Raw genomic sequence first — 57,411 nt, 5'->3', positions numbered from 1 at the left:
GCGTCCTGCACCCGTCCGGCTCGTGGCCGGTGCCGGGCGCGGCGCGCCTGTGTTGTCGTTGCGTCTTCTACGGCCTCGATCGGCACGCCTTGAGTCCGGACAAACACCGATCCGGTCCCGCGGCGCGACGAAAGGCGGACACGCCGCAGCGTTATACCCGGCCAAAAAAGGGGGCAATGGGTCGAATCGTCGTAGCAATGTCCGAATCGCGACAAAACTTGGCCGGACATTCTCGATACGCCACATTAGACTTCTTTGACGCAACAACGATTCGAACGCGCCGATCCCCATCAGAGCGCGTCCCGTCACCTCAACTCGCTCAGCTCACATGGAAACCAGCCTCGATACGGGCGCCGGCACCGCCGCCGCCCAGCCGTCTGCTCCACGCGCCCCGCGTACCGTCTATCCGGTGCTCGGCGCGATCAGCTTCTCGCACATGCTCAACGACATGATCCAGTCGTTGATCCTCGCGATCTATCCGATGCTCAAGAGCCAGTTCGCGCTGTCGTTCGCGCAGATCGGCCTGATCACGCTGACCTACCAGATCACAGCGTCGCTGCTGCAGCCGCTCGTCGGCCTGTATACGGACAAGCGGCCGAAGCCGTATTCGCTGCCGGTCGGGATGGGTTTCACGCTCGCGGGGCTGCTGCTGATGTCGGCCGCGCCGAACTTCGCGACGCTGCTGGCGGCTGCGGCGCTGGTCGGCTGCGGCTCGTCGGTGTTCCATCCGGAATCGTCGCGCGTCGCGCGGATGGCGTCGGGCGGCCAGCACGGGCTCGCGCAGTCGCTGTTCCAGGTCGGCGGCAACGCCGGTTCGGCACTCGGGCCGCTGCTCGCCGCGCTGGTGATCATCCCGCACGGCCAGCACAGCATCGCGTGGTTCTCGGCGGCCGCGCTCGTCGCGATGGTCGTGCTCACGCAGATCGGCCACTGGTACAAGAAGCATCCGTCGATGAAGAAGAAGGCGGCGCCGGCCGGCCATCCGACGCTGTCGCCGGGCCGCGTGCTCGCCGCGATCGGCGTGCTGGTGCTGCTGGTGTTCTCGAAGTACTTCTATCTCGCGAGCATCAACAGCTATTTCACGTTCTACCTGATCGACAAGTTCCACCTGTCGGTGCAGGCCGCGCAGATCCACCTGTTCGTGTTCCTCGCGGCGGTCGCGGCCGGCACGCTGATCGGCGGGCCGGTCGGCGACCGGATCGGCCGCAAGTACGTGATCTGGGTGTCGATCCTCGGCGTCGCGCCGTTCACGCTGCTGCTGCCGTACGCGAACCTGTTCTGGACGAGCGTGCTGAGCGTGATCATCGGCGTCGTGCTGGCGTCGGCGTTCGCCGCGATCCTCGTCTATGCGACGGAGCTGATGCCCGGCAAGGTCGGGATGGTCGCGGGCCTGTTCTTCGGCTTCGCGTTCGGCCTGGGCGGCGTGGGCGCCGCCGTGCTCGGCCAGCTCGCCGACGCGACGAGCATCACGTTCGTCTACAAGGTGTGCTCGTTCCTGCCGCTGATCGGCGTGCTGACGGTGTTCCTGCCGAACCTCGAAAGCAGCCGGCGCAAGAAGGCGTGACGAAACGGCCGCGGCTTGGGTGCCGCGGCCGGTCGATCAGCTTGAAGCGAAAATATGACGGCGGCTCAGGCCGCCGTCGTCGCATGCAACGTCAGGAACCGCTTCAGGATGCCGGACGAATAGCTGCTCGCGATCGCCGACAGGAAGTGCGAGAACGACTGCGTCGCGTGATCGTCGGCCGTATCGGAGATCGTGCGCACGATGGCGAACGGCACGTCGTGTTCGGCGCATACCTGCGCGATCGCCGCGCCTTCCATCTCGACCGCGAGCGCGTCCGGCAGCGCGTCGCGCAGCGCGACGACTTCCCGCTCGCTCGACACGAAGCGGTCGCCGCTGATGATCAGCCCGCCATGCAGCGTCCCGCCGGCGAGCCCGAAACGCGCGGCGAACTGCGCGCCCTCCTCGGCGACAAACAGCGTGCACGCGGCCTTCAGGCGGGCCGTCAGCGCCGCGTCGGTCGTGAACCGCGTGATGCCGAGCAGCGGCACCTCGTAGCGCGGAAACAGCGGCGACGCATCGAGATCGTGCTGCAGCAGCGTATCGGCGACGACGACGTCGCCGATACGCACCGTGCGCGACACGCCACCGGCGACACCGGTGAACACGACGCCGGACACGCCGAACACATGGATCAGCGCACTGACGGTGGCGGAGGCCGCGACCTTGCCGACCCGCGCGAGCGTGACGACGCAGGCCGCGCCGTGCACGGTGCCGACGTGGTAATCGCGGCGGCCGAGCGTGATCGTCTTCATCACGCCGTCGGCGCGCATCGCGGCGATCAGGTCGCCGAGCTCCTCGGGCAGCGCGGCCAGAATGCCGAGCGGACGCGTCGATACCGTTTCAACCATGTCGATGCTCATCATTCCACCGCCTGCAGTTTCGCGACCGCCAGCGCGAGCCACTTCTCGCCGTGCCGCTTGAACTTCACCTGCGCCTTCGCATCGGCGCCGTTGCCTTCGAGCGCGGTGACCGTGCCCTCGCCGAACTTGGTATGGAAGACCTGCTGGCCGACGCGGAACCCGGTGTCGGCCGCGCGCTGCTTGTTCGCGAAGGCCGGCAGCGGCGCGGTGACCGCCGCGTCGACCACCTGCTCGCGGCTGCCGCCGCCCGGCCGCGCGAACCAGTCGCGCCCCCAGCCGGCGTTGTCCGAGCGGCCGCCCCAGCGCGAGCCGGCCTCGACCTTCGGCGTGAGCCACTTCAGCACGTGCTCCGGCAGTTCGTCGAAGAAGCGCGAGCGCACGTTGTAGCGCGTCTGGCCGTGCAGCATCCGGCTCTGCGCGAACGACAGGTAGAGCCGCTCCTTCGCGCGCGTGATCGCGACGTACATCAGCCGGCGCTCTTCCTCGAGGCCGTCCGATTCGAGCACGCTGTTCTCGTGCGGGAACAGCCCTTCCTCGAGGCCGGTGATGAACACGGCCGAGAATTCGAGGCCCTTCGCCGCGTGCACCGTCATCAGTTGCACCGCGTCCTGGCCGGCCTGCGCCTGGTTGTCGCCGGCTTCGAGCGATGCGTGCGACAGGAAACCCGCGAGCGGCGTCATCGTGTCGGGATTCTGCGCGGGGTCGCCGAGCGGCGCCGGGTCGAGCACGTCGACCGACGGATCGCCTGCGTCCACGCCGAGCTCCGGCGCCGCGATCGCACCCGCGCGCAGCGGAATCGAGCGGGCCGGTGCGTCGAGCCCGTAGCCTTCCTCGCTGACGAACGCGGTGGCCGCGTTCACGAGTTCCTGCAGGTTCTCGAGGCGGTCCTGGCCTTCGCGCTCGCCCTGGTAGAAATCGGCGAGGCCGCTCGCGCGCACGACGTATTCGACCGTCTCAGGCAGGCTCATCTGCTGCGTCTCGGCGCGCATCTTCGCGATCAGCGTTGCGAACGCGCCGAGGCTCGTGCCGGCCTTGCCGGTCACGTACGGAATCGCGGCGGCCATCGAGCAGTCGTACAGGCGCGCGGCGTCCGCGAGCTGCTCGATCGAGCGCGCGCCGATCCCGCGCGTCGGGAAATTCACGACGCGCACGAACGCGGTGTCGTCGTTCGGATTGTCGATCAGCCGCAGGTACGCGAGCGCGTGCTTCACTTCCTGGCGCTCGAAGAAGCGCAGGCCGCCGTACACGCGATACGGAATGCCCGACGTCATCAGCGTGTGCTCGATCGCGCGCGACTGCGCGTTGCTGCGATACAGGACGGCCACCTCGCTGCGCGACATCCCGGTGTTGATCAGCGAGCGGATCTCCTCGACGATCCAGCCGGCTTCCTGCGCATCGGTGCTCGCCTCGTACACGCGCACGGGCTCGCCATGGCCGGCGTCGGTGCGCAGGTTCTTGCCGAGGCGATGCGCGTTGTTCGAGATCAGCTGGTTCGCCGCATCGAGGATGTTGCCGTGCGACCGGTAGTTCTGCTCGAGCTTGATCAGGTTGCGCACGCGGAATTCGTCTTCGAAGTCGCGCATGTTGCCGACGTTCGCGCCGCGGAACGCGTAGATCGACTGGTCGTCGTCGCCGACCGCGAAGATCGCGTTCTCGCCGCCCGCGAGCATCTTGAGCCACGCGTACTGCAGCTTGTTGGTGTCCTGGAACTCGTCGACGAGGATGTGCCTGAAACGCGCCTGGTAGTGCGCGCGCAGCGGCGCGTTGTACGCGAGCAGCTCGTAGCAGCGCAGCAGCAGCTCGGGGAAATCGACGACGCCCTCGCGCTGGCACTGCTGGTCGTACGCCTGGTACAGCTCGACGAACTTGCGGTTGAAGTTGTCGGACGCGTCGACCTTGTCGGGCCGCAGCCCCTGCTCCTTCGCGTTGTTGATGAAGTACTGGACGTTCTTCGGCGGGTATTTCTCGTCGTCGACGTTCGCCGCCTTCATCAGCCGCTTGATCGCCGACAGCTGGTCGGCCGTGTCGAGGATCTGGAAGGTCTGCGGCAGGCCGGCGTCGCGCCAGTGCGTGCGCAGCATCCGGTTGCACAGCCCGTGGAACGTGCCGATCCACATCCCGCGCGTGTCGATCGGCATCATCGCCGACAGCCGCGCCATCATCTCGCGCGCGGCCTTGTTCGTGAAGGTGACGGCGAGCACGGTGGCCGGCGATGCGTAGCCCTGCTGGATCAGCCACGCGATACGCGTGATCAGCACGCGGGTCTTGCCGCTGCCCGCCCCCGCGAGGATCAGCGCCGGTTCGTTCGGCAGCGTGACGGCGGCGTATTGTTCAGGGTTCAGATTGGCGAGCAGATCGGGCATGGAGCGGCAGCGGACGTGCGAGAAAAATGCGGACCCGCCATTATAAGTCGGCCGCGCGATGCCGTTTCCGATCCGTTGTGCCGCGGGCCGTCGCCCGTGCTGCACGCCCCTTGCGACCCGCCCGCGCGGGCAAGCGATGGCTGGCCGATGTGCATCCATTTATAATTGTCAGATTCGGCATCCAATTCACGCATTTTTCGGCAGATTTCCAACCATGAGCGACAGCACGCTTGCGAAGAGTTTCGAGCCCCACACCATCGAGTCCCAATGGGGGCCGGAGTGGGAAAAACGCGGCTATGCCGCCCCGGCATTCGACCCGGCGCGTCCCGATTTCGCGATCCAGCTGCCGCCGCCGAACGTCACCGGCACGCTGCACATGGGCCACGCGTTCAACCAGACGATCATGGACGGCCTCGCCCGCTACCACCGGATGCTCGGCGAGAACACGCTGTGGGTGCCCGGCACCGACCACGCGGGGATCGCGACCCAGATCGTCGTCGAGCGCCAGCTCGACGCGCAGGGCGTATCGCGCCATGACCTCGGCCGCGAGAAGTTCGTCGAGCGCGTGTGGGAGTGGAAGCAGCAGTCCGGCTCGACGATCACGGGCCAGGTGCGCCGCCTCGGCGCGTCGACCGACTGGTCGCGCGAATATTTCACGATGGACGACAAGATGTCGGCCGCCGTGCGCGACGTGTTCGTCACGCTCTACGAACAGGGCCTGATCTACCGCGGCAAGCGCCTCGTGAACTGGGATCCGGTGCTGCTCACCGCGGTGTCGGATCTCGAAGTCGCGAGCGAGGAGGAAAACGGCCACCTGTGGCACATCCGCTACCCGCTCGTCGACGGTTCGGGCTCGCTGACCGTCGCGACCACGCGTCCGGAAACGATGCTCGGCGACGTCGCGCTGATGGTCCACCCGGAAGACGAGCGCTACGCGCACCTGATCGGCAAGCTCGTCACGCTGCCGCTGACGGGCCGCGAGATCCCGGTGATCGCCGACGACTACGTCGACCGCGAGTTCGGCACGGGCGTCGTGAAGGTCACGCCCGCGCACGACTTCAACGACTACCAGGTCGGCCTGCGCCACAACCTCGCGCCGATCGAGATCCTGACGCTCGACGCGAAGATCAACGACAACGGCCCCGCGCAGTATCGCGGCCTCGACCGCTTCGACGCGCGCCGTGCGATCGTCGCCGACCTCGATGCGGAGGGCTTCCTCGACTCCGTGAAGCCGCACAAGCTGATGGTGCCGCGCGGCGACCGCACGGGCGTCGTGATCGAGCCGATGCTGACCGACCAGTGGTTCGTCGCGATGACGAAGCCGGCGCCGGAAGGCACGTTCAACCCGGGCAAGTCGATCACCGAAACGTCGCTCGACGTCGTGCGCAGCGGCCAGATCAAGTTCGTGCCGGAAAATTGGACGACCACCTACTACCAGTGGCTCGAGAACATCCAGGACTGGTGCATCTCGCGCCAGCTGTGGTGGGGCCACCAGATTCCCGCGTGGTACGGCGAGAACGGCGAGGTGTTCGTCGCGCGCGACGAGGAAGAGGCGCGCGCGCAGGCCGCCGCGAAGGGCTACACCGGTGCGCTGAAGCGCGACGAGGACGTGCTCGACACGTGGTTCTCGTCGGCGCTCGTGCCGTTCTCGTCGCTCGGCTGGCCGAACGAAACGCCTGAACTACAGCACTTCCTGCCGTCGTCGGTGCTCGTCACCGGCTTCGACATCATCTTCTTCTGGGTCGCCCGGATGGTGATGATGACGACGCACTTCACCGGCAAGGTACCGTTCCACACCGTCTACGTGCACGGTCTCGTGCGCGACGCGGAAGGCCAGAAGATGTCGAAGAGCAAGGGCAACACGCTCGACCCGATCGACATCGTCGACGGCATCGACCTCGAAACGCTGGTCGCGAAGCGCACGACCGGCCTGATGAACCCGAAGCAGGCCGCGACCATCGAGAAGAAGACGCGCAAGGAATTCCCGGACGGCATCGCCGCGTTCGGCACCGACGCGCTGCGCTTCACGATGGCGTCGATGGCGACGCTCGGCCGCAACGTGAACTTCGACCTCGCGCGCTGCGAAGGCTATCGCAACTTCTGCAACAAGCTGTGGAACGCGACGCGCTTCGTGCTGATGAACTGCGAAGGCCACGACTGCGGCACCGACAAGCCGGAAGTGTGCGGCGCGGGCGACTGCGGCCCCGGCGGCTACCTCGACTTCTCGGCGGCCGACCGCTGGATCGTGTCGCTCCTGCAGCGCACCGAGGCCGACATCGCGAAGGGCTTCGCCGATTACCGCTTCGACAACATCGCGACCAGCATCTACAAGTTCGTGTGGGACGAGTACTGCGACTGGTACCTCGAACTCGCGAAGGTGCAGATCCAGAACGGCACGCCGGAACAGCAGCGCGCGACGCGCCGCACGCTGCTGCGCGTGCTGGAAACGGTGCTGCGCCTCGCGCACCCGATCATCCCGTTCATCACCGAAGCGCTCTGGCAGAAGGTCGCGCCGCTCGCCGGCCGTTATCCGCAAGGCCAGGCCGAGGGCGAAGCGTCGCTGATGACGCAGGCGTATCCGGTCGCGAACCTGCAGAAGATCGACGAGGCGTCCGAACAATGGGCGGCCGACCTGAAGGCGATCGTCGACGCGTGCCGCAACCTGCGCGGCGAGATGAACCTGTCGCCGGCGACCAAGGTGCCGCTGCTCGCGGCCGGCGATGCCGAGCGCCTGCGCTCGTTCGCGCCGTACGTGCAAGCCCTCGCGCGCCTGTCGGAAGTGCAGATCCTGGCCGACGAAGCGACCCTCGACAAGGAAGCGCACGGCGCGCCGATCGCGATCGTGGGCCCGAACAAGCTGGTGCTGAAGGTGGAAATCGACGTCGCGGCCGAACGCGAGCGCCTGTCGAAGGAAATCGCGCGCCTGACGGGCGAGATCACGAAGTGCAATGCGAAGCTCGGCAACGAGGCGTTCGTCGCGAAAGCCCCGCCGGCCGTGGTCGAGCAGGAGCAGAAGCGCGTCGCCGAATTCCAGAGCACGCTCGAAAAACTGCGCGCTCAGCTCGATCGGTTGCCTGCGTAACAAACGGTAAGGTCGTTTGCGTTCACTATAATCGGAACGTGAACATAGGCTGTCTGACAAGTCGATTACAGGAATAAAGGTTCGATCATGTTGAAAGTCACCAAGGCGGTATTCCCCGTTGCCGGTCTCGGCACGCGGTTCCTCCCGGCAACGAAGGCGAGCCCGAAGGAAATGCTGCCCGTCGTCGACAAGCCGCTGATCCAGTACGCAGTCGAGGAAGCGATCGCCGCGGGCATCACCGAGATGATCTTCGTGACCGGGCGCAGCAAGCGCGCGATCGAGGATCACTTCGACAAGTCGTACGAAGTCGAGGCCGAACTCGAGGCGCGCGGCAAGGAGAAGCTGCTCGAGCTCGTGCGCAGCATCAAGCCGAGCCATGTCGACTGCTTCTACGTGCGCCAGCCGGAAGCGCTCGGCCTCGGCCATGCGGTGCTGTGCGCGGAGAAGCTCGTCGCCGACAATCCGTTCGCCGTGATCCTCGCCGACGACCTGCTCGACGGCAACCCGCCCGTGATGAAGCAGATGGTCGACGTGTTCGACCACTATCACAGCTCGGTGATCGGCGTGGAAGAGATCCCGCCGTCGGAGACGAAGTCGTACGGCATCGTCGACGGCAAGGAGTGGGAAGAGTCGATCGTCAAGATGTCGGCGATCGTCGAGAAACCGGAGCCGGAAGTCGCGCCGTCGAACCTCGGCGTGGTCGGCCGCTACATCCTGAAGCCGCGGATCTTCGAACACCTGCGTGCGCTGAAGCCGGGCGCGGGCGGCGAGCTGCAGCTCACCGACGCGATCCAGGCGCTGCTCGCCGACGAACAGGTGCTGGCCTACAAGTACCAGGGCACGCGCTATGACTGCGGCAGCAAGCTCGGCTACCTGAAGGCGACGGTCGAGTTCGCGCTGCGCCACCCGGAAGTCGGCACCGACTTCGACGCGTACCTGCGCGCGCGCGGCAACGGGCAACCGGCTGCCTGAACGCGGCACGGGCCGGCCTCGCGTCCCCGGCGGGCCGCCCTCGCCTCACGGCCGGCGCGTCAGCGCGTGACGGCCGGCTTCACCGAGACGACGCCCGGCATTGCGCCCGCGTCGTCTTTTTTCGTCTTCACGAGCCAGCCGTCACCCTGCTCGAACGGCAGCTTCGCGAGCGCGCTCTTCACGAGCGTCGGCGCGGCCTGCTGCGTGAGCGCATCGCGATCGCGCAGCGACGCCGACACGCGATAGACGTCGACGCCCGTCTTCGCATCGACGAAACGCAGCGTCAGCACGTGGCGGTACACCTTGCCCGCGAACGGCAGCGCGAACGGCGCCGGTCCGTCGACGGTCACGCACGCGCTGCTTGCCGCGCCGCACTGGTCGGCCGTCGCCGCGACCGACGCCGGCTGCGTCGCATACGCGATCGACAGCCGGTAGCGCGCGGCCTGGCCAGGCTGCGCGTCGAAGCCGCGCTGCGCGAGCTCGTCGTGCACGAGCGTCTCGATCTGCCGGTATTCGGCATCGTCGGCCTGAGCGGCCGTGCGAACGAAATCGTAGCCGTGCGCACCGGATGCGAACGCATTCGGCTGCCCGAGCGCGCTCACGCCGGTCGTGACGCCGGCGCAACCCGTCAACAGCGACGCCGCCAGCGCGGCCGCTGCCCATTCCTTTCTCATGACTTCCCCCAAATGCCTGCCGTCGTGCCCGGCCCTGTCAGGCGGACGGCTCGTCGATCGCGGGCAGCGACACCGTCACCGCGGTGCCGACACCCACTTCGCTGTCGACCGTCACGCTGCCGCCGTGGCGCGTGACGACCGTCTTCACGAATGCCATGCCGAGCCCGGAGCCCGAGATTTCGGGCCGCTCGCCGGCATGGAACCGCTTGAAACGCTCGAACAGATGCTGCAGATCTTCCGGCGCGATGCCGTACCCCTGATCGCGAATCGTACAGAAGATCCGCTTCGATTCATGCTCGACCGACAGCGTACACGCGATCACCGTGTCGGACGGACTGTATTTGACTGCGTTGTTCAGCAGGTTGACGAACGCGCGCGTGATCAGCGAGCGGTCGGCGCGCGTCCAGCACATGTCGGCCCCGACGTCGGTCTCGATGCGGATGCGCTTTGCCTGCGCCTGCGGCCAGACTTCGTCGCTCGCGTCGATCAGCACGTCGACCAGGCTCGTCGGTTCGAGCTGGTACGCCTGCGACTCCGCGCGCGCCAGCTGCACGAACTCGTCGGCGAGCGACAGCGCACGGTGCGCATAGCGCTCGATCCGCGCGAGCAGCCCGCGCATCGCGTCGGTTTCGACGCGATCGCGCTCGATCTCGACGAGCGCGAGGATCGACGACTGCGGCGAGCGCATGTCGTGCGACAGCAGGTGCAGCGCCTCCTCGCGCTGCCGCTCGGCCGCGTGCAGCTCGGTCACGTCGACCAGACCGGCGATCCAGCCCGTCACGCGGCCCTGCGCGTTCGTACACGGGGCGTAGCGTAACAGATGGTCGAGCCCGTCGCGATCGCGCACCTCGATGCCGCGCGCCATCGCTTCGTCTTCGGCCCCGAGCGTCGGGTCGAGCGCGTCCGGCCAGTGTGCGCGGATCGTGACGTCGTGTTCGGCGTTGCCGTCGACGGTCTTCATGAAGGTCAGCTCGCCGAGCGCGGCGCGCAGCGGCCGCCCTTCCGGCACCGGCAGCGCGAGCCGCGAACCGTAGCGCTTCGCCGCATGGTTCGCGATCAGCACGGTGCCGGCCAGGTCGGTGACGAAGATCGGCTCCGGCATGCTGTCGAGGCTGTCCCACACGAAGCGCTTCATGTCCTGCACGCGCTGCGCGGCCTGCGCCATCAGCGCCATCTGCCGTTCGAGCACGTCGCCGCCGACGCTGCGCGTGCGCGGCGCCTCGGGCAGCAGGTGCGGCTCGTCGGCGAGCCGCTGCAGCTCGCGGCGCAGGTACGACATCGTCATTTCCAGGCGCCGCCAGTTCCAGATCGGGTAGACGGCGACCAGCCCGAAGATGGCCGGCGCGGGCGACAGCCACACGCGCGCCTCGAACAGCAGGACCAGGCTCGCGACGACGGCCAGCGCGGCCAGGCTCAGCGTCAGCAGCAGCGCGCGCCACGGCGACAGCATCAGGAAGCCGCCCAACAGCACGGCGAGCGGCAGCACCGAGGCGGCGAAGAGTCCGGCACGCGATGCAGGCAGGATCGCGCTGCCGGTCGTCAGCATGTCGAGCACGTTCGCGTGGATGTACACGCCGGCGAGCGGACCGAAGTCGCCCGACACCGGCGTCGCGAAGCGGTCGTAGAGGCCCGACGCCGTCACGCCGACGACGACGATCTTGCCGCGCAGTGCGTCGGGTTTCACGCGCCCTTCGAGCACGTCGTCGAACGACAGCGTCGGATACGCGGGCGTGTTGCGGCTGAACGGGATCAGGTAACGGCCGTCGCCGGTCGCGTCGCGCGACAGGTCGTGCGCTTGCGCGCCGGGCGTGCCGCCGACCGGATGCAGCCGGCCGGCCTGGATCGCACGATAGACGGGCACCATCAGCTGCGGCCAGCGCACGCGGCCGTCGCTTTCGAACAGCGCGACGCTACGCACGATGCCGTCGGGATCGACTTCGAGATTGATGTGGCCAAGTCCCATCGTGCGTGCCGACAGCTCCGCCACCGGCGGATCGACGGTGCGCGTGCCGTCCGCCTGTTCGGGGCTCAGCAAGACGGGCAGGAAAGTCGGCACACGGGCCATGGCGTCGGCGAACGCGCGATCCTCCGGCGACTGCTCGGTAAACAGCACGTCGTAGACGACCGCGGCCGGCTGCGCGCGCGCCAGCGTGTCGAGCAGCCGCGCATGCACGCTGCGCGGCCACGGCCACCGGCCGAGTGCGGACACGCTCTGGTTGTCGATGTCGACGACGACGACGTCGGGCGACAGCGGCAGGCTGCGCAGCATCAGCAGCCGGTCGTAGATCAGCCCGTCGACGCTCGACGACAGCCGGCCGAGCGCGCACGCGAGAATCACCGCGATCCCGAGGCAGCCGATCGCGATCCACTCGATCAGGAAGCGGCGGCCGAGGCGCCGCCGCGGGGAAACGGAGTCGGTTTTCATGCGCCGCGGGTCAGCGCGACAACGTGAACGCGCTGACCGGACTCGTCTTCTGATAGAACTTGCCGCCCTCGAACTCCTCGACCGTCACCGCCCAGTAGTAGTCGCCGGGCGGCAGGTGGGCGACCGTGATCCGGCGCGCCTTCAGGCCCATCTGGTCGACGACCGGCGCGCTCAGGTCCTTCGAGTGCGACAGCACGAACCGATAACGCGCGTCCTTGGCCGCGTCGTTCGGCGCCCAGCGGAACTCGTAGCCGTCCGGGCCGGGCGACGCGCTCGCATCGAGCCCCATCAGGCGCCGCTCGAACGCGTAAATGTGCGGCATGCCTTCGAGGCCGTTGTCGTCGATCGCGGAAATCCGGACGAAGTACGTGCCGTTCGGCACCTCGCGGAACACCGCACGCGACGAGACCGTGCGCGTTTCGCTGAACAGTTCGAGCATGCCCGCGTCGCGCGCGAGTTGCAGGTGATAGGCATGCGCATGCTCGAGCGGCGCGACGTCGAACGTGAGGTCGGGCTCGTCCTGCACCTTGTCCGGATGCGTGAGCGCGGGCGCCGGCAGCAGCTGCACGGGTGCGCCGACCGCGCCGGACGACGTCGTGACGCTGCCGAAGTTCGCATGCACGAGCGTCGGGTCGGCCGGCTGCTGCTTGCCCGCGACGCCGACGGTGCCGTCGAGCACCTCGACACGCGTCGCCGCGTTGCCGGCGGCGTCGTAGTTCACGCGGAACCGCGTGCCGCGCACGCCGGCCACGACCGACGGCGAGCGGATCTGGAAGCGGTCGTCGCGCTTCTTCAGATGCGTGACCTCGCTATCGACCGAGCCGCGCGTGAGCTCGAACTCGCGATCGAGCGTGCCGGTCAGCACGGTGCGGCGCAAGGTCTTCAGGTCGAGCTGGCTGTCGGGCGGCAGGCTCATGTGCGTGCCGTCGGCCAGTTCGAGCGTCAGGAAGCCGTTCGCGCCCGTGCGCACGCGGTCGCCCTCGGTCAGCGTCGCATCGTTCACGAGCGGCGCGTACGCGCCGCCGGACGCGCGCTCGGCCGTGCCCTGCACCGCGACGACGCGCGCGGTCAGCTTTTCCTTGCGCAGCCGCGCGGCCGGCAGCTTCAGCGCGATGTCGGGCTGGAGGTGTTTCGGCGCGGGCACGCCGTTGATCCGTTGCAGCAGCTGCCAGTCGTCCGGGCCCTGCAGGTAGCGCGCGGCGACGTCGTACAGCGTGTCGCCGGCATGCGTGCGGTAGACGACCATCTTGCCCGCGGCAGCGCTCGGCTGCGCGACGGCCTGCTGCGCCGCGAACGCAAACGCGACCGCGCACGCCGCATGCAGTGCCGCCGTGCGCAGGCTCGCCGTGCGCTGCGTGATGCGCCGGGTCACTCCGGCTCTCCCTGACCGACCCGCTCGAGCCGGTAGCCGTAGCCGTAGATCGGCGCGAGGCGATAGCCGTTTTCCGGCCGCAGGCCGAGCTTCGTGCGCAGCATCGAGATGTGCGTGTCCATCGTGCGCGACGGGATGTCGGTCGCCTGCTTCCACACGAGATCGAGAATGTGCGCGCGCGACAGCGGCCGGTCGAGGTGCTGGAACAGCAGCAGCGCGAGCTCGAATTCCTTCTGCGTGAGGCTCACGGCCTTGTCGCCGACATACGCCTGCTTCAGGTTCACGTCGAAGCGGAACTGGTCGAACTCGCGAACGGTCGCCTCCGCGTTGACCGGATACGCGCGGCGCAGCAGCGAGCCGATGCGTGCGCGCAGGATCGGGCCCGACACGGGCTTGACCACGTAATCGTCCGCGCCGGCGTTGAGGATCTGCGTGATCCCCGCCTCGTCGTCGCGGCTCGTCATGAAGATGATCGGCAGGCTGTGCTCGGTCTGGTTCGCACGCACCCACTTGAGCACTTCCTCGCCGGACATGTCGGGCACGTTCCAGTCGAGCACGAGCAGATCGAACGTCTCGCGCTGCAGACGCTTCTTCAGGGCCTTGCCTTCCTTGAACGCATAGCACGTGTGGCCGACGGCCGTCAGCGTTTGACTGACGAAATCCGTCTGGGCCGGATCATCATCCAGTACAGCAATTCTCATAGCACCCCGCAAATCGAAATCGATTCGTCCAGTTCAGCTCCCCGCACTCATCCCGCCGCGCAGCATGCGCGCGGCGCCCGACACCGGCCGGCGAGCCGTCGTTTGCCGAGCGCGCAACCTGCGCGACACGGCGCCCCGGCCACCCATCTCAAAAACGGGGCACGGACGAACCGGCGATTTCATCATAGTAGTATGAAATTCGCCAAGAAATTGCGCGGACTACGGTCCTTTATTCGAATAATCCTTCCCGTCGCGCAACTGGCGGCGCTTCCGGTTGCCCCGGCATGGGCTGGCCCAGCATGGGCTGCCCCAGCATCCGCTCCAGCTGGCTGCGCACGCGCTCCCACGCCGGCGCCGCATAGTCGGGCTGGCTCGCCGCCCACGCCTGCGCGAGATCGAACACGCGCCCGATCGTCGCGCCGCAATACGTGAAGCCCGTGCCGTCGTCCCGCGCGGCGCCGCGCAGCCGTTCGTCGAGCGATTCGGCCAGCCACGGCATCTCGGCCGCCGCCGAATCGGCATACGCCTCGAGCGCGGCACGCGCGTGGCGATCCCGTTGCGGGTCGAGCTCGATCCGGCTCAACCCCGCCGCACGTGCGGGCGCGATGCATTCCGCTGCGGACGGACTTCGAATGGTCCCTGGTCTGAAGGACATGTCCTCTCCCCGTTTGTACGACGGCAGCGTCAGGCATGGCCCCCGTGCCCGCCTCGTATGACGTACCGTGGCCGGTGCATCCATCCGAGACGGACGACCAGCCGGGTCAGTATACGCAGCCGGTCGTGCGGCGAGGTTTAAGAATTGTCAGAGGCGTCAGACGAGCGCTTTCCCATGGAACAGGCGCCTGGGCGAGGGTCTGTGCTGGCGCTCGTGTCGCGCCGTTGGCGCGGCAGACCGCAGCGGGCGGTGCGCGAGCGGGCGCCGCAAGGGGCGCGTGATGCGGGCCGTCAGCGGCGGCGCATCAGGAACACGAAGGTCTTGTCCTGGGTCGTCACTTCGACGATCTCGTTGCCCGTCTGCTTCGCGAACGCGGCGAAATCGCGCTGCGAACCCGGATCGGTCGCGAGCACCTTGAGGATCTGCCCGCTCTCCATATCGGCGAGCGCTTTCTTGGCGCGCAGGATCGGCAACGGGCAATTGAGCCCGCGCGCGTCCACTTCCTTGTGAATCTGCATCGGCTGTCGACCTTCGAATGACGCGCCACACGGGCGCGGGAGGAAGCGGCGATTTTACCGCAGCGCGGCCGCCCCTGCCCGCGCGGCCCGGGCCCGGCCGCGCAACGCGGCGCGCCCGCGCTCGGCACGCGCTCGTCATGCCAAGCGCCCGCCGAGCGCCCGCCGAGCGCCCGTCAGGCGCCCGCGAACCCGCCCGCGAGCCGCTCGCGCAGGTGCCGCACGAGCGCGCGCACCGCGCTCGGCACGACCGGGCTGTACGGCCGCAGCGCGAAGATGTGGTCGCCGAACGCGCCCGACGGCCGCCAGCCGTCCAGCAGCGCGACGAGCCGGCCGGCGTCGAGATCGCGCTGCGCGCTGAAATCCGGCAGCAGCGCGATGCCGAGCCCGCCGAGCGCGGCCTCGCGCATCGCCTCGCTGTTGTTGGCCGCGAAGCTGCCGCGCACCGGCACGCTCACGCGCTGGCGCCGCCGGCCGTCCGGCTCGAAGCTCCAGGCGGCCGGTTCGTTGTCGCGCAGGTAGCACAGGCAGCTGTGGTCGACGAGTTCGCTCGGGTGGCGCGGCGCACCGCGCGCGTCGAGGTAGTCGCGGCTCGCGACCAGCAGCGAACGCGTGTCGCACAGCTTCCACGCGACGTGGGTTTGCGGCGCGGTCGTCGTATGGCGGATCGCGAGGTCGAAGCCCTCCTGCGTCAGCGAATGCAGCCGGTCGGACAGGTCGAGTTCGATGTGCACGCCCGGGTGCTGCCGCAGGAAATCGGGCAGGTGCGGCACGACCTGCTGGCGCCCGAGCGCGACCGGCGCCGTCACCCGCAGCAGCCCGCGCGGCTCGCCGGCGAGGTCCTTCACGCGCGCGAAGTGCTGGCCGATCGATTCGAACGCGTCGCGCGTGCTGTCGACCAGCGTCTGCCCGGCGTCGGTGAGCCGCACGCTGCGCGTCGTGCGCCGCACGAGCGGCACGCCGGCCGCCTTCTCGAGATCGGCGATGCGCTGGCTCATCGCGGCCTTGCTGATGCCGAGCCGCTGCGCGGCGGCCGTGAAACTGCCGGCCGCGGCGAGGACCGTCAGCGAGTGGATATGCGGCCAGAGCGCCTGGACATTTTGCTGATTCATCCGCCGATTATTCAGAATTCTGAACAGTGAATCAAGCTGCGCGGCCTTCTCCCGCCCCGCCGCTTTGCCTAGACTAGGTTCCGTCCACTCCCCATTCCCATGCCCAGGAGACACGCATGACCACGGTTCCCGCCTATACGTCCGACGCCGACGTCGGCCACTACATCGACGGCGCGCCCGTCGCCGGCCGCAGCGGCCGCTTCCAGGACGTCTTCAATCCGGCGCTCGGCCGCGCGGTGCGCCGCGTCGCGCTCGCCGGCGACGACGAAGTGCAGCGCGCCGTCGCGTCCGCCCGTGCGGCGTTCCCGGCCTGGGCCGACACGCCGCCGATCCGCCGCGCCCGCGTGCTGCACCGCTTCCTGCAGTTGATGAACGAACACCGCGACACGCTGGCCGCCATCATCACGGCCGAGCACGGCAAGGTGTTCTCGGATGCGCAGGGCGAAGTCGCGCGCGGCATCGACATCATCGAATTCGCATGCGGCGTGCCGCAACTGCTGAAGGGCGACTTCACCGACCAGGTCAGCACCGGCATCGACAACTGGACGATGCGCCAGCCGCTCGGCGTCGTCGCGGGTATCACGCCGTTCAACTTCCCGTGCATGGTGCCGTGCTGGATGTTCCCGGTCGCGCTCGCGACGGGCAACACGTTCGTGCTGAAGCCGAGCGAACGCGACCCGTCGGCGGCGCTGTTCATCGCCGACCTGCTCACGCAGGCGGGCCTGCCCGCCGGTGTGTTCAACGTCGTGCAAGGCGACAAGGGCGCGGTCGACGCGCTCCTCGACCACCCGGACGTGCAGGCCGTCAGCTTCGTCGGCTCGACGCCGATCGCGGCCTACGTGCAGCAGCGCGCGGTGCAGTCGGGCAAGCGCGTGCAGGCGCTCGGCGGCGCGAAGAACCATCTCGTCGTGATGCCGGACGCGAACATCGAGCAGGCGGTCGACGCGCTGATCGGCGCCGCGTACGGCTCGGCCGGCGAGCGCTGCATGGCGATCAGCATCGCGGTGCTGGTCGGCGACGTGGCCGACAAGATCGTGCCGTTGGTGGCCGAGCGCGCGCGCAAGCTGGTGATCGGCGACGGGATGTCGCCGGAAGTCGAGATGGGACCGATCGTCACCGGCGACGCGCTCAAGCGCATCGAAGGCTATATCGAGCAAGGCGTCAGCGAAGGCGCGCAACTGGTGGTCGACGGCCGCGGGCTGCGCGTGCCGGGCCGCGAGGAAGGCTTCTTCACCGGCGGCACGCTGTTCGATCACGTGAGCCCCGACATGCGCATCTACAAGGAAGAGATCTTCGGGCCGGTGCTCGGCTGCGTGCGCGTGAAGGACTTCGGCGCAGCGGTCGACCTGATCAACGCACACGAATTCGGCAACGGCGTCGCATGCTTCACGAGCGACGGCGGCATCGCGCGCGAATTCGCGCGGCGCATCCAGGTCGGCATGGTCGGCATCAACGTGCCGATCCCGGTGCCGATGGCCTGGCACGGCTTCGGCGGCTGGAAGAAGAGCCTGTTCGGCGACATGCACGCGTACGGCGAGGAAGGCGTGCGCTTCTACACGCGCCAGAAGTCGGTGATGCAGCGCTGGGCGTCGAGCATCGGCAAGGGCGCCGAATTCGCGATGCCGACCGCGAAGTAAGCGGGGTCGACGTGCCGCCCGGCGATGGAATGCGCGGGCGGCCGGCGAATCGAAGGCCGGCGTCAGCCGGCCTGCGTACCGTGTACGCCGTCGGCGGTCGGCAGGTACGACAGCTCGAGCCGGTACGCGAGCGCGACGAACAGGCTCTGCGCGAGGCCCATCGTCGCGGTCAGCGCACGGAACCCGAACGTCTCGCTGTCCTGCACCATCAGCGTCACCTCGGCCTCGCGCGCGAGCGGGCTCATCCGGCTGTCGGTGATCGCGATCAGGCGCGCGCCGCGCTGCACGGCCTGCTGCGCGACCTGCACCGTCTCTTCCGCGTACGGCATGAACGAGATCACGATCATCACGTCGCCTTCGCGCACCGAGCGGATCTGGCCGAGATGCATGCTGCCGAGCGCGCTGAACAGGCCGATGCGCTTGTCGGTGTGCTGCAGCGCATAGTCGAGATACACGGCGATCGGAAACGCGCGGCGCGAGCCGGCGATCCAGATCGCCTGCGTGTCGGCGAGCAGGTCGACGGCCCGTGCGAGCGCGTGCGGGTCGAGCGTCTGCCGCAGCTGCTGCATGCCGGCAATGCTGCCCTTGATGAATTCGTCGGCGATCTGCTCGGGCTGCAGGCTCGACTCGCCCGATTCGATCACGTCGCGCAGCCGCAGGTTGTACGCGCGGCCCGGCGCGATCTGCTGGGCCAGCCCCTCGCGGAACAGCCGCTGCATCTCGGAGAAGCCCGAAAAGCCGAAATGCTTCGCGAACCGGACGACGGCCGACGGCTGCACGCCGCACGCCTCCGCGAGCGACTGGATGCCTTCCAGGCCCAGCTGGTCCCGATGCGTTTCCACGTGACGCGCAATCACCTTCAGGCGATTGCTGAGGCCGTCGTACTCCTGCGTCAGATGCTGCAGGAACGCCTCGACGGTGGCGGGTGGTTTCTCGGATGAACTCATCGGATAGCGCGAAGTTGACGGCCCCGATCCGCGCGCCGCCTGCGCGTGCGCCCGGGACTCACCTATGGACATGCATGAAGGGCGAATTTAATCACGTTTGCGGCACGGCCCGCGCCGCACGCTCGCTCCCACGCGCTCGATCATCACCTGCACACGCTCCACGGCCGGAATGGAAACGATTTTCCAACGCCGTCGCCGAGCCGTAAAGATTAGGGCGTCTACCGACGCCGATGCGAACGGTGACGCCGAGGGTCGCCGGCAGCCGCCCTGGGCCGCCGGCCGACGCCGCGCATCGGCCGCCGCTGGCTCACCGCCTGCTCACCGATAGTCGACCCATACGCCGCCCGCATCGGCGGACCGCACGCAGTTCTCGACCCACCGCACGCCTTCGACGCCCGCATGGACATCCGGAAAGCGGATGCTCTTCAACGCCTGCGCGTCGCCGCGATCGGCCGCGTCCATCGCGAGCGCGAAGCGCGCGTACAGATTCGACCACGCTTCGAACAGCCCTTCCGGATGCCCGGCGCCGATGCGGTCCTCGCGCAATGCGTGCGGATGCAGATAGCCCATTCCGCGATCGAGCACCTGCGCGGGCTGCCCCTGTATCTCGTAGCGCAACTGGTTCGGATGTTCGTCCCACCATTCGACGCTCGCCTTCGAGCCGATCACGCGCACCTTCTGCCCGTGCATCGAGCCCGCGTTCACCGCGCTCGACCACACGTAGCCGATCGCGCCCGTGTCGTATTCCATGATCGTAAACGCGTTGTCCTCGAGCGGCGCGCGACTCTTCACGAAGCTCTGCCGCGAGCACATCAGCCGTTTGATCCGCAGTTCCGGCGCCATCACTTCGGAGATGTACAGCGGATGCGTGCCGATGTCGCCGAGCACGTAGCTCGGCCCCGCGAACTTCGGGTCGACGCGCCAGCGCGCGGCGGCGCTCGCGGCTTCGACGCCCTCGCTGTGAAAGCCGTGCGCGAACTGCATCTGCACGATGCGGATCTCGCCGAGATCGCCGCGCGCAATCATTTCGCGCGCCTGCTCGATCATCTGGTGTCCGGAATAGCCGTACGCGACGCCGACGATGCGGTTCTTCTCGACCGACAGCCGCTGCAGCGCCTCGGCCTCCTCGGTCGTGAAGCACAGCGGCTTTTCGCAGACGACGTGCAGCCCCGCGTTCAGCGCCGCGCGGCAAATTTCGAAGTGCGTGTTGTTCGGCGTCGCGATCGACACCGCGCGGATGCCGTCGGCACGCTTCGCCTCGGCGTCGAACATCGTCCGGTAGTCGGGATAGCAGCGCCCGGCGTCGACACCGAGCTTCACGCCGAATTGCCGCCCGCGTTCGGCATCGATGTCGAATGCGCCGGCAACGAGCTGGAAGCTGCCGTCTCGCAATGCGGCCGACCGGTGGCTGTAGCCGATCTGGCTGCCGAGCCCGCCGCCGACCATGCCCCAGGGAATCGAATGTCCGAGCAGAATCTGTCCGTCGATCATGATTGTCGTGTTCCTGTCCGTGTTCAGGTGTTCAAAGTGTGTGCAGAGGGTCGGGCCGACGACCGATTACGCGAACCCGGCCGATGCGAGAAACTCGCGGCTCGCCGCGACGTCGCGCAGGCTCGTGCCGGCATTGCGCGGATCGCGCTCCTGTTCGATCGTGATGTATCCCGCATAGCCGATGTCGTCGAGCGCGCGACGGATCGCGCGGTAGTCGAGCACGCCGGTGCCGATCGGGCACATCACGCCACGCGCGCACGCCGCGAAGAAGGCGATGTGTTCGCCCATCACCGCGTCGTACACGGCCGCGTCGATATCCTTGAAATGCACGTAGTCGAGCCGCGCCGCGTGACGGCGCAGCCACGTCTCGGGATCCATCCCCGAGTAGTAAAGGTGGCCGGTGTCGAGACAGAGGCCCGCCGTATCGGCCGCGACGTCGGCGACGATCCGGTCGATCTCGTCCGCGAACTCGATGTAGCCGCCCGCATGCGGATGGATCACCGCGCGCACGCCGAATTCGTCGCGCGCGATCGTCGCGATTTCGCGAATGTGGTCGACCATGCGCGCCCAGCGTTCGGCGGACAGGCGCGGCGCGCGATCGGCGTGGCCGGCCGCGTAGTCGCGTTCGTCGTGCCCCCAGTCCATCACGACCAGATACGGCGCCGCATGGCGCTGGCCCGGCTGCGTCGGCAGCTTCGGCAAGCGCGTGATCAGCGCGCAGATCTCGCGCGTCTGGCGCAGCAGGTTCGGGAGATTCTCCGGCGACACCAGGTCGTCGAAGATCGTGCCGGCGGTGATGCTCAACCGCTGCCGCTCGAGCTCGGCACTCACCACGTCGAGCTCGAGCGGGATGTAGCCGTACGGGCCGAGTTCGATGCCCGAATAGCCGGCCTGTGCGGCCTCGGCGAGCACCTGCCGCCACGGCGGCAGGTGCGGGTTCTTCACGTCGTCGACGCCCCAGCAGCAGGGCGCGCAGCCAATCTTCATCGTCATGTCGGTCAGTCCAGCAGGAAAGCGGCGCGCGGCCGCGAGCATGGCCGCGTGGACACGCGGCCCGGTGTCGGCGTGTTCAGCCGGTTCAGCCGCGATAGAACGCCGGGCGTTCGGCCATCGCGATCGGCTCGACCGCCCCGCTCTGCTGCGCGCGCACGCACGCATCGGCCGCGACCGCCGCCGCATAGCCGTCCCACGCGGACGGCCCGGTCAGCGCACCCTGCCGCACGCCGTCGATGAACGCCTGCAGCTCGACGTCGTACGACGCGATGAAGCGCTCCTTCCAGTCGGTCATGATCTCGACCGACTGCCGCGCCGCGTGCTTGAGCCCGACCGCGGGCGGATCGGGCAGCTTCGCGATGCCGTTCTCGCCGACCACCTCGCACTGGATGTCGTAGCCGTATTGGCAGTTCACGAAGATCTCGACGTCGATGCGCACGCCGCTCGCGGTTTCGAGCAGCACGATCTGCGGATCGGCGAGATGCGCGGACGCATGGCGCGTCTTCTTCGGATAGACGACCTGCGCGCTCGCATAGTCCTCGCCGAGCAGCCAGCGCAGCACGTCGAGCTCGTGGATCAGCGTGTCGGTGATCGCCATGTCGGTCGTATAGCGCTCGCCGACCGACTGGTTGCGGTGCGCGCAATGCAGCATCAGCGGCGCGCCGATCTCGCCGCCGTCGATCACGCGCTTGAGCGCGCGATAGCCTTCGTCGTACGGACGCATGAAGCCGACCTGCACGAGCCGGCGGCCGTGCGCGACCTCGGCTTCGACGATCCGCATGCAGCCGTCGGCCGTTACGGCCAAAGGCTTCTCGCAGAACACCGGCTTGCCGTGCGCGATCGCGTCGAGCACGAACGCTTCGTGCGTCGGCCCCCACGACGTGACGAGCACGGCCTGTACGTCGGCTGCCGCGACCACTTCGTGGCCGTCGCCGTAGATTTCCGCGTCGAGCCCGTACTTCGTCACCGCGTCGCGCGCCTGCTGCGGATCGATGTCGTTGACGGCCACCACGCGCGCGCCGGACAGCGTGCGCGTGAGCCTGCGGATATGGTCCTGGCCGATCGCGCCGCAGCCGATCACGCCGATTTGCAAGGTCATCCGGATATCTCCAGTCTCTGGTTCAACGACGGCGCGGCCCGTGCCGCGCCGGTCGGCAATGGTTCCAAAACGGGTCAGCGCGCGGCCGCCCGTTCGAAATGGCGTTCGACGTAGCGCTGGATCGTGTCGCGCATATAGCGCGACGACGCTTCCGCGCGGTCCTCCCACGCGAACACGCACGACGACATCACGCCGTCGAAGCCGGCGCTGCCGAGTGCGCGGAAAAACACGTCCCAGTCGATCTCGCCCTGCCCGATGTCGAGATGCTGGTGCACGCGGATCTGGTTCGAGCCCGGCGGGTTCACGATGTAGCGCAGCTGGCTGCTCTTGCGGTGGTCGAACGTGTCGGCCACGCGCACGTGCGCGAGGATCGGCGCGGCGGTCGCGATCATCGCGGCCATGTCGTCGCCGTAATAGAACGTGTGCGGCGCGATGTACGACAGCTTCAGCGACGGCGAGCCGATGTTCGTGACGATGTCGATCGCCGGCTGCAGCTGCTCGATCCAGTCTTCCGGATGCGGCTCGACCGACAGCACGATGCGTTCGCGCTCGAGGATCGGCAGCAGCTCGTCCATCGAACGGAACCACGCGGCCTCGCACAGCTCCTTCGGGTTCGCACCCGGCCGTTCGCCGACAGAGCGCTCCGGCGACGCGCCGCGCCCGAATTCGGACACCATCAGCGGACATTCCATCTCGAGCGCGACCTCGATCGCCTTCTTCCAGCAGCGCACCGCCCACTGCCGCTCATCATCGAACGGGCTGGCCCAGCGGTACATCGGCTGCAGCGACGCAAGGCCCACGCCGCTTGCGCGCAATGCGTGCCGGAACGCGGCCATGCGCTCGCGCGTCGCGCGCGGCATCACCCACCAGTCGAGAAAGTCGCTGCGCGGCGACAGCTCGATCTGGTCGTAGCCGAGCTCGGCCACCGCGTGCGGCAGCCGGTCGAGCGGAAGGTGGCGAATCATGTAGGGATCCAAAGCGATCTTCATTTTCTTCCCGATCGGTTGTGTGTTCGATCTCGGCCGGTCAGCGGCGCGACTTCTTGTTGCGATACTGGTCGGCGATCACGGCCGCGACGATGATCGCGCCCTTGACCATCTCCTGGTAGTACGCGTCGATCCGGATGAACGTGAAGCCCGACGTCATCACGCCGAGGATCAGCACGCCGATCACGGTGCCCGTCACGCGCCCGAGGCCGCCCGACAGCGACGTGCCGCCGATCACGACGGCCGCGATCGCGTCGAGCTCGTACATCACGCCCATGCCCGACTGGCCGGAGATCGCGCGCGCGGCCGTCACGGTGCCGGCGATCCCGCTCAGCAGGCCCGCGATCGCGTAGACGAACACCAGATGGCGCGTCACGTTGATGCCCGACACGACGGCCGCGTGGCGATTCGCGCCGATCGCATACGTGTACTTGCCGAAGCGCGTGTAGCGCAGCACGACGTGGAAGATCGCGGCCACCACGACGAAGATGATCACCGGATTCGCGCCCGCGCCGATCGCCGCGAACTGGTCGGTCAGCATCGATACCGGCATCCCGTTGGTGAACCACTTCGCGAAGCCGCGCGCGGCCACCATCGTGCCGAGCGTCGCGATGAACGGCGGGATGCCCGTCAGCGCGATCAGCGAGCCGTTCAGCAGGCCGACCAGCAGCCCGACGCACACGCCGGCCAGCACCGGCCAGATGATCGGCAGGTCGGTCAGGTGCGGGAACACCGCGCGCGGAAAATCGGACACCTGCGCGAGGCTGGCCGACACGACCGCCGCCGCCGCGACGACGGACCCCGACGACAGGTCGATCCCGCTCGTGATGATCACGAGGTTCACGCCGACCGCGATGATGCCGATCACGGCCATCTGCAGCACGATGATCTCGAGCCGCTCCGCGTTGAACAGGAAGCTCTGCCCGACGACGAGCCAGCCGATCACCTCGAAGAACAGGCTGATGCCCACCAGCACCAGGAAGATGCTCAGTTCGGGCGGCCACTTCGCGTGCCGCGTCTTGATCGTCATGGACTGCGCGTCCGCGACCGGATTCAGGTTGCCCATTTCAGTTGTCTCCATGCTTGTTGCGGCTCAGCGCGAGGCCAGGTCCATGATGCGGACCTGGTCGGCGTCCTTGCGTTCGACGATGCCGGTCATCCGGCCTTCGTGCATCACCATCACGCGATCGCTCATGCCGAGCACCTCCGGCATCTCCGACGAGATCATCAGCACCGCGACGCCCTTGCCGGCGAGCGCGCTGACGAGCCGGTGGATCTCGGCCTTCGCGCCGACGTCGATCCCGCGGGTCGGCTCGTCGAGGATCAGGATGCGCGGTTGCGTGAGCAACCATCTGCCGATCAGCACCTTCTGCTGGTTGCCGCCCGACAGGTTCTGGATTTCCTCGTGCAGCCCGGGCGTCTTCACGCGCAGCATCCGGCTCATTTCCTCGCAGTCGCGTTTCAACTGCGCCTGCCGCACGAAATTGAACTTCACGTAGCGGTTGCTGAGCACCGCCGCTTCCATGTTCGCGAGCAGGTCGAGATTCAGGAAGCAGCCGGTGTCCTTGCGGTCCTCGGTGAGGAACGCCATCCCGTGCTTCATCGCCTGCGCGGGCGTGGCGATGCGCACCGGCTTGCCGTCGATCAGGATCTCGCCAGAGGTGGCCGGCACGACGCCGAACAGCGCCTCCGCGACATTCGAGCGCCCCGAGCCGACGAGGCCCGCGACGCCGAGGATCTCGCCCGCGCGCAGCTCGAAGCTGACGTCGCGGAACACCCCGTCGACGCCGAGGTTCTTCACGGCCAGCACGACGTCGCCGATCGGCACCTCCTCCTTCGGGAACATCTGCGTGATCTCGCGGCCGACCATCATCCGGATGATGTCGTCGCGCGTGACATCGCTCGACGCGTGCGTGCCGATGTACTTGCCGTCGCGGAACACCGAGAACTCGTCGGCGATCTCGAACAGCTCGTTCATCTTGTGCGTGATGTAGACGATGCCCTTGCCCTGCTCGCGCAGCTGGCGAATGATGCGGAACAGGTGCGTGACCTCCTTGTCGGTCAGCGCGGAAGTCGGCTCGTCCATGATCAGCACGTCGGAGTCGAACGACACGGCCTTCGCGATCTCGACCATCTGGCGGCTCGCGACCGTCAGCGTGCGCACGTCGGCTTCTGGGTCGATGTCGATCGACAGCCGCTCGAACAGCGCGGCGGTGCGGCGGCGCAGCTCGGCGTGATCGATCAGGCCGAAGCGGTTCTTCGGTTCGCGGCGGATCCAGATGTTCTCCGCGACCGTCATGTACGGCATCAGGTTGAGTTCCTGGTGGATCATCGCGATCCCGCGATCGAGCGCGTCGAGCGGGCCGTTCAGCACGACGGGCTCGCCGTTGATCAGGATCTCGCCCTGGTCGGGCGTGTAGACGCCGGCGATGATCTTCATCAGCGTCGACTTGCCGGCGCCGTTCTCGCCCATCAGCGCATGCACGGTGCCGCGCCGCACGCGGAACTGCACGCCGTCGAGCGCGACGACGCCGGGAAACGACTTGCCGACGCCGCGCACCTCGAGCACGCAGTCGGCGGCGGGCACACCGGACGAACCCGGTGCGGCGGACGAGGCGGCCGGCGCGCTTTCGCTCGCCATCGAGCGCGCCATCCTGGCTGTAAACATGGACGTTCCTCGAAAGTCACACGCGAACCCGGACGCGCCGGGCCCGCGCAGTTCAGCGGAAAAACCGGTCAGTGCTTCGCGTACTGGTTCATGTTCTCCGGCGTGACGAGTTCGAACGGCACGTTCACGAAGCGCTCGACGGGCTGCTTCTTCGCCAGCTTGAGCGCGGCCGCGACGGCCTGCGCGCCCTGCCCGGCCGCGTTCTGGTACACCGACACCTTCAGCTCGCCGCTCTTCATCGCCGCGAGCCCGTCCGGCGTCGCGTCGATGCCCGCGACGACCGTCTTCGGCGTCAGCTTGCGCGCGGCCTTCAGCGCGTTGATCGCGCCGATCGCCATTTCGTCGTTGTTCGACACGATCGCGTCGAACTTCGTCCCGGAGCTCAGCCAGTTCATCGTGATGTCCTGGCCCTGCGTGCGGCTCCACTTGCCTTCGCGCTTGTCGACGATCTTCATGCCGGCACAGTCCTTGGTCGCGATCACGTCCTCGATGTCCTTGGTGCGCGCGCGCGCCGACTCGTTGGACAGCTCGCCCATCAGCACCAGGATGTCGCCCTTGCCGCCGAGCAGCTTGCACACCTGGCGCGCCTGCAGCGTGCCCGACTGTTTCTCGTCGGAGGCGACCACGGCGACGCCGGCCGGCAGCTTGTCGAAATCGACCGGCTTGCGGTTCACGTAGACGAGCGGGATCTTCGCGGCGGTCACCATCTTGGTGATCTTCGGCGTCGCGTCGGTGTCGACCGCATTCACGATGATCGCGTCGACCTTCTGCGCGATCATGTTCTGGACCTGGCTCAACTGCTTGCCGACGTCGTTGCCGCCGTCCTCGATCTGCACGGTCGCGCCGTCCTTCTTCGCCGCATCGCCGATGCTGTTGCGCAGGATCGTCAGGAACGTGTCGTCGAACGATGCCATCGTCACGCCGATCTTCTCGGCATGCGCGAGCGGCATGGCCAGGATTGCGGCGGCCGCGGCGGCCATCAGCTTGGTCTTCATGATCACTCTGTCTCCTCATCTCCGGGGGGCGGAAAAACGGCGCGTTGCGCGCCGCCGGGCCGAGTCCGATCGGATCCGATTCGGACTGAAGCATCCGGATGAAACTGTAGATCACTTCTTCGAAAATTTGGAAATTTATTTCTACGTGATTTCACCTAGGGAACTGGATTTCCAAAAAGTCTAGACTCCGTTCCGTAGCCCGATTCCTCGCGGCAGGCGTTCCCGTGTCGTGCCTCGCACGTGACGGACCACCGTCGCAGGATCGGTCCCTCAATCCGCCGGCAGGGTCGAACGCCGGCCGCGAGCGTGATACGTGATATGAGCCCGTTGAACTTTCCGACTGACCGCCCCATCGATCTCGCCTGCCTCGGCCGCGTCGCCGTGGACCTTTACGCGCAACAGTACGGCAGCCGCCTGGAGGATGCGCGCAGCTTCCAGATGTATCTCGGCGGCTCGTCGGGCAACGTCGCGTTCGGCGTCGCCCGGCTCGGGCTGAAGACCGCGATGATCTCGCGCGTCGGCGACGAGCAGATGGGCCGCTTCGTGCGCGAGACGCTCGAGCGCGAAGGCTGCGACACGAGCCAGCTGCAGACCGATCCGGAACGCCTGACCGCGCTCGTGCTGCTCGGGCTGAAGGATCGCGACACGTTCCCGCTGCTGTTCGTGCGCGAGAACTGCGCGGACATGGCCGTGCGCGCCGACGAGATCCGCGAGGACTTCATCGCCGGCTGCCGCGCGCTCGCGATCACCGGCACCCATCTTTCGACGCCGGGCACCCGCGAGGCGTCGCTGACCGCGCTCGGCTACGCGCGCCGCCACGGCGTCGTGCGGATCCTCGACATCGACTACCGGCCGGTGCTGTGGGGGCTGACCGCGCGCGGCGCGGGCGAGAACCGCTACGTGCCCGACGCGCAGGTCACGCGGCAACTGCAGCAGGTGCTCGGCGAGTTCGACCTGCTGGTCGGCACCGAGGAGGAATTCCTGATCGCGGGCGGCGTGCCGCACGACCTGATCGCGTCGCTTCAGGCCGTGCGCCGCGCGAGCGGCGCGGTGCTGGTGGTCAAGCGCGGCGCGCTCGGCTGCTGCGTGATCGAGGGCGACATCCCCGCGCACATCGACGATGCGCCGACCTTCCACGGCGAACGCGTCGAAGTCCTGAACGTGCTGGGCGCGGGCGACGCGTTCCTGTCGGGCCTGCTGTCCGGGCTGCTGCGCGGGCACGGCTGGGCGCAAGCGACGCGCATCGCGAACGCGTGCGGCGCGATCGTCGTGTCGCGCCACGCGTGCTCGGCCGCGATGCCGACGCCGGCCGAGCTCGCGCACTGGTTCGGCGGCAGCCGCAATCCGCAGGTGGACGCCGATCGCGCGCTCGCGCACCTGCATCGCGTGACGGTGCCGCGCCGCGCATGGGACGACCTGTGCGTGATGGCGTTCGACCATCGCAGCCAGTTCTACGAGCTCGCGGTGCAGGCCGGCGCGGACGAAGCACGGATCAAGACGCTCAAGCGCCTGCTCGTGCGCGCGGCCGAACAGGTCGAGCGCGATCGCCGGATCGAAGGCCACGTCGGCGTGCTGATCGACGGCGGCGCATATGGCCGCGACGCGCTCGCGTCGGCCACCGGCCGCGGCTGGTGGGTCGGCCGCCCGGTCGAGCTGCCCGGCTCGCGGCCGCTGTGCTTCGACGACACGCGCTCGGTCGGCTCGTCGCTCACGCACTGGCCGACCGAACAGGTCGTGAAGTGCCTCGTCCACTACCACCCCGACGACGACGTCGACCTGCGCGTCGCGCAGGAGCAGCGCGTGCTGGAGCTGTGGGAAGCCACGCGCGCGAGCGGCAACGAGCTGCTGCTGGAAATCATTCCGCCGCGCGCGGTCACGCCGCCCGGCACCGAGGACGACGCGGTGCTGCGCACGGTCGCGCGCTTCTACAACCTCGGCGTGATGCCGGAGTGGTGGAAGCTCGCGCCGATGAGCGCCGACGGCTGGGCGCGGCTCGAGACGCTGGTGGCCGAGCGCGACCCGCACTGCCGCGGCGCGGTGATCCTCGGGCTGAACCAGCCGTTGCAATATCTGGTCGACAGCTTCCGCTCGGCGACCAACCCGATCGTCAAGGGCTTCATGGTCGGCCGCACGCTGTGGGCCGACGCGTCGCTGCACTGGCTCGCCGGCCGGATCGACGACCAGGCGCTGATCGACGAAGTGGCCGGCAATTTCGCGCAGCTGGTCGACGCGTGGCTCGGCCGCCGTGCCGCCGCGCGCGCCGCCGCAGCCGCCTGATGCAGATATCCGTGATGACCACCCGATTCCTCCTGATCGACAGACGATGACCACCACCGTGAGACTGACCGTCAGCCAGGCGCTCGTGCGCTACCTGGCCGCCCTGCGCGCCGAAGTCGTCCAGCCGGACGGCCGCACCGAGATCCTGCCGTATTGCGGCGGCGTGTTCGCGATCTTCGGCCACGGCAACGTGGCCGGGCTCGGCGAAGCGCTGCATGCCGAAAAAGAACGGCTGCCGACGTTCCGCGCGCACAACGAGCAAGGAATGGCGAATGCGGCCGTCGCGTTCGCGAAAGCGAACTTCCGCCAGCGAATGATGGCCGCGACGTCGAGCATCGGCCCCGGCGCGACCAACATGCTGACCTCCGCGGCGCTCGCGCACGTCGGCCGGCTGCCGCTGTTGCTGCTGCCCGGCGACGTGTTCGTGTCGCGGCTGCCCGACCCGGTGCTGCAGCAGGTCGAGGACTTCGAACAGGGCGACGTCAGCGCGAACGACTGCTTCCGGCCGGTGACGCGCTACTTCGACCGGATCACGTCGCCCGAGCAGCTGCTGGTCGCACTGCCGCGCGCGATCCAGGTGATGACCGACCCCGCGCAATGCGGCCCCGTATGCCTCGCGCTGCCGCAGGACGTGCAGACCTTCGCTTACGACTGGCCGGAGGATTTCTTCGCGCCGCCGGTGATCCGGATGCGCCGCCCGCCTGCCGACACGCTCGAACTCGCGGATGCGCTCGACGTGTTGAAAGCGGCGAAGAAACCGCTGATCGTCGCCGGCGGCGGGGTGCTGTACAGCCAGGCGTGGGACGCGCTGCGCACGTTCGCCGACACGCACGGCGTGCCGGTCGCCGAATCGCAGGCCGGCAAGGGCAGCCTCGCGTGGGACCACCCGCTGAACCTCGGCTCGATCGGCGTGACGGGCTCGCCCGCCGCGAACCGCGCGGCCGCGCAGGCCGACGTGGTGTTCGCGGTCGGCACGCGCCTGCAGGATTTCACGACCGGCTCGCACGCGCTGTTCGGCAATGCGACGCTGCTGAGCCTGAACGTGCAGCCGTTCGACGCGGGCAAGAAGCGCGGCCGGCAATTGATCGCCGATGCGCGCACGGGCCTCGGCCAGCTGTCGGCCGCGCTCGCGGGCTGGCGCGCGGATGCGGCCTGGACGGCCGCGAACCAGGATCAGGCCGCCGCGTGGAACGCGCGCGTGACCGAGCTGACCACGCGCGTGCCGAAGGACACGCTGCCGTACGACGCGGAAGTGATCGGCGCGGTGCGCGACTCGGCGGCCGACGCGGGACGCGACAGCGCGCGCGACGATCTCGTCGTGTGCGCGGCCGGCACGCTGCCGGCCGAACTGCACAAGCTGTGGCGCAGCGGCGTGCCGGGCAACTACCACATGGACTACGCGTACTCGTGCATGGGCTACGAGGTCGCGGGCGGCCTCGGCGCGAAGCTCGCGCGGCCCGAGCGCGAAGTGATCGTGATCGTCGGCGACGGCTCGTACATGATGCTCAACGCCGAACTCGCGACGTCCGTGATGCTCGGCCGCAAGCTCATCGTCGTGATCCTCGACAACCGCGGCTACGGCTGCATCGAGCGGCTGCAGATCAATTGCGGCGGCGCGAGCTTCAACAACATGCTCGACGACTGCGTGCCGGAAGGCGGCGAACGCTCGACGATCGACTTCGCGATGCATGCGCGCTCGATGGGCGCCGAAGCCGTGCACGTGCGCGACGTCGGCGAGCTGCGCAGCGAAATGAAGCGTGCGCGCGCGGCGAAGACGAGCCAGGTCATCGTGATCGACACGACGCACGAGCGCACGACCGCGGACGGCGGCGCGTGGTGGGAAGTCGCGGTGCCGCAGGTATCCGCGCGCGCCGGTGTCGAACGCGCGCACCGGACGTATCTCGACGAGAAAACCCGGCAGCGGCGTTGATCCGTTTCCCCATTCAATCCGCCGCTCCGCGAAAACAACATTCGAACCAAGGAAGCACGTCATGAGCTGGAACGTTCGCATCGGTATCAATCCCCTGTCGTGGATGAACGACGACCTGCCGTCGCTCGGCGGCGAGACGCCGCTCGAGACGGCACTGAAGGAAGGCGCCGAAATCGGCTACGCGGGCTTCGAGCTCGGCAACAAGTTTCCGAAGACGGGCCCCGAACTGAAGGCGAAGCTCGCCGAGTTCGGGCTCGTGTGCGTGTCGGGCTGGTATTCGGGCTTTCTGGCGGAAGTCGCGCCGGGCATGAGCGACGCCGATGCGCTCGAGGCCGAAATCGAGCGCTGCCGCGCGCACATGACGAAGCTGCAGTTCAACGACGTGAAGGTCGTGGTGTACGGCGAATGCGCGGGCACGATCCAGGGCAGCATCGACACGCCGGTCGCCAAGCGCCCGCGTTTCGTCGACGATGAAACCTGGCGGCGCTATGCGGCGCGCCTCGACGCATTCGGCGCGCACCTGCTCGAGACCTACGGGATCAAGCTCGCCTACCATCACCACATGGGCGCGTACGTCGAATCGCCGGACGACGTCGACCGGCTGATGGCGCTGACCGATCCCGCGAAGGTGTTCCTGCTGTTCGACACGGGCCACGCGTATTTCGGCGGCGCGGCCGATCCGGTCGCGCTGCTGAGGAAGCACGTGGCGCGCGTCGTGCACGTGCACTGCAAGGACGTGCGGCCGCAGGTCGTCACGCAGGCGCGCAACGGCGGCTGGAGCTTCCTGAACGGCGTGATCAACGGCACCTTCACGGTGCCGGGCGACGGCGCGCTCGATTACGAAGCGACGCTGCGCACGCTGAAGGACGCCGGCTACGAAGGCTGGCTCGTGGTCGAGGCCGAGCAGGACCCGGCCGTCGCGCCGAGCTATCAGTATGCGAAGAAGGGCTACGAATCGCTGCGCGCGATCGTCGACCGGTTGAGTGCGTAAGCCCCGTCATCTCATCGAGGAACCTCACGCCATGACGATTTCTCCCCTGCTGGTCAAGGCATCCGCCGACCGCGAAATCTGCAACGTGACGCCGGAGTCGGCCGGCTGGAAACACGTCGGCTTTCGGGCGCTGCGCCTGAAGGCCGGCGACACCGAAACGCTCGACACGGGCACGCGCGAACTGTGCGTCGTCGTGCTCACGGGCACGCTGCGCGCGCAAGTCGACGGCGAGACCTACGACGCACTCGGCAAGCGCGACAGCGTGTTCGAGGAAGTGTCGCCGGACGCGCTGTACGTGCCGGGCGGCAAGACCGTCACGCTGGTGGCGACGCGCGACGCGGAAGTCGCGCTGTGCACCGCGCCTTACGCGAGCGGCGACAAGCGCGTGCAGCGCCTCGACGGCGAACGGATGCGGCGTGCGGTGCGCGGGCAAGGCACCAACACGCGCTACGTATGCGACATCCTGATGGGCGACAACCCGGCCGCGGACCGGCTGCTGGTCGTCGAAGTGATCACGCCCGCGAGCCACTCGAGCAGCTATCCGCCGCACAAGCACGATCGCGACGCGGCGCCCGACGAAACGTCGCTCGAGGAAACCTATTACCACCGGATCGATCCGCCGCAGGGTTTCGCGTTCCAGCGCGTGTACACGGACGACCGCAGCCTCGACGAGGCATGCGCGGTCGAGAACCACGACGTCGTGATGGTGCCGCGCGGCTATCACCCGGTGGTCGCGCCGCACGGCTACAACCTGTACTACCTGAACGTGATGGCCGGGCCGAGCCGCGCGTGGGCGTTCAGGAACGACCCCGCGCACGAATGGATGCTCGACGCGGCGCCCGGGCGCTGATGCATTGACGCGCTGAACGATCGACGGCCGGCGCGCGACGCAGGACGCGCGCACGGGCCGAACTTGCGACGACACGGAGCTGCCATGCCGATCCCCTTCCCGCGCTGCGCGCCCATGCCCTTCGGCGACACGGCCTCAACGCCGATGCTGGCGCACTTCGATGCCGACGTCGCGCGCCGGCTCGGCGACATCGCGGTCAATCTCGCGTCGCGCCGCGGGCTGCCGATCGCGGTCGGCATCGTCGGCGAAGCCGCACCGCTGTTCTATTGCGCGCTCGACGGCAGCCGCGCCCGCGACAGCGACGCGATCCGCCGCCGGCAGAACACGGTGTTGCGCTTCGGCGTCAGTTCGCTCGAGGTCGGCGCGCGCTTTCGCCGCGCCGGCTGGTCGTTGCAGTCGCAGGGATTGTCGGATGCCGACTATGCGCTCGACGGCGGCGGCGTGCCGCTGCGGCTGGCCGACGGCGGCATCGTCGGCGCGATGGCGATCGCCGGGCTCGACGACGAACGCGATCATGCGCTCGTCGTCGAGAGCCTGCGCTGGCATGTCGGCGCGAACGCGCTCGCGATGATCGCGTAGCGGCGCGCGCCGGCTCGCGCGATCAGTGCAGCCCGCCGCTCGCGACGAGGCGCTCGCCGGTCAGCCAGCGCGCATCGTCCGATGCGAGGAACACCGCGACCGACGCGATGTCGTCCGGCTCGCCGAGGCGGCCGAGCGGCGTCTGGCTTTGCACCTGCCGGTCGAGGTCCGAACCGATGATGCCCGCGCTGTGCGTGCCTTCGGTCACGATCATGCCCGGGTTGATCGCGTTCACGCGAATCTTGCGCGGGCCGAGTTCGAGCGCGAGCACGCCGGTGATCGCGTCGACGGCGCCCTTGGTGCCGCTGTACACGGCGCTCGCGGGCGGCGTGATGCTCGTCACCACCGAGCTGATGTTGATGATGCTCGCGCCTTCGCCCAGATGCTTGACGGCGGCCTGCGTCGTCAGCAGCACGCCGAACACGTTCGTGTCGAACTGCCGGCGGTAGTGCTCTTCGGTGATCGCCTCGATCGGCGCGAACTCGTACACGCCGGAATTGTTGACCAGCACGTCGAGACGGCCGTACGTCTCGATCGCCGTATCGACGATGCGCTGCGCGTCCGCTGCCTTCGACACGTCACCGCCGACCGCGACCGCGCGGCCGCCCGCTTCGACGATCGCGCTCACGACCGCGTCGGCGCCGGCCTTGCTGCTCGCGTAGTTGACGACGACCGACGCGCCTTCGGCGCCCAGCGCCTTCGCGATTGCGGCGCCGATCCCCTTGGAAGCGCCCGTGACGATCGCGACCTTGCCTGCCAGCTTGCTCATGATTTCATTCCTCAGTCGGAAGACTTCGATGGATGGGTACCGGTCGCGCCTGTCGCGGCGCACCGGCCTTGCTGGCAATCTTCGCGGTTCCGGCGGCCGCGATAAAGCGGCTCGACACGAATTGACTGGCGAGGTTTGCCGAACAATCGGCGGACGGACGGTCGACGGACGGTCAGCCGGCGCTCAGCCACGCGCTGACGACGTCGCCGCCGAGCCCGTCGAGTGCGCCGTCGTAGACGATCTGCCCGCGCCCCATTACCGCGACGCGCTGCGCGAGCCGCGGCGCGAGCTGCAGCCGCTGCTCGATCAGCAGGATCGCGACGCCATCGTCCTGCAGCGCGGCAAGGCAGGCGCCGACTGCGTCGACCGCGAGCGGCGCGAGCCCTTCGGCCGGTTCGTCGACGATCAGCACGCGCGGGCGGCCGGCGAGCGCGCGCACCAGCGCGAGCACCTGCTGCTCGCCGCCCGAGAGCCGCCCGGCCTTCACGTCGGCCCGCGCGGCCAGCAGCGCAAAGCGCGCGAGCAGCCGGTCGAGCGCGGCACGTTCGGCCGCGCCGCTCAGGCCGCGCAGCCCGAGCCGCAAGTTGTCGCGCACGCTCAGCAGCGGAAACACGTCGCGGCTTTCGGCGACGTAAGCGACGCCGCGCCGCGCGATCTCGAACGTGCGTGCGCCCGCGCATTCGGCGCCGGCGATTCGCACCGAGCCCGCGGTGCGCACGAGCCCCATCACGGCCTTCGCGAGCGTCGAGCGGCCCGCGCCGTTGCGACCGAGCAGCGCGAGCGTCTCGCCCGGCGCGAGCGCGAGATCGACGCCGTCGAGCACGGGCTGGCTTCCGTACCATGCACGCAGGCCGCGGATGTCGAGCAGCGCGCTCATGCACCCTCGCCGAGATAGGCGGCGCGCACGGCCGGGTCCGCGCGGATCGCGTCGGGCGCACCGGTCGCGACCACCGTGCCGCGCACGAGCACCGTGATGCGCTCGGCGAAGCCGAACACCGCATCCATGTCGTGCTCAATCATCAGCACCGTGCGGCCCTGCGTCGTCGCGCGGATCAGCGCGATCATCCGCGCCGCCTGGTCGCGGTTCATGCCGGCGGTCGGCTCGTCGAGCAGCAGCGTGCGCGCGCCGCTCGCGAGCGCGATGCCCAGATCGAGCGCGCGCTGTTCCGCATAGCCGAGTGCGCCGGCCGGCGCGTCGCGCCGCGCATCGAGGCCGATGTCGTGCAGCACGCGCGCGGCCGCGCGATCGACCGATGCCGATTCGCGCAGCCGGTTCCACCAGCGCCGCCGCTCGGCCGGCGCATGCAGCGCCGCGCAGCGCAGGTTGTCGAACACGCTCAGCCGCGCGAACGCGCTCGTCTGCTGGAAACTGCGGCCGATGCCGAGCCGGCTCGCGACGACCGGCCCGCGCCCGCGCAACTCGACACCGTGCAGCACGACGCGTCCGCGCGTCGGCCGCGTCGCGCCGGCGATCACGCCGAACAGCGTCGACTTGCCCGCGCCGTTCGGCCCGATCAGCGCATGACGCTCGCCGGCCGCGATGCTCAATTCGATGCCGTCGAGCACGGTCTGCGCGCCGAAACGCTGCACGATCCCGTGGAGCGCGATCGCGTTGCCGTTCATAGCCCGTCCTCCCACGTGCCGTGCCGGTGGTTCAGCAACCGCGCGCGCCAGCCCCACAGCAGCGTGCCGATGCCGGCCGCCGAGGCCGCGACGGCCCAGCCCGCCGGCGAATCGGCGTCGATGCCCCACGCGCCGAACGCGATGCCGGTGCCGTCGTCCTGCGCGAAACGCCACGCATAGCCGAGCTCGGCCGCGCAGACGATCGCGACGCCCCAGAACACGCACGCGCCGATGCCGCACAACAGGCGCCACCGCTCGGCCGCCGGCGCGCCGCGCCGCAACGCATGCGCGAACGCTTGCGCGATGCCCGCGATCCCGCGCGGCGCGGCGATGACGACCGCGACGAACAGCACGCCGAGATACAGCGCCCATGCGCGCGACACGCCCGCGACGACGACGCTCAGCGCGGTCAGCACCACCGCGCCGGCCGCCGGCCCGAAGAACGTGCCGGTGCCGCCGATCACCGCGGCGATCAGCACGGTCGCCGAACGGGCCATCGACACGCTGTCGGGCGTCGCGATCTCGACGTCGATCAGCGTCAGCGTGCCGGCGATGCCCGCGAAGAACGACGCGCAGGTGACCATCGCGAGCCGAACGCGGCGCGGCTCGGTGCCGAGCGCGGCGACGCGCGCGGGGTTGTCGCGCACCGCGTTCGCGAGCCGGGCGAGCGGCGTGCGCGTCAGCGCGTGCATCGCCAGCGCCGACACGATGCACCATGCGGCGATCACCGCGTAGGCCTGCGTTTGCGCACCGAAATGCCAGCCGCCCCAGGGCGCGCCGCTCGCGCGGTCGATCGGCACGCCGCCGACGCCGCCGAACCACGCAGGCACGCTCCACGCGGCCGCCGCGACGCATTCGCCGAGGCCGAGCGTGATCATCGCGGACACGGTGCCCGCGCGGCGTGTCGCGAGCAGGCCGGCGAGGAACCCGAAGCCCGCGCCGGCCGCGCCGCCGACGAGCGGCAACAGCGGCAGCGGCGCGCCGACATGATTGAACCAGTGCGCGGCGGCGAACGCGCCGAGCCCCGCGACGGCGGCATGGCCGAACGACAGCAGCCCGGTCGTGCCGAGCTGCAGGTTGTACGACAGCGCGAGCACGACGAGCGCGGCCGTCTGCGCGAGATAGCCGAGCACCGCGCCATGCGGCCACAGCCACGCGGGCACGGCCACGCACGCGGCGAACAGCACCCAGCGCAGCGCGCCGGCCCGCGCGCGGCTAGCCATCGACACGCTCGCCGAACAGCCCGCGCGGCCGGGCGACCAGCACCGCGACGAGCAGCAGGTACGGGACCAGCGGAGCGAGCTGCGCGATCGACACGGCCGCGACGCCGTCGGGCAGCGCGAGGCCCGCCCATTGCGCGAGGTCGCGCAGGGACGTGTCGCTGGACGCCGCGAAGGTCTGCGCGAAGCCGACCGCGAGCGACGCGGCGAACGCGCCGCCGAGCGAGCCGAGCCCGCCGATCACGACGATCGCGAACACCACCGACCCGACGGTCTCGGCCAGCGCCGGCTCGATCACCGCGAGCGGCGCGCCGATCACGCCGGCCAGCGCCGCGAGCGCGGTGCCCGCGCCGAACAGCCCCGTCATCACGCGCGGCACGTCGTAGCCGAGCGCCTCGACGGCCGCGCGGTGCGTGAGCGCGGCGCGCACGACGAGGCCGAGGCGCGACGCGCGCAGCAGCGCGCCGAGCGCGGCCAGCATCGCCGCGGACATCGCCATCATGAAGAGCCGGTAGCGCGGCAGCGCGAGGCCGAACACGGTCACGGGCGCGCCGTCGAACAGCGGCGGCACCGGGGCCGGCAGCGGTGCGAGGCCCCACAGCAGTTTCGCGCCCTCGCCGATCAGGTACGCGAGCCCGAAGGTCAGCAGCAGTTCGCTCGTGTGCCCGTGCGCCTGCACGCGGCGCAGCAGGGCGCGCTCGCAGCCGGCGCCGAGCAGCCCGACCGCGAGCGGCGCGAGCCCGAGCGCGGGCCAGAACCCCGCGCGGGCTGCGATGCTGTAGCCGACATACGCGCCGAGCATGTAGAAGCTCGCATGCGCGAAGTTGAGCACGCCCTGCACGCTGAAGATCAGCGTGAGGCCGGCCGACAGCATGAACAGCAGCAACCCGTAGCTGAGGCCGTTGAATGCCTGGAGCGCGAACGCGTGCACCGCCGCGCGCCCGTCAGCCGGCGAGCGGTTCGAGCGCCGCGCGCAGCGTGTCCGGCAGCGGCACCGGGCGGCGCGTGCCGCGATCGACGTACACGTGCACGAAATGCCCCTGCGCGGCCGGCGCGGCTTCGCCCGCCGCGAACAGCCCGATCTCGTAACGCACGCTCGACGTGCCGAGCTTCGCGACGCGCAGCCCCGCGTCGACGGACTGCGGAAAGACGAGCGGCGCGAAGTAGTTGCACTGCGTCTCGACCACGAGCCCGATCGTCTGCCCGTGCTCGACGTCGAGCACGCCCGCGCGGATCAGGTATTCGTTCACGACGGTGTCGAAGTAGCTGTAGTAGACGACGTTGTTCACGTGCCCGTAGACGTCGTTGTCCATCCAGCGGGTCGTGATCGGCAGGAAGTGGCGGTAGGCGTCGCGCGGACGCGGCTGCGGCTTGTCGGACATGGCGATGGCGATGGCGGTGGGCGGTCAGGACGAGGAAGATGAAGCGCACGTCGCGCGGCGGCCGTGCGGAACGGCCCGCCGGCGAATGGCGAGGTGCCGCGCAGCGATCGTGCCCGGCGCGACGGACGACATGGCGGCGGCGCGGCCCGTCACTGCCCCGCTCGGTCGACGAATTCGAAATCGAGGCCGCGCGCGCGCATCCAGTCGGCGAGCGCGTAGCCGGTGCCGGCGCGCCACGGGCGCAGCAGCGGCGGATCGACGAGCCGGTATTCGAGCAGTTCCGGCGACAGCGCGACGGTGCCCGACGCGCGCACGTGGTACGCGATGATCAGTTCGTTCTTGCGGATGAATTCATAGACGCCGACCAGCGAGACCTGCTCGGCCTTCAGCGCGGTTTCCTCGAACACCTCGCGCGCGATGCCGTCCTCGGGCGTCTCGCCGTTCTCGAGGAAGCCGGTGATCAGCGCGAACATCCCTTCCGGCCAGGCCGCGTTGCGCGCGAGCAGGATCTTGCCGTCGAGTTCGACGATCGCCGCCACCACCGGCAGCGGGTTGTTCCAGTGCACGTAGCCGCACGTGTCGTCCGGGCAAGCCTGGCGGACGCGGCCGCCTTCGTGGTCGGGATCGGCGCGCTCGGTCAGCGGACGCGCGCAGCGCGGGCAAAAACGGTAGTCGGCGGTGGTCATCGATGGGGATCTGGCGAGCGCCCGGCGGCGGCCTGCCGGCCGCGTCGCGCGCCCGCTCGGCGCGGGAAAGGCCTCATTCTAGCGAGTTTGCCCGCGCCGCAGACGATCCGGCCCCGATGATGTCAGGGTTGCATGCGGGGTTGCGCGCGCCCGCGTGCGGCCGTCGCCGCGAAGCCGGCGGCACCGGCGAGCAACGCGCCTGCCGCGACCCACAGCGCCGGCGAGAACGACCCGAAGCGCGCGGTCAGCGGCGCGGCGACGAGCGGACCGAGAATCTGCCCGACCCCGTACGATGCGGTCGCATAGCCCATCAGCCCGGCCGCTCGCTCGCCATGCAGCCGCCGCGCCTCGCGCATCGCGAACAGCGTGATCGCGGTGAACGGCAGGCCGAGCAGCGCGCTGCCGGCCGAGAAGCCGGCCGCGTTCGGCCAGACGATCCCCGCCGCGATCCCGAGCGCCTGCGTCGCGCAGCCGGCGGCGAGCAACGGCCGGTTGTCCCAGTGGCCGGGCAATCGCGACGCGGCGATCGCGCCGACGATCAGCGCCGCGCCGAACATCGGCCAGAACAGGTCGGGCCACGGCGAGCCTGCCGGCAGCGCGGCACGCGCGATCACCGGCAGGAACGTCGCGGTGATGATGTAGCCGAAGCCCGGCATCCCGTACAGCACGACGAGCCACGCGGCGTCGGCGCGATGGCGCCGTGCGTCGTGCGGTGCCGCGGCCGGTCGCTCGCGCACGGCCGGCGCCGCGGCGCCCCGCGCGGCGGTTGTCGAGGCGGCCGGCCCCGGCGCGCTGCCGAACGTGCGCCAGATCGCGACCGACAGCAGCGCCGACAACACTGCGAAGCCGAGCCAGCCGGGCGCCGCGCGATGGCCGGCGAGCGCGCTGCCGATCAGCCCGGTCAGCACGATCCCGACGCCCGGCCCCGCGTAGATCACCCCGCTCCACTCGGGCGCATGCAGTTCGGTGAGCCGCCGCAGCCCCCATTGCGACACGAACACGAACGTCCATGCGCTGACGACGCCCGCGACGAAGCGCACCACGAGCCACACGGAGAGCAGATGGCCGACGCCCATCGCGGCAGTCAACAGCACGGTGGCGGCCAGCCCGAAGCGCACCATCCGCGCGGGCGCGACCCGCACGGCCGCGCAACTGACCGCGCCGACGAAATAACCCGCGTAGTTCGCCGACGCGAGCCAGCTGCCGGCCTTCAGGCCGATCGAGCCGTCGGCGAGCATCAGCGGCAGCAGCGGCGTGAACGCGAAGCGGCCGACGCCGAGCGCGACCGCCAGCCCGATCATGCAGGCGAGCGCGGCCGCGCGGGCGCGGCGGTCGGCGTCATCGGGCAGGTGTACGCCGGCGACGGCGCTCGGGGCATCGGAACGGGACATGGCGGCATAGGCCGCGCGCGGCGCGCGGGCCGGAACGGAAATCGGAACGCTTGTATCGTAGCTTGACCGAACGTTCTCGATAAATGAATAATCAAGAATCCACATATCTCCAGGAGAGAATCATGGACCTGGCGGCGCTGGCGATTTTCCGGGCTGTCGTGCGCGAGAACGGTGTGACGCGCGCGGCGGCGAAGCTCAATCGCGTGCAATCGAACGTGACGACGCGCATCAAGCAGCTCGAGGAGGAACTCGGCGCGGCGCTGTTCGTGCGCGACGGCCGCCGGCTCGTGCTGACGCCGGCCGGGCACACGCTGCTGCCGTACGCGGAGCGGCTGCTCGCGCTTGCCGACGAGGCGCGCGATGCGGTGCGCGAGGACACGCCGCGCGGGCGGCTGCGGCTCGGCACGATGGAAAGCACGGCCGCGAGCAGGCTGCCGACCGTGCTCGCGCGTTATCACCATGCGTGGCCCGACGTGTCGCTGGAGCTCGTGACCGGCACGACCGGCTGGCTGATCGACAAGGTGCGCGACTTCGAGATCGACGCGGCGTTGTTTGCGCGGCCGCCCGAGCCGGACACGCTGCCCGACACATTCGAGACGGTGCCGATCTTCCGCGAGGATCTCGTGCTGCTGACGCCGCGCGGCCATCCGCCCGTGCGCACGCCGCGCGACGTGATCCTGCCGACGCTGGTCGCGTTCGAGCGCGGCTGCACGTACCGGAAATATGTCGAGCAATGGTATGCGGCGCACGGGATGAAGCCCTCGCGTGTGCTCGAACTCGGTTCGTATCATGCGATCGTCGCGTGCGTCGCGGCCGGCGCCGGCATCGCGGTCGCGCCGCGCTCGGTGCTCGAGCTGCAGCCCGAGACCGGCAACGTCGCCGCCCACACGATCCCCGAACTCGAAGGGATCGACACGCTGCTCGCGTGGCGGCATGGTTACGCATCGGCGGCGCTCGCCGCGTTGCGCGATGCGCTGGGCGAGGCTGCGCGGGAGCCGGGTGATGCGACCAAGGCGGCGGTGGCCGCATCGGTGTCGGCCTGAGTCGGGATCGCCGGCGGCCGCTGGTGCGCGCGCTCGATCTTCATTCCGACACGGGCGATGCGGCCAGGGCGGTGGTGGCCGCGTCGGCGTCTGCCCGAGCCGGGAACGCAGGCGAGCGCCAGCGAGCGCGCTAATTCTTCATACCGACAAAAACAAAACGACCCGACCGGCACACGTGCCGATCGGGTCGTTTTTTTGATGCGAAGCGATGTGACGCGACGCGGTCAGCCCGACCACACCGCATCACCAACCATGCCGATCAAAGACGCTCTTCGACCCAGCCCTTGACGCCTGCCAGCGCGCCGGGCAGGTTCGCCGGTTCCGTGCCGCCTGCCTGCGCCATGTCCGGACGGCCGCCGCCCTTGCCGCCGACCTGCTGCGCGACGAAGTTCACGAGCTCGCCGGCCTTGACCTTCTTGCTCGCGTCCGGCGTGACGCCCGCGATCAGGCTGACCTTGCCGCCTTCGACGGCCGCCAGCACGATCGCCGCGCTCTTCAGCTTGTCCTTCAGCTTGTCGACCGTCTCGCGCAGCGTCTTCGCGTCCGCGCCGTCGAGCGTCGCGGCCAGCACGAACACGCCGCCGACTTCGATCGCCTGCTGCGCGAGCTCGTCGCCCTGGCTCGACGCGAGCTTCGACTTCAGCGCGCCCAGTTCCTTCTCGAGCGACTTCACCTGGTCCTGCACCTGCGCGATGCGTTGCGTGAGTTCCGACGGCTGCGCCTTCAGCGCGGCGGCCGCTTCGTTCACGCGCGCATCGAGCTCCTGCACGTAGCGCACCGCGTTGTCGCCGGTGATCGCCTCGACCCGGCGGATGCCGGCCGCGACGCCGCCTTCGACGACGATCTTGAAGAAGCCGATGTCGCCGGTGCGGTGCACGTGCGTGCCGCCGCACAGTTCGCGCGAGAAGCCGAGGTCGAGCACGCGCACTTCGTCGCCGTACTTCTCGCCGAACAGCGCCATCGCGCCGCCCTTCACCGCTTCGTCGTACGGCATCACGCGCACGATGCCCGGCGCGTTCGCGAGGATTTCATTGTTGACGATCTGCTCGACGCGACGGATTTCGTCGTCGGTCAGCGGCGCGTTGTGCGCGAAGTCGAAGCGGGTTTTCTCCGCGTCGACGAGCGAGCCCTTCTGCTGCACGTGTGCGCCGAGCACTTCACGCAGCGCCTTGTGCATCAGGTGGGTCGCCGAGTGGTTGCGCTGCGTGCGTGCGCGACGATGCGCGTCGATTTCCGCGCGCAGCACGTCGCCGACCTTCAGCGTGCCCTGTTCGAGCGTGCCGTGGTGGCCGATCACGTCGGCCTGCACCTTCAGCGTGTCGGCCACGGCGAAGCGCGTCGCTGCATTCGCGAGCACGCCCTGGTCGCCGACCTGGCCGCCCGACTCCGCGTAGAACGGCGTGTGGTCGAGCACGACGACCGCATCCTGGCCGTGCTTCACTTCGTTGACGGCCGAACCGTCGACGTACAGCGCGACGACCTTCGCGTCGTCGAACGCGATCTCTTCATAACCGTGGAACGTGGTCTTCGCGCCCGAGTATTCGAGGCCCTGCGTGGCCTTGAACTTGCCGGCCGCGCGCGCCTGCTCGCGCTGACGCGCCATCGCGTCGTCGAACGCCGGCTCGTCGACCGTCATCCCGCGCTCGCGGCACACGTCGGCCGTGAGGTCGAGCGGGAAGCCGTACGTGTCGTGCAGCTTGAACGCGAGTTCGCCGTCGAGCACCTTGCCGCCCTTCGCGTCGACATCCGCCAGCGCCGCTTCGAGGATCGACATCCCGTGCTCGATCGTCTCGAAGAAACGCTCTTCTTCCTGGCGCAGCACGTCGGTCACGCGCTGCTCGGCTTCCTTCAGTTCCGGATAGGCTGCGCCCATCTCGGCGACGAGGTCGGCCACCAGCTTGTGGAAGAACGAGCCCTTGCGGCCGAGCTTGTAGCCGTGGCGGATCGCGCGGCGCACGATGCGGCGCAGCACGTAGCCGCGGCCTTCGTTGCCGGGGATCACGCCGTCGACGATCAGGAACGAGCACGCGCGGATGTGATCGGCGATCACCTTCAGCGAGTTGTTCGTGAGGTCGCTGATCTCGGTCACGCGCGCGGCGGCCTTGATCAGGTTCTGGAACAGGTCGATCTCGTAGTTGCTGTGCACGTGCTGCAGCACCGCGGCGAGACGCTCGAGGCCCATGCCGGTGTCGACCGACTGCTTCGGCAGGCGCGTCATGTTGCCCTGCGCGTCGCGGTTGAACTGCATGAACACGAGGTTCCAGATCTCGATGTAGCGGTCGCCGTCTTCTTCAGGCGATCCCGGCGGGCCGCCCCACACGTCCGGGCCGTGGTCGTAGAAGATTTCGGTACACGGGCCGCACGGGCCGGTGTCGCCCATCGTCCAGAAGTTGTCCGACGCGTAGCGCGCGCCCTTGTTGTCGCCGATGCGGATGATCCGCTCGGTCGGCACGCCGACTTCCTTCGCCCAGATGTCGTACGCTTCGTCGTCTTCCCGGTAGACGGTGACCCACAGCTTTTCCTTCGGCAGCTGGTAGACCGTGGTCAGCAGTTCCCACGCGAAGCGGATCGCGTCGTGCTTGAAGTAGTCGCCGAACGAGAAGTTGCCGAGCATCTCGAAGAACGTGTGGTGGCGCGCCGTGTAGCCGACGTTCTCGAGGTCGTTGTGCTTGCCGCCCGCGCGCACGCTGCGCTGCGCGGTCGTGGCGCGCGTGTACGGACGCGGATCCGTGCCGAGGAACACGTCCTTGAACTGGACCATGCCCGAGTTCGTGAACATCAGCGTGGGGTCGTTACCGGGCACGAGGCTCGACGAGCGGACGATCGTGTGGCCCTTCGATTCGAAGAATTTGAGGAATTTCTCGCGGATTTCGGCAGCTTTCATGGCGTGCGGGGAATGTCTGGCTGAGACGGCTTCAAACGCCGGCCGTCCTCGCGGACGCACGGCGGGCAGATATCGTAAACGAGCGATTATACGATACAGATCGGCGGCTCCCACGCCAGCGGCCCGCCGCGCCGGACGAGCGGCCTGGGCCACCGGCGCGGCCGATTCGCCTTAAGATGCTCGGCATGCCAATCCGCCTTGCCTCGGGCCGGGCGAGCCATGAAAGGAGACGATTCGACGATGGGTGCCCTGAGCCATATCCGCGTGCTGGACCTCACCCGCGTGCTCGCGGGCCCGTGGTGCGCGCAGACGCTTGCCGATTTCGGCGCGGACGTGATCAAGGTCGAGCGCCCCGGCGCCGGCGACGACACGCGCCACTGGGGGCCGCCGTACCTGAAGGACGCGACCGGCGCCGATACGGCCGAGGCCGCGTACTACCTCGCGGCGAACCGCAACAAGCGCTCGGTGACGGTCGACATCGCGACGCCGGAAGGCCAGCAGATCGTGCGCGAGCTCGCCGCGCAGAGCGACGTCGTGCTCGAGAACTACAAGGTCGGCCAGCTGAAGAAATACGGGCTCGATTACGAATCGCTGCGCGCGGTGAAGCCCGATCTCGTCTACTGCTCGGTCACCGGGTTCGGCCAGACGGGCCCGTACGCGCACCGCGCGGGCTACGACTTCATCGTCCAGGGGATCGGCGGCTTCATGAGCATCACCGGCGAGCGCGACAGCGAGCCGGGCGGCGGGCCGCAAAAAGCCGGCGTGGCGATCGCCGATCTCGCGACGGGCCTCTATTCGACGATCGCGGTGCTCGCCGCGCTCGCGCACCGCGATCGCACGGGCGAAGGCCAGTACATCGACATGGCGCTGCTCGACGTGCAGGTCGCGCTGCTCGCGAACATGAACACCAACTTCCTCGCGAGCGGCAAGCCGCCGGTGCGCTGGGGCAACGCGCACCCGAACATCGTGCCTTACCAGACGTTCCAGACGAGCGACGGCTGGATCATCGTCGCGGTCGGCAACGACGGGCAGTTCCGCAAGTTCGTCGAGGCCGGCGGGCGGCCCGAGCTGGCCGACGACGAACGGTTCGCGACGAATCCGTCGCGCGTGCGCCACCGCGACACGCTGGTGCCGATCCTCGCGGAGATGGTGAAGGCGCGCGGCAAGGCCGACTGGATCGCCGTGCTCGAAGCGGCCGGCGTGCCGTGCGGGCCGATCAACGAACTCGACGAGGTGTTCGACAACGAACAGGTGGTCGCGCGCGGAATGCAGGTGTCGCTGCCGCACCCGTGCGGCGCGGACGTGAAGCTCGTGCGCAATCCGATCCGGATGAGCGCGACGCCGCCCGATGCGCGCACCGCCCCGCCGCTGCTGGGCGCGCAGACGGAAGACGTGCTGCGCGACATGCTCGGCTACGACGATGTGCGGATCGCCGCGTTGAAGGCGAAGCAGGCGATTTGAGCGGGCGGGCGCGCGCAGGCGTGCCGTTGCGCGCTCGCGCACCTGCTGCCAGCGCGGGGCGACCGCAGGCGCGGCCCGGGCGCCAGCCGGACGGCCGGCGTCGAATCGATCGACCCGACGCTAGCGCGCCAGCGCGTCGAGCCAGCCGCGCCCCTGCGGCCAGTCGCCGAGCCCGCTGTCCGCGTTGATGTGGCCGCGCGGGCCGAGGTCATGAAACGCGCTGCCCCACGCGTGCGCGCAGCCGCGCGCGAACGCGAGCGAGCCGTACGGATCGTCGCTGCTCGCAACCACGCAGGTCGGAAACGGCAGCCGCTCGTGCGGCACCGGCCCGAAACCGTGCGCATCGGCCGGAAACGCCGGCCCGGCCGGATCGGGCAAAGCGACGAGCAGCGCGCCGCGCACTTTCTCGAGCGCGGCCGGCCGCGCGTAACGGGTCGCCCACCACGCGGTGGTCAGCGTGCCGAGGCTGTGCGCGGCGATCGTCACGGGGCCCGGCGCGGCTTCGACCGCACGATCGAGCGCGAGACACCAGCCGTTGCGGAACGCACGGTCCCAGTCGGGCATCGCGATGCGTACGAAACGCGCGTCGGCGCGCTCCCAGCGGCTTTGCCAGTGGAACGGGCCGGAGTTGCCGTAGCCCGGCAGCACGAAAACGAGAGAATCGCTCATGGAAGGTTCGTCGACGCATGAAGTCGTTTTATGTAACGTCGACGAAGTGTCGCACACCCGCTCCTCCCTGATGCTGCCTGTCGAATCGCGGAATGGATGTGCGGTGTATGAATCGGTCGCGCTGCGCACGCGACCGGCCGGCGCTCACGCGCGCCGGCTTCGGTCAGCGCACGCCGGCGCCGACGAGGCCGCCTGCCGCGGCGCCGGCGACCGTGCCGACCGGGCCGCCCGTGATCAGGTAGCCGAGCGCGCCGCCCGCTGCCGCGCCGATCCCGGCGTTACGCTGCGTGTGCGTCATCGCGCATGCGCCGAGCTGCGACAGGGCCGCGACGATTACCGCGGTACGAACGAGAAAAGTGGTCTTCTTCATCATGATTGTTGGCTTCCTCCCGCCCCGCAAAAACTGCGAATGGCGGCATTGATTCGGTGAAGCCATCATAGGAAAAGCCGAATGCGGGGGGCAATCCGATTTACGTCGTGTTACAGCCGACACACTATCGAGATATTGCGATCGGCAGCGCGAACCGCCCTGCCGACGCCGCAACCCGCGCGGGACGGACCCCGGTCAGGTAGAATTACGGGATTAAACCGGCGCGACGCGCCGACACAACCTGACGCCAACCGCATGAGCACCGAACGCAACGACGCCCCCGCGGCTTCCAATTTCATCCGCAACATCATCGACGACGACAACCGCACCGGCAAATGGAGCGGCCGCGTCGAGACGCGCTTTCCGCCCGAGCCGAACGGCTATCTGCACATCGGCCATGCCAAGAGCATCTGCCTGAACTTCAGCGTCGCGCGCGACTACGGCGGCGTGTGCCACCTGCGCTTCGACGACACGAACCCGGAAAAGGAAAGCGTCGAATACGTCGACTCGATCGTCGACGCCGTGCGCTGGCTCGGCTTCGACTGGCGCAAGGACGCGGTCGATCACCAGTATTTCGCGAGCGACTACTACGACAAGCTGTACGAATTCGCCGAGCTGCTGATCCAGCGCGGCAAGGCGTACGTCGACAGCCAGAGCGCCGAGGAAATGCGCGCGAACCGCGGCTCGCTGACCGAAGGCGGCAAGCCGTCGCCGTTCCGCGACCGCTCGCCCGAGGAAAACCTCGACCTGTTCCGCCGGATGAAGGCCGGCGAGTTCAAGGAAGGCGAGCACGTGCTGCGCGCGAAGATCGACATGGCGTCGCCGAACATGAACATGCGCGACCCGGTGATCTACCGGATCCGCTACGCGCATCACTACCGTACCGGCGACGCATGGTGCGTGTATCCGATGTACGACTACACGCACTGCATCTCGGATGCGCTCGAAGGCATCACGCATTCGCTGTGCACGCTCGAATTCGAGGATCACCGCCCGCTGTACGACTGGGTGCTGAACGAACTCGCGGAAGCCGGCGTGTTCACGCGCCCGCTGCCGCAACAGATCGAATTCTCGCGCCTGAACCTCACGTACGCGATCACCAGCAAGCGCAAGCTGCTGCAGCTCGTCACCGAAGGTCACGTCGAAGGCTGGGACGACCCGCGCATGCCGACGATCGTCGGCATCCGCCGCCGCGGCTTCACGCCGGAGAGCATCCACCTGTTCTGCGAGCGGATCGGCGTGACGAAGGTCGATTCGTGGATCGACATGAGCGTGTTCGAAGGCGCGCTGCGCGACGACCTCGACGACAAGGCACCGCGCTCGGTCGCCGTGCTCGATCCGCTGAAGCTCGTGATCGACAACTATCCGGAAGGCCAGGAAGAAGCGTGCACGGCGCCCGTGCACCCGCACCACCCCGACCGCGGCGTGCGCACCTTCCCGATCTCGCGCGAGCTGTGGATCGAGCGCGAGGACTTCGTCGAGAACCCGCCGAAGGGCTATTTCCGCCTGTTCCCGGGCAACAAGGTGCGCCTGCGCTACGGCTACGTGATCGAATGCACGGGCTTCGACAAGGACGCCGACGGCAACGTGACGGCCGTGCACTGCAACTACTTCCCGGACAGCAAGTCGGGCACCGAAGGCGCGAACAACTACAAGGTCAAGGGCAACATCCACTGGGTCAGCGCGAAGCACGCGCAGGCGGCCGAAGTGCGGATCTACGACCGGCTGTTCAAGGCGCCGCACCCGGACGCGGGCGGCGCGAACTTCCTCGAGGCGCTGAACCCGGACTCGAAGAAGGTCACGCAGGCCTACGTCGAGCCGGGCGCCGGCGACGTCGCGCCGGAAACGCGCCTGCAGTTCGAGCGTCACGGCTATTTCGTCGCCGACCGCGTCGATTCGAAGCCAGGCAAGCCCGTGTTCAACCGGATCGTCGGGCTGCGCGACAGCTGGGGCAAGCCGGCCTGACGGCCTGCGCCGCGCGCGGCGCGGCGGCCTCGCACCGCCCGCCGCAGGATGAAAAAAAACGGCCTTCGGGCCGTTTTTTATTGCGTGCGCGCAAGCGCGGCTGCGCCGGCCGCCGCGCTCACGCGCTCGCCAACCGCCGATGCAGATCCGCGAGCGACAGCGTCGTGCGAAACAGCCGCGCGAGGCTGCGGCTTGCATACGCGTCGACGTCGCCGGGCGCGGTCCAGCGATACGCGTCCATCTCGGGAATCAGCGAGCCGTCGCGACGGCTCGGGAACAGCGACGTGCACGTGCAGCGCGCGGGATCGATCTCGTCGTTCGTGACCTGCACCGCGAACAGGTGCAAGTCCTTGTCGTGACGGTAGGCGAAGCGGCCGAGATCGAGCAGCCGCGCCGGCGCGAACTCGATGCCGGTTTCCTCGCGCAGCTCCCGCAGCGCCGCGTCGACCGGCGATTCGCCGGGCTCGCCCTGCCCCTTCGGGATGTCCCAGTGCGTGGTGTCCGTCGCGTGCGCGAGGAATACGCGGCCGGCCCCGTCGAGAATCACGACGCCGCACGACACCGTGCGCGACGCACCGCTGCGCTTCATTGCACGCGCGCTCAGCGCTTCTGCAGCTGCCACTTGCCCGTGGCGGTCTTGCAATAGACGGGCTTGAGCGTCAGCGTCTGGCCCTTCGCGGAAATGTCGGTGGCGATCTCGCGGCAGGTCTTGCCGTCGTTCTCGGACGTCGACGGCGTGAGCTTCGCATCGATCTGCGTGCCGCGGCCGCTGCTCTGCCAGGTCGTGGTCTCGCCGTCCTTGCCTTCGTCGCGCACCTGCGCCACGGCCTTGGCCAGCGACGCACGGTCGGTCTTGCTGAAGTAGGCGAGCGGCGTGTCGTTCAGGAAGCCCAGGTTGCTCTGTGCGTAGGCAGGCAGCATCGCGGCTGCGCACGCGGCGCCGGCCAGCACGCGCGTGACGACGGAAAGGGATGCACGCATCGACATGTGTTGTTCTCCTTGGATGTTCGATCGAACGGCATGGCGCGCGGCCGGCACTCCGGCGGCCGGCGAACCGGCACGCGCCACGCCCGTCAGCCAGCGAGCATAGCATGCGTGCCGCCAGGAACGTCGTCTAGCGGGCCGCCGACGCGGCTGCCGGTTGATATCCGTCGGTCAGCGTGTTCAGGAACGCGATCACGTCCTTGATCTCGGCCGCGTTCAGCGCGGGCGCGTCGCCGCGCTTGCGGTCGAACGGCGGCTCGCGGTTGATGTTCGGCCAGTAGCGCTTCGGCAGGTCGTCGTAGACCTGCACCTTGCCGTGCACGACCGGATAGAACTTCTCCGGATGGATGTCACGCTCGGCGTAGAAGCGCATCACGTCCTCGAGCGAGTGGTACACGCCGTTGTGGAAGAACGTCTTGCGCAGCGCGACGTTGCGCAGCGACGGCGTGCGGAACAGCCCGCAGAATTCGTCGCGGCCCTTCAGGTCGGTGCGCTCGGGGCCGCACGCGCCGAGGTCGTAAAAGCGCGGATCGCGATTGACCGGCAGCGTGCGGTTGCGCGGCACCGCGATCGCGATCAGGCCGAAATCGCTGAACTGCGGCGGGCCGCCTTCGAGCGTGCGCTGGCTCACGTGGCAGCTCGCGCAGTTGCCCTTCTTCTCGTCGTTGAACAGCTGCAGCCCGCGCAGCTCCGCGGGCGTGAGCTGCGCGTGTCCGGCCAGATAGGCGTCGTACTTGCTCGTGTACGGATCGAACAGCGCCGGCTGCTGCTGGAATGCGTCGAGCGCGCGCAGCACCGCGCCGAACGTCGCCTGGTCGTTGCCGAGAACCTGATCGCCGAACGCCTTGCGGAACGCGTCGGCATACGGCGCGGCGCGAACCGCCTTCGCAACCCGCGCCGGCGAACTGCTCATTTCGAAGGGCGACGTGAGCGGAATGCGCGCCTGCGCATCGCGCGTATCGACCCGGCCATCCCAGGTCAGCCCGCCGGTCGGGCCCGCATCGATGCTTTCGTCACCTTCGTCCGGCGAATCGTGGAAGTGCTCGCTGAACGGCGGAATGCCGCGCAGGTACTTCAGCGACGGCACCGCACGAAAGCCCGTGCTGTGCATGTCGTCGCCGCCGAGTTGTGCCGACAGCGCGTTCGGCGGCCCGAACGCATGCTCGGCGCTATGGCACGACGCGCACGCGAGCTTGCCGGACCCCGACAGCGACGGATCGAAGAACAACTGCTTGCCGAGCGCCGTCATCTGCTTCACGCCCTCGAATACCTGTGCGCGCGTCTGCGGCTGGCTGGCCGGCGCGACCGCCGGAGCGGCCGGTGCGGCCTGTGCCGCCGGCACGATGGCGGCGGCCGATGCATCGGCACCGGGGCGCGCATCGCAACCGGCGAGCGCCGCGAGCCCGCCGACCAGCGCCAGCGCCGCCGCGGCAGGGATCAGCGATCGCGCGGACGCGAAGGATTTCAGAAGGCTGTGCATCGTCGTTCTTCTTGTAGCGGTGGGCAATCGGCCGGAGCTTATGTCAGTTCCGTGACCGCCGCATGACGTTCGACCGACAGTCATTTGAAAGCGCCCCTACACCCGGCTGTCAAATCGGTTCCAGATAATGCGCGCAGCCGGCAGCTGTCCGAAGGTTCCTGCGCCGGCCCGACACCACCGCGATTCCCACACGCGACACACGACGAAAGAGAGAACATCGCATGAAGAAGCACGCCTGGATTCGTTACACGCCGATCGCCCTCGCGGCCGCGCTCAGCCTGACCGCCTGCGGCGGCGACGATGTCACGCAGCAAGGCCTGTCGGCCGTCAAGAACGTCGTCGTGATCTACGCGGAAAACCGCAGCTTCGACAACCTGTACGGCAACTTCCCCGGCGCGAACGGCCTGCAGAACGCGACGGCGGCGAACTCGGTGCAGAAGGATCGCGACGGCTCGACGATGGCGACGCTGCCGAAGATCTGGGGCGGCCTGACCGCGACCGGCATCACGCCCGCGGTTACCGAAGCGATGACGGCGAACCTGCCGAACGCGCCGTTCGCGATCGACGATCCGAAGGGCTTCAACCAGTCGATGAGCATCGCGACGCGCGACATCGTGCACCGCTTCTATCAGGACCAGATGCAGATCAACGGCGGCAAGAACGACATGTACGCCGCATGGACCGATGCGGGCGGCCTGACGATGGGCCACTACACGCCGGATCCGTCGAAGCTGCCGCTGTGGAAGATCGCGCAGCAGTACGTGCTCGCCGACAACTTCTTCATGGGCGCGTTCGGCGGCTCGTTCCTGAACCACCAGTACCTGATCTGCGCGTGCGCGCCGTTCTACGCGAACGCGAACACGAGCCCCGCGGCCGGCAAGATCGCCGTGTTGAACGCGGACGGCAAGTCGCTGAAGGTTGCGACGAACTCGCCCGCGTCCGCGCTCAGCGGCCCGCCGAAGTTCGTCAACGACGGCGCGATCACGCCCGACTTCTTCGCGGTCAACACGATGCAGCCGCCGTATCAGCCGAGCGGCAACAAGGCAGCCACGGGCGGCGATCCGCTGCTCGCCGATCCGGCCAATCCGTCGACGATGCCGCCGCAGACCGCGACCAACATCGGCGACCTGATGACCAACGCGGGCGTGTCGTGGGCATGGTACGGCGGCGCGTGGGGCCAGGCGCTGCAGGCAAGCCAGAACGGCACGTCGAACGTGATCTACGGCGCCGACCTGTCGACGCCGAACTTCCAGCCGCACCACCAGCCGTTCAACTACTTCGCGAACCAGGCGCCGGGCACCGCGAACCGCGCGCAGCACCTGCTCGACGGCGGCGCGAACGGCGCCGAGTTCATCAAGGCGATCGACGCGGGCACGCTGCCGCAGGTCACGTTCTACAAGCCGCAAGGCAACCTGAACGAGCACCCTGGCTACACGGACGTCACCTCCGGCGACCAGCACATCGCCGACGTGATCGCGCACCTGCAGGCAAGCCCGCAGTGGAAGAACATGGTCGTCGTCGTCACGTACGACGAGAACGGCGGCTTCTGGGATCATGCCGCGCCGCCGACCGCCGATCGCTGGGGTCCGGGCACGCGGATTCCGGCGCTGATCGTGTCGCCGTACGCGAAGAAGGGTTTCGTGGACCACACGCAGTACGACACGGGTTCGATCCTGCGTCTCATCACGCGCCGCTTCTCGCTGCCGCGCCTGCCGGGCCTGCAGCAGCGCGACGACGCGCTGAAGGCGAACGGCGCGCAGCCGATGGGCGACCTGACGAACGCGCTCACGCTGTCGCCGAACCTGTAACGGCATCACCGCGAACGGGCCGGCCGCGCGGCCGGCCCGGACGAACGAAGGGCGACCCGCGGCGACCTGCACCCCAAAAGCCGGATGCGAATCCAGCCTTTGGGGTGTTTTTCATGCGCGCGCGTTGCCGCGCGGCCGCGTCACCAGCCGTACTTCAGCTCGACGCCGACGTAGTCCGCGTTGTGTCCGCCCGCCTGCCGGATCGCGTCGCCGACCTGGAAGTGCACGGCCTCGACGGCGCCGATCAGGTTCGCGGCAATCGTCCAGTCCGCGCGCAGCTGCACGTACATCCCCGTCCAGCGGCCGCCCTTGCCTGCCGTGCCGGGCACCGGAATGTTCGGCTGCTGATAGACGGCGTCGCCGGTCGTCTCGCGCCACTGGAAACCCAGCGCGCCCAGCAGCGACAGGTTCGCCGACGGCTTCAGCGTCACGGACGGCTTCACGTGGATCAGGTTCGCATAGCTCGTGTAGCCGGCCAGCGTGAAGTAATAGCCGTTCGGAAACAGCGGATTGAAGGTGCCGACGCGGCCGTCGTGCGGATGCCGGTCGCCCGAGGCCGCATCGATCTGCAACGCGACGCGCGGCGACCACGGCGCATCGAGCTTGTAGCCCGCGATCGAGCCGACGGCCCACGCACCGATCGTGTCGTTGCCGACCGTCCCGGTCTGCAGCATCGTCTCGAGATCCCAGTCGAAACGGCCCTGCGTGCCCGTGTAGCGAACGTCCCACACATCGCGATGCTCGGCGCCGCTCGCATCGAGGAAACGCGCGTTGCGGCGGTTGTAGCGCGACCAGTAGCCGGACAGGTCGCCCGGCCCGACCGACTGCCGCTCGAAGCGCACGCCGCTGAAGGTGAGACCGCGATTGGACACGTCGTCGAAATCGGACGCGTTGCGGTTCTGCACCGGTTGCGTCGCGTAGCCGATGAAGCGCCATTTCCCGTATTCGTAATCGGCCCAGACCGCATCGAACGCCTGCCGCACGTTCGGGCCGTCGCGCGTGGCGATGAAGCGCTGCAGGTCGAACGCCATCTCCTGCCGGCCGACGCGGAACTTGAACGTGCCGCCGCCGAGCGCGCCCGTGTAGGTCGCGAACGCCTGTTCGAGATCGAGCGGGTTCTTGTCGACGGGCGACACCGTGTTCTTGCCGAACGCGCGCGCGTCCTGCAACTGCGCGAAGAACTGCCAGTGCTGGCCGAGATGCGCATCGGCATGCACTTCGACGCGCTGGATCAGGTACGTGTCCGATTGCGCGGAGCCGATTCCGAACAGCGGCGCGTCGTTGGTCTCCAGCCGCTCGCGCAGGTTCACGCCGAGCGATAGATAGGAGGCCGGATCGTTGCCGAGCGGAATGTATTTCAGCCCGTCGAGCGGCGCGCGCGGCACGCACGGATTCGCGAGCACCGACCAGTCCTCCTGCCAGCGGTTGAACAGCACCGTCGGGCGTTTGGTCGTGCACGTCGATGCGGCGGTGGCCGTCTGGGTCGCTGCCGGCGTCGAGGCCGAAACCGACGACGCAGCCGAAGGCTGCGCCGGTCCTTGCGTCGATGTCGATGTCGTTTCAGCCGCCGTTTCCGCGACCGCCGCGTCGGCGCCCGCGCACAACAGCGCCGCGACGACCGACAGGCGCGCGGCCCGTTCGAAGCCGCGGGCGTCGCGTCTGCGCTGCCCCCGCGCGATCATGCGCGCTCCTGCGCGGCGGGTGCGGCCGCTTGCGCCGCACACAGTGCAAGCGTCGCGAGCGCGCCGACCGGTGCGAGCAGCGCCAGGAATCCGACGTAGCGGAACCCGAGCGCACCGCACGCCGCGCCGAGCGCGAACGCGACGATCGCCGGCAGCATCTTGCCGAAGCGCGCCCGCGCCGCCGCGCGTGCGGCGTCGGCCGTGCCGGCCGACAGCAGGTCGACGACGTCGAGGATCGCCTGCGTCACGTTGCCCGTCATCACCGTGTTCGGCACGCCGCCCGCGCGCGAAATCACGCGCGGATGCGCGTTCTGCACGCCCATCGCGAACGTGCCGACGATGCCGGCCACGAGCGCCGGCAGGCTGTCGGGCTGCGTGACGGGCGTCGCCCACACGCCGGCCGCGCAGAAGCCGAGCAGCAGCACGGCCTGCACCGCGTGCAGCGCGCGCGTGCCCTGCCAGGCAGGCCGCCCGGACATCGACCGCGCGATCAGGCTCGCCGCGATCACGCCGCACACGAACGCGGGAAACACGCTGAGCTTCAGCACGACACCCTGGCCGAAGCCCGCGATGCCCGCGCCGATCAGCACGAAGTTGCCCGTCACGTGTGCGGTGAACAGCCCGAACAGCGCGACGAAGCTCAGCGTATCGACGAAGCCGGCCACCGCGGCAAGGATCGTGTCTTCGTGCTTCATCGCGCTGCGCTCGCGTGGATTTCGGCGACGTAGCCGCCCGGGAACTGCACGAGTGCCGCGTCGCGGCCGTCCGCGCTGTACGGCGGTACGAGCACGGTCACACCCGCCGCCTTGGCCTTCTCCAGCGTGGCGGCCAGGTCCGGCACGTCGTAGCCCGTCATCTCGCGCCCGTACGGGTAAGGCAGGTGGCCGTCCGTCACGAGCACGGTCATCTTGCCGAAGCCCGATTCGATGCGAATCCGGCGATACGTGTCGTTCGGCCGGCCGATCTCGATGCCCGGCGCCTTCAGGTTGTCGGACACCACCTTGCCTTTCGAGAACTTGACGAAATCGTGCACGAACTTGCGTACGCTTTGCGGCGACACGTAGACCCGATTCTCGGGGATGGTCTGCAAAGCGTCGTAGTGCGGCGCCTGGGTGTGCCAGTAGAGCTGCATGTTCACGCCGCCCGTCCACGTAATGACCGCATCGCGGCCGATCGGATCGGGGAACGTGTCGACGATCACGTCGGCGCCGTGCTCGCGCGCCGACTTCACCGCGACGTCCATGTCGGTGACGAGATAGCCGGTGCGCTCCGCGCAGAACGGATACGGGACCGGCGTCTTGAAGCCGAACACCGAGATCGTGCCGACCGGCGTCAGCACGAGCTGCGACATCGTCTGGCTCGGCGTCGGCGTGACCTGGAACACGCCCTGCTTCGATTTCTTGCCGCCGAACGTCGCGACGAAACTGTCGGTGAAGCGGTCGAAGTCTTCCGGCGCGACACACACGTGCGTGGTGTCGTACTGCGGACCGACGGCCACCGTCGGCGCGACTGCGGGCGGCACCGGCGGTTTCGCGAACACGCCACCGGGCGCGGCGACGAGGCCGGTGGCAAGCGCAAGCGCCATCAACACGGAACGAAGGGTTCTCATAACGGATATCCTTGTTGTTTCATCAAATGGTGCAACGGCCCGGGAAACCCCGGTCACGCGCGGCCGTCGCCGGCCGGTTGCCGCGCATCGTCGAGCACGGTCGCGAGCACAAGTGCCGCGATCAGCCCAAGATGCTCGAAAAAGCTGTTGAGCGCCATGAAATGTTCGGCGCCCGAGCGGTTCCAGAAATCGTTCGCCACGACCATCGCGACGAGCGTCAGCATGCCGAGGCTCCCGGCGCCGAGCCACGTGAAGCGGCGAAACACCACGCACAGCGAGCCGGCGATCTCGACCACGATCGCCAGCGCCGCCCACAACGCGGCCGGATGCAGGCCGAAATGCGCCTGCTCCGCGACCGCGCCGTCGAAGTCGAGCGCCTTCGCGACCCCGCCGAGCAGAAAGGCGGACACCAGCGCGAGACGCGCGAGCGGCAGGACCCACGGCTGCGACAGTAGCGCGCGGATCCACGCCGGGCTGCCATAGATGGTACGCGTCGTCATGTCAGATCGCCCAGCAGGAGCAGCCAAACGCGCCCCAGAAGCCCTTCGCGTCCGACGTCGGCAATGCACCGCCCCACGCACTCGCGTGCGCATGCTGGTGCACGTTGCATGCATTCGCGCAGCCACACATCGCGGCGGCCGCCGCGC

48 protein-coding genes are annotated in these 57,411 nt (G+C 68.8%); 13 read left to right on the top strand and 35 right to left on the bottom strand.

Going from position 1 to position 57,411, the window contains the following annotated elements:
- The first annotated feature begins 328 nt into the window (after positions 1 to 328).
- Positions 329 to 1,564, top strand: a complete 1,236-nt coding sequence (locus DIE02_RS28735; RefSeq protein ID WP_124488965.1) for an MFS transporter — start codon at positions 329 to 331, stop codon at positions 1,562 to 1,564.
- A 65-nt stretch (positions 1,565 to 1,629) separates the two neighbouring features.
- Here DIE02_RS28735 and DIE02_RS28730 read toward each other — a convergent pair whose 3' ends face one another.
- The gene (locus DIE02_RS28730) at positions 1,630 to 2,427 is read right to left on the bottom strand and encodes a 5'-methylthioadenosine/adenosylhomocysteine nucleosidase (RefSeq protein ID WP_124488964.1); all 798 of its coding nucleotides are present in this window, start codon (positions 2,425 to 2,427) and stop codon (positions 1,630 to 1,632) included.
- Positions 2,424 to 4,787: a UvrD-helicase domain-containing protein gene (locus tag DIE02_RS28725; protein WP_124523046.1), complete on the bottom strand. Its 2,364-nt coding sequence runs from the start codon at positions 4,785 to 4,787 to the stop codon at positions 2,424 to 2,426. Before DIE02_RS28725 ends, DIE02_RS28730 begins: the two co-directional genes overlap by 4 nt.
- 214 nt (positions 4,788 to 5,001) lie before the next feature.
- Between DIE02_RS28725 and DIE02_RS28720 the strand changes: the two genes are divergently transcribed.
- Together DIE02_RS28720 and galU are read left to right on the top strand one after the other, a co-directional pair.
- Positions 5,002 to 7,869: a valine--tRNA ligase gene (locus DIE02_RS28720; protein ID WP_124488962.1), complete on the top strand. Its 2,868-nt coding sequence runs from the start codon at positions 5,002 to 5,004 to the stop codon at positions 7,867 to 7,869.
- A gap of 87 nt (positions 7,870 to 7,956) precedes the next feature.
- Positions 7,957 to 8,841, top strand: coding sequence for a UTP--glucose-1-phosphate uridylyltransferase GalU (galU, locus tag DIE02_RS28715; RefSeq protein WP_044846083.1), 885 nt, complete (start codon positions 7,957 to 7,959; stop codon positions 8,839 to 8,841).
- A 59-nt stretch (positions 8,842 to 8,900) separates the two neighbouring features.
- Here the strand turns inward: galU and DIE02_RS28710 are convergent, their stop codons facing one another.
- From DIE02_RS28710 to DIE02_RS28680, 7 genes are all read right to left on the bottom strand, one after another.
- Positions 8,901 to 9,515 carry a DUF4136 domain-containing protein gene (locus tag DIE02_RS28710; RefSeq protein WP_044846084.1) on the bottom strand — a complete coding sequence of 205 codons (615 nt, stop codon included), beginning with the start codon at positions 9,513 to 9,515 and terminating at the stop codon, positions 8,901 to 8,903.
- 37 nt (positions 9,516 to 9,552) lie between these two features.
- Entirely contained in the window at positions 9,553 to 11,940 is a 2,388-nt protein-coding gene (locus DIE02_RS28705; RefSeq protein WP_124488961.1) for a CHASE2 domain-containing protein, read from the bottom strand.
- 10 nt (positions 11,941 to 11,950) lie between these two features.
- A complete protein-coding gene (locus DIE02_RS28700) occupies positions 11,951 to 13,312 on the bottom strand; it encodes a FecR domain-containing protein (RefSeq protein WP_124488960.1) in 1,362 nt (453 codons plus the stop codon).
- Positions 13,309 to 14,013: a response regulator transcription factor gene (locus DIE02_RS28695; RefSeq protein ID WP_006490421.1), complete on the bottom strand. Its 705-nt coding sequence runs from the start codon at positions 14,011 to 14,013 to the stop codon at positions 13,309 to 13,311. The genes DIE02_RS28700 and DIE02_RS28695 overlap by 4 nt, the downstream gene beginning before the upstream one ends.
- A gap of 229 nt (positions 14,014 to 14,242) precedes the next feature.
- Positions 14,243 to 14,668 (bottom strand): peptidase, encoded by a 426-nt coding sequence (locus DIE02_RS28690; protein ID WP_124488959.1) that lies wholly within the window; start codon positions 14,666 to 14,668, stop codon positions 14,243 to 14,245.
- 290 nt (positions 14,669 to 14,958) lie between these two features.
- Complete coding sequence (locus DIE02_RS28685) at positions 14,959 to 15,186, bottom strand: sulfurtransferase TusA family protein (protein ID WP_006753156.1); 228 nt, start codon at positions 15,184 to 15,186, stop codon at positions 14,959 to 14,961.
- 173 nt (positions 15,187 to 15,359) lie between these two features.
- Complete coding sequence (locus DIE02_RS28680) at positions 15,360 to 16,295, bottom strand: LysR family transcriptional regulator (protein ID WP_124488958.1); 936 nt, start codon at positions 16,293 to 16,295, stop codon at positions 15,360 to 15,362.
- Positions 16,296 to 16,411: 116 nt separating this feature from the next.
- On the opposite strand from DIE02_RS28680, the gene DIE02_RS28675 reads away from it, so the two are divergent.
- A complete protein-coding gene (locus DIE02_RS28675) occupies positions 16,412 to 17,932 on the top strand; it encodes a CoA-acylating methylmalonate-semialdehyde dehydrogenase (protein ID WP_124488957.1) in 1,521 nt (506 codons plus the stop codon).
- 62 nt (positions 17,933 to 17,994) lie between these two features.
- On the opposite strand, the gene DIE02_RS28670 is transcribed toward DIE02_RS28675, so the two are convergent.
- The 8 genes from DIE02_RS28670 to DIE02_RS28635 all read right to left on the bottom strand — a co-directional run bounded on the left by DIE02_RS28670 (position 17,995) and on the right by DIE02_RS28635 (position 27,111).
- Positions 17,995 to 18,879: a MurR/RpiR family transcriptional regulator gene (locus DIE02_RS28670; RefSeq protein WP_124488956.1), complete on the bottom strand. Its 885-nt coding sequence runs from the start codon at positions 18,877 to 18,879 to the stop codon at positions 17,995 to 17,997.
- A gap of 318 nt (positions 18,880 to 19,197) precedes the next feature.
- Entirely contained in the window at positions 19,198 to 20,370 is a 1,173-nt protein-coding gene (locus DIE02_RS28665; RefSeq protein WP_124488955.1) for a Gfo/Idh/MocA family protein, read from the bottom strand.
- A 66-nt stretch (positions 20,371 to 20,436) separates the two neighbouring features.
- Entirely contained in the window at positions 20,437 to 21,363 is a 927-nt protein-coding gene (locus DIE02_RS28660) for a TIM barrel protein (protein WP_124488954.1), read from the bottom strand.
- Between the two features lie 85 nt (positions 21,364 to 21,448).
- Entirely contained in the window at positions 21,449 to 22,462 is a 1,014-nt protein-coding gene (locus DIE02_RS28655) for a Gfo/Idh/MocA family protein (RefSeq protein ID WP_044846092.1), read from the bottom strand.
- Positions 22,463 to 22,536: 74 nt separating this feature from the next.
- Positions 22,537 to 23,451 carry a sugar phosphate isomerase/epimerase family protein gene (locus tag DIE02_RS28650; RefSeq protein ID WP_124488953.1) on the bottom strand — a complete coding sequence of 305 codons (915 nt, stop codon included), beginning with the start codon at positions 23,449 to 23,451 and terminating at the stop codon, positions 22,537 to 22,539.
- Between the two features lie 37 nt (positions 23,452 to 23,488).
- Positions 23,489 to 24,514 carry an ABC transporter permease gene (locus DIE02_RS28645; protein WP_014722872.1) on the bottom strand — a complete coding sequence of 342 codons (1,026 nt, stop codon included), beginning with the start codon at positions 24,512 to 24,514 and terminating at the stop codon, positions 23,489 to 23,491.
- Between the two features lie 27 nt (positions 24,515 to 24,541).
- Positions 24,542 to 26,116: a sugar ABC transporter ATP-binding protein gene (locus DIE02_RS28640; RefSeq protein ID WP_044846094.1), complete on the bottom strand. Its 1,575-nt coding sequence runs from the start codon at positions 26,114 to 26,116 to the stop codon at positions 24,542 to 24,544.
- Positions 26,117 to 26,184: 68 nt separating this feature from the next.
- Positions 26,185 to 27,111, bottom strand: a complete 927-nt coding sequence (locus DIE02_RS28635; protein ID WP_044846095.1) for a sugar ABC transporter substrate-binding protein — start codon at positions 27,109 to 27,111, stop codon at positions 26,185 to 26,187.
- Positions 27,112 to 27,429: 318 nt separating this feature from the next.
- On the opposite strand from DIE02_RS28635, the gene iolC reads away from it, so the two are divergent.
- From iolC to DIE02_RS28610, 5 genes are all read left to right on the top strand, one after another.
- A complete protein-coding gene (gene iolC, locus DIE02_RS28630; RefSeq protein ID WP_124488952.1) occupies positions 27,430 to 29,388 on the top strand; it encodes a bifunctional 5-dehydro-2-deoxygluconokinase/5-dehydro-2-deoxyphosphogluconate aldolase in 1,959 nt (652 codons plus the stop codon).
- Positions 29,389 to 29,434: 46 nt separating this feature from the next.
- A complete protein-coding gene (iolD, locus tag DIE02_RS28625; RefSeq protein WP_124488951.1) occupies positions 29,435 to 31,318 on the top strand; it encodes a 3D-(3,5/4)-trihydroxycyclohexane-1,2-dione acylhydrolase (decyclizing) in 1,884 nt (627 codons plus the stop codon).
- 61 nt (positions 31,319 to 31,379) lie between these two features.
- Positions 31,380 to 32,309: a myo-inosose-2 dehydratase gene (iolE, locus tag DIE02_RS28620; protein ID WP_124488950.1), complete on the top strand. Its 930-nt coding sequence runs from the start codon at positions 31,380 to 31,382 to the stop codon at positions 32,307 to 32,309.
- A 31-nt stretch (positions 32,310 to 32,340) separates the two neighbouring features.
- The gene (gene iolB / locus DIE02_RS28615) at positions 32,341 to 33,159 is read left to right on the top strand and encodes a 5-deoxy-glucuronate isomerase (protein WP_124488949.1); all 819 of its coding nucleotides are present in this window, start codon (positions 32,341 to 32,343) and stop codon (positions 33,157 to 33,159) included.
- A gap of 84 nt (positions 33,160 to 33,243) precedes the next feature.
- Positions 33,244 to 33,738, top strand: coding sequence for a heme-degrading domain-containing protein (locus DIE02_RS28610; RefSeq protein ID WP_124488948.1), 495 nt, complete (start codon positions 33,244 to 33,246; stop codon positions 33,736 to 33,738).
- Between the two features lie 22 nt (positions 33,739 to 33,760).
- Here DIE02_RS28610 and DIE02_RS28605 read toward each other — a convergent pair whose 3' ends face one another.
- From DIE02_RS28605 to DIE02_RS28570, 8 genes are all read right to left on the bottom strand, one after another.
- The gene (locus DIE02_RS28605) at positions 33,761 to 34,507 is read right to left on the bottom strand and encodes a glucose 1-dehydrogenase (protein WP_124488947.1); all 747 of its coding nucleotides are present in this window, start codon (positions 34,505 to 34,507) and stop codon (positions 33,761 to 33,763) included.
- Positions 34,508 to 34,679: 172 nt separating this feature from the next.
- Positions 34,680 to 35,384: an ABC transporter ATP-binding protein gene (locus DIE02_RS28600; RefSeq protein WP_124488946.1), complete on the bottom strand. Its 705-nt coding sequence runs from the start codon at positions 35,382 to 35,384 to the stop codon at positions 34,680 to 34,682.
- Complete coding sequence (locus tag DIE02_RS28595; RefSeq protein ID WP_044846103.1) at positions 35,381 to 36,130, bottom strand: ABC transporter ATP-binding protein; 750 nt, start codon at positions 36,128 to 36,130, stop codon at positions 35,381 to 35,383. The genes DIE02_RS28600 and DIE02_RS28595 overlap by 4 nt, the downstream gene beginning before the upstream one ends.
- Positions 36,127 to 37,353, bottom strand: a complete 1,227-nt coding sequence (locus DIE02_RS28590) for a branched-chain amino acid ABC transporter permease (protein ID WP_124488945.1) — start codon at positions 37,351 to 37,353, stop codon at positions 36,127 to 36,129. The genes DIE02_RS28595 and DIE02_RS28590 overlap by 4 nt, the downstream gene beginning before the upstream one ends.
- Positions 37,346 to 38,281, bottom strand: a complete 936-nt coding sequence (locus DIE02_RS28585; protein ID WP_124488944.1) for a branched-chain amino acid ABC transporter permease — start codon at positions 38,279 to 38,281, stop codon at positions 37,346 to 37,348. The genes DIE02_RS28590 and DIE02_RS28585 overlap by 8 nt, the downstream gene beginning before the upstream one ends.
- Positions 38,282 to 38,294: 13 nt before the next feature.
- Positions 38,295 to 38,732 (bottom strand): thioesterase family protein, encoded by a 438-nt coding sequence (locus DIE02_RS28580; protein WP_124488943.1) that lies wholly within the window; start codon positions 38,730 to 38,732, stop codon positions 38,295 to 38,297.
- 149 nt (positions 38,733 to 38,881) lie between these two features.
- Positions 38,882 to 39,418, bottom strand: coding sequence for an NUDIX domain-containing protein (locus DIE02_RS28575; RefSeq protein ID WP_124488942.1), 537 nt, complete (start codon positions 39,416 to 39,418; stop codon positions 38,882 to 38,884).
- Between the two features lie 122 nt (positions 39,419 to 39,540).
- The gene (locus tag DIE02_RS28570) at positions 39,541 to 40,809 is read right to left on the bottom strand and encodes a YbfB/YjiJ family MFS transporter (protein WP_124488941.1); all 1,269 of its coding nucleotides are present in this window, start codon (positions 40,807 to 40,809) and stop codon (positions 39,541 to 39,543) included.
- 122 nt (positions 40,810 to 40,931) lie between these two features.
- Between DIE02_RS28570 and DIE02_RS28565 the strand changes: the two genes are divergently transcribed.
- Positions 40,932 to 41,852, top strand: a complete 921-nt coding sequence (locus DIE02_RS28565; protein WP_124488940.1) for a LysR family transcriptional regulator — start codon at positions 40,932 to 40,934, stop codon at positions 41,850 to 41,852.
- Positions 41,853 to 42,111: 259 nt separating this feature from the next.
- Here DIE02_RS28565 and alaS read toward each other — a convergent pair whose 3' ends face one another.
- Positions 42,112 to 44,736, bottom strand: a complete 2,625-nt coding sequence (gene alaS, locus DIE02_RS28560) for an alanine--tRNA ligase (protein ID WP_124530006.1) — start codon at positions 44,734 to 44,736, stop codon at positions 42,112 to 42,114.
- 240 nt (positions 44,737 to 44,976) lie between these two features.
- On the opposite strand from alaS, the gene DIE02_RS28555 reads away from it, so the two are divergent.
- The gene (locus DIE02_RS28555) at positions 44,977 to 46,197 is read left to right on the top strand and encodes a CaiB/BaiF CoA-transferase family protein (protein WP_124523014.1); all 1,221 of its coding nucleotides are present in this window, start codon (positions 44,977 to 44,979) and stop codon (positions 46,195 to 46,197) included.
- A 120-nt stretch (positions 46,198 to 46,317) separates the two neighbouring features.
- Here DIE02_RS28555 and DIE02_RS28550 read toward each other — a convergent pair whose 3' ends face one another.
- Both DIE02_RS28550 and DIE02_RS28545 read right to left on the bottom strand, forming a co-directional pair.
- A complete protein-coding gene (locus DIE02_RS28550; protein ID WP_124488938.1) occupies positions 46,318 to 46,866 on the bottom strand; it encodes an alpha/beta hydrolase in 549 nt (182 codons plus the stop codon).
- A gap of 163 nt (positions 46,867 to 47,029) precedes the next feature.
- The gene (locus DIE02_RS28545) at positions 47,030 to 47,239 is read right to left on the bottom strand and encodes an ornithine acetyltransferase (RefSeq protein ID WP_006497729.1); all 210 of its coding nucleotides are present in this window, start codon (positions 47,237 to 47,239) and stop codon (positions 47,030 to 47,032) included.
- A 252-nt stretch (positions 47,240 to 47,491) separates the two neighbouring features.
- On the opposite strand from DIE02_RS28545, the gene DIE02_RS28540 reads away from it, so the two are divergent.
- The gene (locus DIE02_RS28540; protein ID WP_044846114.1) at positions 47,492 to 49,201 is read left to right on the top strand and encodes a glutamine--tRNA ligase/YqeY domain fusion protein; all 1,710 of its coding nucleotides are present in this window, start codon (positions 47,492 to 47,494) and stop codon (positions 49,199 to 49,201) included.
- 118 nt (positions 49,202 to 49,319) lie between these two features.
- On the opposite strand, the gene DIE02_RS28535 is transcribed toward DIE02_RS28540, so the two are convergent.
- The 3 genes from DIE02_RS28535 to DIE02_RS28525 form a co-directional block, all read right to left on the bottom strand.
- Entirely contained in the window at positions 49,320 to 49,790 is a 471-nt protein-coding gene (locus DIE02_RS28535; RefSeq protein ID WP_124488937.1) for an NUDIX hydrolase, read from the bottom strand.
- Between the two features lie 11 nt (positions 49,791 to 49,801).
- Complete coding sequence (locus DIE02_RS28530; RefSeq protein WP_044846115.1) at positions 49,802 to 50,188, bottom strand: hypothetical protein; 387 nt, start codon at positions 50,186 to 50,188, stop codon at positions 49,802 to 49,804.
- Positions 50,189 to 50,315: 127 nt separating this feature from the next.
- Positions 50,316 to 51,665: a cytochrome-c peroxidase gene (locus DIE02_RS28525; RefSeq protein WP_124488936.1), complete on the bottom strand. Its 1,350-nt coding sequence runs from the start codon at positions 51,663 to 51,665 to the stop codon at positions 50,316 to 50,318.
- 221 nt (positions 51,666 to 51,886) lie between these two features.
- On the opposite strand from DIE02_RS28525, the gene DIE02_RS28520 reads away from it, so the two are divergent.
- The gene (locus DIE02_RS28520; RefSeq protein WP_185500317.1) at positions 51,887 to 53,473 is read left to right on the top strand and encodes an acid phosphatase; all 1,587 of its coding nucleotides are present in this window, start codon (positions 51,887 to 51,889) and stop codon (positions 53,471 to 53,473) included.
- 140 nt (positions 53,474 to 53,613) lie between these two features.
- Here the strand turns inward: DIE02_RS28520 and DIE02_RS28515 are convergent, their stop codons facing one another.
- Genes DIE02_RS28515 through DIE02_RS28500 form a run of 4 tightly spaced genes read right to left on the bottom strand, consistent with a single transcriptional unit; the run spans position 53,614 to position 57,264 of the window.
- On the bottom strand, positions 53,614 to 55,155 hold the full coding sequence (locus DIE02_RS28515; RefSeq protein ID WP_124488934.1) for an alginate export family protein: 1,542 nt from the start codon (positions 55,153 to 55,155) through the stop codon (positions 53,614 to 53,616).
- Entirely contained in the window at positions 55,152 to 55,850 is a 699-nt protein-coding gene (locus DIE02_RS28510; protein ID WP_044846118.1) for a YoaK family protein, read from the bottom strand. The genes DIE02_RS28515 and DIE02_RS28510 overlap by 4 nt, the downstream gene beginning before the upstream one ends.
- Positions 55,847 to 56,764 (bottom strand): VOC family protein, encoded by a 918-nt coding sequence (locus tag DIE02_RS28505; protein WP_124488933.1) that lies wholly within the window; start codon positions 56,762 to 56,764, stop codon positions 55,847 to 55,849. The genes DIE02_RS28510 and DIE02_RS28505 overlap by 4 nt, the downstream gene beginning before the upstream one ends.
- 53 nt (positions 56,765 to 56,817) lie before the next feature.
- Complete coding sequence (locus DIE02_RS28500) at positions 56,818 to 57,264, bottom strand: DoxX family protein (RefSeq protein WP_124488932.1); 447 nt, start codon at positions 57,262 to 57,264, stop codon at positions 56,818 to 56,820.
- Between the last annotated feature and the right edge of the window lie 147 nt (positions 57,265 to 57,411).

Source organism: Burkholderia sp. Bp8991 (genome assembly GCF_003853795.1).
Classification (GTDB): Bacteria; Pseudomonadota; Gammaproteobacteria; order Burkholderiales; family Burkholderiaceae; genus Burkholderia.
This window is presented reverse-complemented; position numbering and strand designations above follow the sequence as displayed.

Coding starts and splice junctions, on each gene's coding strand:
- DIE02_RS28725 (WP_124523046.1), bottom strand. CDS start 4,787: ATGCCCGATCTGCTCGCCAATCTGAACCCTGAACAATACGCCGCCGTC.
- DIE02_RS28670 (WP_124488956.1), bottom strand. CDS start 18,879: ATGAGTTCATCCGAGAAACCACCCGCCACCGTCGAGGCGTTCCTGCAG.
- DIE02_RS28705 (WP_124488961.1), bottom strand. CDS start 11,940: ATGAAAACCGACTCCGTTTCCCCGCGGCGGCGCCTCGGCCGCCGCTTC.
- DIE02_RS28565 (WP_124488940.1), top strand. CDS start 40,932: ATGGACCTGGCGGCGCTGGCGATTTTCCGGGCTGTCGTGCGCGAGAAC.
- iolB (WP_124488949.1), top strand. CDS start 32,341: ATGACGATTTCTCCCCTGCTGGTCAAGGCATCCGCCGACCGCGAAATC.
- DIE02_RS28575 (WP_124488942.1), bottom strand. CDS start 39,418: ATGACCACCGCCGACTACCGTTTTTGCCCGCGCTGCGCGCGTCCGCTG.
- DIE02_RS28735 (WP_124488965.1), top strand. CDS start 329: ATGGAAACCAGCCTCGATACGGGCGCCGGCACCGCCGCCGCCCAGCCG.
- DIE02_RS28520 (WP_185500317.1), top strand. CDS start 51,887: ATGAAGAAGCACGCCTGGATTCGTTACACGCCGATCGCCCTCGCGGCC.
- DIE02_RS28545 (WP_006497729.1), bottom strand. CDS start 47,239: ATGATGAAGAAGACCACTTTTCTCGTTCGTACCGCGGTAATCGTCGCG.
- DIE02_RS28555 (WP_124523014.1), top strand. CDS start 44,977: ATGGGTGCCCTGAGCCATATCCGCGTGCTGGACCTCACCCGCGTGCTC.
- DIE02_RS28655 (WP_044846092.1), bottom strand. CDS start 22,462: ATGACCTTGCAAATCGGCGTGATCGGCTGCGGCGCGATCGGCCAGGAC.
- DIE02_RS28600 (WP_124488946.1), bottom strand. CDS start 35,384: ATGAGCGCGCTGCTCGACATCCGCGGCCTGCGTGCATGGTACGGAAGC.
- DIE02_RS28665 (WP_124488955.1), bottom strand. CDS start 20,370: ATGATCGACGGACAGATTCTGCTCGGACATTCGATTCCCTGGGGCATG.
- DIE02_RS28695 (WP_006490421.1), bottom strand. CDS start 14,013: ATGAGAATTGCTGTACTGGATGATGATCCGGCCCAGACGGATTTCGTC.
- iolC (WP_124488952.1), top strand. CDS start 27,430: ATGAGCCCGTTGAACTTTCCGACTGACCGCCCCATCGATCTCGCCTGC.
- DIE02_RS28645 (WP_014722872.1), bottom strand. CDS start 24,514: ATGGGCAACCTGAATCCGGTCGCGGACGCGCAGTCCATGACGATCAAG.
- DIE02_RS28640 (WP_044846094.1), bottom strand. CDS start 26,116: ATGTTTACAGCCAGGATGGCGCGCTCGATGGCGAGCGAAAGCGCGCCG.
- DIE02_RS28550 (WP_124488938.1), bottom strand. CDS start 46,866: ATGAGCGATTCTCTCGTTTTCGTGCTGCCGGGCTACGGCAACTCCGGC.
- iolD (WP_124488951.1), top strand. CDS start 29,435: ATGACCACCACCGTGAGACTGACCGTCAGCCAGGCGCTCGTGCGCTAC.
- DIE02_RS28675 (WP_124488957.1), top strand. CDS start 16,412: ATGACCACGGTTCCCGCCTATACGTCCGACGCCGACGTCGGCCACTAC.
- DIE02_RS28720 (WP_124488962.1), top strand. CDS start 5,002: ATGAGCGACAGCACGCTTGCGAAGAGTTTCGAGCCCCACACCATCGAG.
- DIE02_RS28680 (WP_124488958.1), bottom strand. CDS start 16,295: ATGAATCAGCAAAATGTCCAGGCGCTCTGGCCGCATATCCACTCGCTG.
- DIE02_RS28510 (WP_044846118.1), bottom strand. CDS start 55,850: ATGAAGCACGAAGACACGATCCTTGCCGCGGTGGCCGGCTTCGTCGAT.
- DIE02_RS28710 (WP_044846084.1), bottom strand. CDS start 9,515: ATGAGAAAGGAATGGGCAGCGGCCGCGCTGGCGGCGTCGCTGTTGACG.
- DIE02_RS28570 (WP_124488941.1), bottom strand. CDS start 40,809: ATGTCCCGTTCCGATGCCCCGAGCGCCGTCGCCGGCGTACACCTGCCC.
- iolE (WP_124488950.1), top strand. CDS start 31,380: ATGAGCTGGAACGTTCGCATCGGTATCAATCCCCTGTCGTGGATGAAC.
- DIE02_RS28540 (WP_044846114.1), top strand. CDS start 47,492: ATGAGCACCGAACGCAACGACGCCCCCGCGGCTTCCAATTTCATCCGC.
- DIE02_RS28605 (WP_124488947.1), bottom strand. CDS start 34,507: ATGAGCAAGCTGGCAGGCAAGGTCGCGATCGTCACGGGCGCTTCCAAG.
- DIE02_RS28690 (WP_124488959.1), bottom strand. CDS start 14,668: ATGTCCTTCAGACCAGGGACCATTCGAAGTCCGTCCGCAGCGGAATGC.
- DIE02_RS28590 (WP_124488945.1), bottom strand. CDS start 37,353: ATGGCTAGCCGCGCGCGGGCCGGCGCGCTGCGCTGGGTGCTGTTCGCC.
- alaS (WP_124530006.1), bottom strand. CDS start 44,736: ATGAAAGCTGCCGAAATCCGCGAGAAATTCCTCAAATTCTTCGAATCG.
- DIE02_RS28515 (WP_124488934.1), bottom strand. CDS start 55,155: ATGATCGCGCGGGGGCAGCGCAGACGCGACGCCCGCGGCTTCGAACGG.
- DIE02_RS28635 (WP_044846095.1), bottom strand. CDS start 27,111: ATGAAGACCAAGCTGATGGCCGCCGCGGCCGCCGCAATCCTGGCCATG.
- DIE02_RS28580 (WP_124488943.1), bottom strand. CDS start 38,732: ATGTCCGACAAGCCGCAGCCGCGTCCGCGCGACGCCTACCGCCACTTC.
- DIE02_RS28500 (WP_124488932.1), bottom strand. CDS start 57,264: ATGACGACGCGTACCATCTATGGCAGCCCGGCGTGGATCCGCGCGCTA.
- galU (WP_044846083.1), top strand. CDS start 7,957: ATGTTGAAAGTCACCAAGGCGGTATTCCCCGTTGCCGGTCTCGGCACG.
- DIE02_RS28535 (WP_124488937.1), bottom strand. CDS start 49,790: ATGAAGCGCAGCGGTGCGTCGCGCACGGTGTCGTGCGGCGTCGTGATT.
- DIE02_RS28525 (WP_124488936.1), bottom strand. CDS start 51,665: ATGCACAGCCTTCTGAAATCCTTCGCGTCCGCGCGATCGCTGATCCCT.
- DIE02_RS28530 (WP_044846115.1), bottom strand. CDS start 50,188: ATGTCGATGCGTGCATCCCTTTCCGTCGTCACGCGCGTGCTGGCCGGC.
- DIE02_RS28730 (WP_124488964.1), bottom strand. CDS start 2,427: ATGATGAGCATCGACATGGTTGAAACGGTATCGACGCGTCCGCTCGGC.
- DIE02_RS28685 (WP_006753156.1), bottom strand. CDS start 15,186: ATGCAGATTCACAAGGAAGTGGACGCGCGCGGGCTCAATTGCCCGTTG.
- DIE02_RS28595 (WP_044846103.1), bottom strand. CDS start 36,130: ATGAACGGCAACGCGATCGCGCTCCACGGGATCGTGCAGCGTTTCGGC.
- DIE02_RS28610 (WP_124488948.1), top strand. CDS start 33,244: ATGCCGATCCCCTTCCCGCGCTGCGCGCCCATGCCCTTCGGCGACACG.
- DIE02_RS28505 (WP_124488933.1), bottom strand. CDS start 56,764: ATGAGAACCCTTCGTTCCGTGTTGATGGCGCTTGCGCTTGCCACCGGC.
- DIE02_RS28650 (WP_124488953.1), bottom strand. CDS start 23,451: ATGAAGATCGCTTTGGATCCCTACATGATTCGCCACCTTCCGCTCGAC.
- DIE02_RS28660 (WP_124488954.1), bottom strand. CDS start 21,363: ATGACGATGAAGATTGGCTGCGCGCCCTGCTGCTGGGGCGTCGACGAC.